Source organism: Frischella sp. Ac48 (genome assembly GCF_019641635.1).
Classification (GTDB): domain Bacteria; phylum Pseudomonadota; class Gammaproteobacteria; order Enterobacterales; family Orbaceae; genus Frischella; species Frischella japonica.
On the sequence record NZ_JAETXP010000012.1, the window covers coordinates 115343 to 173013 of the forward strand.

At 33.4% G+C, this 57671-nt stretch carries 51 protein-coding genes, 3 tRNA genes, 3 pseudogenes and 1 riboswitch (2 of these 58 running past the window's edge); of the genes and pseudogenes, 40 read left to right on the plus strand and 17 right to left on the minus strand.

The genetic code is table 11. From position 1 onward, the window contains the following. Window positions 1-1711: the 5' portion of an aspartate--tRNA ligase gene (gene aspS / locus JMI89_RS09175; protein ID WP_220679902.1), read on the minus strand. Its footprint begins 50 nt before the window's first position; 1711 of the gene's 1761 nt are visible here — the first part of the coding sequence; its start codon is at window positions 1709-1711; its stop codon lies beyond the left edge, outside the window. A gap of 281 nt (window positions 1712-1992) precedes the next feature. Here aspS and JMI89_RS09180 point away from each other — a divergent pair, with 281 nt between their 5' ends. From JMI89_RS09180 to JMI89_RS09270, 19 genes are all read left to right on the plus strand, one after another. Further along, the gene (locus JMI89_RS09180) at window positions 1993-2538 is read left to right on the plus strand and encodes an isochorismatase family cysteine hydrolase (RefSeq protein WP_220679955.1); all 546 of its coding nucleotides are present in this window, start codon (window positions 1993-1995) and stop codon (window positions 2536-2538) included. A gap of 437 nt (window positions 2539-2975) precedes the next feature. After that, window positions 2976-3731, plus strand: coding sequence for a molybdopterin-synthase adenylyltransferase MoeB (locus JMI89_RS09185; RefSeq protein ID WP_187755425.1), 756 nt, complete (start codon window positions 2976-2978; stop codon window positions 3729-3731). After that, complete coding sequence (gene dusC, locus JMI89_RS09190; RefSeq protein WP_370633737.1) at window positions 3721-4680, plus strand: tRNA dihydrouridine(16) synthase DusC; 960 nt, start codon at window positions 3721-3723, stop codon at window positions 4678-4680. The genes JMI89_RS09185 and dusC overlap by 11 nt, the downstream gene beginning before the upstream one ends. 139 nt (window positions 4681-4819) lie before the next feature. Next, window positions 4820-5152, plus strand: a complete 333-nt coding sequence (locus tag JMI89_RS09195) for a multidrug efflux SMR transporter (protein ID WP_187755426.1) — start codon at window positions 4820-4822, stop codon at window positions 5150-5152. 413 nt (window positions 5153-5565) lie between these two features. Next, window positions 5566-5814, plus strand: a complete 249-nt coding sequence (locus tag JMI89_RS09200) for a Flp family type IVb pilin (RefSeq protein ID WP_220679904.1) — start codon at window positions 5566-5568, stop codon at window positions 5812-5814. A gap of 300 nt (window positions 5815-6114) precedes the next feature. Further along, window positions 6115-6339, plus strand: coding sequence for a Flp family type IVb pilin (locus JMI89_RS09205; protein WP_220679905.1), 225 nt, complete (start codon window positions 6115-6117; stop codon window positions 6337-6339). A 250-nt stretch (window positions 6340-6589) separates the two neighbouring features. Beyond that, a complete protein-coding gene (locus JMI89_RS09210; RefSeq protein WP_220679906.1) occupies window positions 6590-7894 on the plus strand; it encodes a CpaF family protein in 1305 nt (434 codons plus the stop codon). Then, window positions 7891-8820 carry a type II secretion system F family protein gene (locus JMI89_RS09215; protein WP_220679907.1) on the plus strand — a complete coding sequence of 310 codons (930 nt, stop codon included), beginning with the start codon at window positions 7891-7893 and terminating at the stop codon, window positions 8818-8820. The genes JMI89_RS09210 and JMI89_RS09215 overlap by 4 nt, the downstream gene beginning before the upstream one ends. Before the next feature lie 15 nt (window positions 8821-8835). Continuing rightward, entirely contained in the window at window positions 8836-9687 is an 852-nt protein-coding gene (locus tag JMI89_RS09220) for a type II secretion system F family protein (protein WP_220679908.1), read from the plus strand. A gap of 85 nt (window positions 9688-9772) precedes the next feature. After that, on the plus strand, window positions 9773-10993 hold the full coding sequence (locus tag JMI89_RS09225) for a M48 family metallopeptidase (RefSeq protein WP_220679909.1): 1221 nt from the start codon (window positions 9773-9775) through the stop codon (window positions 10991-10993). Between the two features lie 62 nt (window positions 10994-11055). Then, window positions 11056-11904, plus strand: coding sequence for an SAF domain-containing protein (locus JMI89_RS09230; protein WP_220679910.1), 849 nt, complete (start codon window positions 11056-11058; stop codon window positions 11902-11904). A 1-nt stretch (window position 11905) separates the two neighbouring features. Beyond that, window positions 11906-13342, plus strand: a complete 1437-nt coding sequence (locus JMI89_RS09235; protein ID WP_220679911.1) for a type II and III secretion system protein family protein — start codon at window positions 11906-11908, stop codon at window positions 13340-13342. 17 nt (window positions 13343-13359) lie between these two features. Continuing rightward, window positions 13360-14523: a hypothetical protein gene (locus JMI89_RS09240; protein ID WP_220679912.1), complete on the plus strand. Its 1164-nt coding sequence runs from the start codon at window positions 13360-13362 to the stop codon at window positions 14521-14523. Window positions 14524-14548: 25 nt separating this feature from the next. Next, window positions 14549-15028, plus strand: coding sequence for a TadE/TadG family type IV pilus assembly protein (locus JMI89_RS09245; RefSeq protein WP_220679913.1), 480 nt, complete (start codon window positions 14549-14551; stop codon window positions 15026-15028). A gap of 18 nt (window positions 15029-15046) precedes the next feature. After that, window positions 15047-15850 (plus strand): tight adherence pilus pseudopilin TadF, encoded by an 804-nt coding sequence (tadF, locus tag JMI89_RS09250; RefSeq protein WP_220679914.1) that lies wholly within the window; start codon window positions 15047-15049, stop codon window positions 15848-15850. Window positions 15851-15885: 35 nt separating this feature from the next. Continuing rightward, window positions 15886-17982: a hypothetical protein gene (locus JMI89_RS09255; protein ID WP_220679915.1), complete on the plus strand. Its 2097-nt coding sequence runs from the start codon at window positions 15886-15888 to the stop codon at window positions 17980-17982. 2 nt (window positions 17983-17984) lie between these two features. Next, entirely contained in the window at window positions 17985-19232 is a 1248-nt protein-coding gene (locus JMI89_RS09260) for a hypothetical protein (protein WP_220679916.1), read from the plus strand. Window positions 19233-19610: 378 nt separating this feature from the next. Further along, entirely contained in the window at window positions 19611-20855 is a 1245-nt protein-coding gene (locus JMI89_RS09265) for a hypothetical protein (protein WP_220679917.1), read from the plus strand. A gap of 128 nt (window positions 20856-20983) precedes the next feature. Next, complete coding sequence (locus JMI89_RS09270; protein WP_220679918.1) at window positions 20984-21418, plus strand: prepilin peptidase; 435 nt, start codon at window positions 20984-20986, stop codon at window positions 21416-21418. 127 nt (window positions 21419-21545) lie between these two features. Here the strand turns inward: JMI89_RS09270 and JMI89_RS09275 are convergent. Then, window positions 21546-21968: pseudogene (locus JMI89_RS09275) on the minus strand (transaldolase family protein); the annotation flags it as partial. Between the two features lie 279 nt (window positions 21969-22247). Here JMI89_RS09275 and JMI89_RS12110 point away from each other — a divergent pair. The 6 genes and pseudogenes from JMI89_RS12110 (at window position 22248) to JMI89_RS09310 (ending at window position 28698) form a co-directional block, all read left to right on the plus strand. Then, window positions 22248-23132, plus strand: a pseudogene (locus JMI89_RS12110) (helix-turn-helix transcriptional regulator). A 74-nt stretch (window positions 23133-23206) separates the two neighbouring features. Then, entirely contained in the window at window positions 23207-23701 is a 495-nt protein-coding gene (locus JMI89_RS09290; protein ID WP_220679922.1) for a MarR family winged helix-turn-helix transcriptional regulator, read from the plus strand. Between the two features lie 17 nt (window positions 23702-23718). Further along, window positions 23719-24708, plus strand: a complete 990-nt coding sequence (gene hlyD, locus JMI89_RS09295) for a secretion protein HlyD (protein WP_220679923.1) — start codon at window positions 23719-23721, stop codon at window positions 24706-24708. Window positions 24709-24713: 5 nt separating this feature from the next. Next, window positions 24714-26450, plus strand: a complete 1737-nt coding sequence (locus JMI89_RS09300) for an ATP-binding cassette domain-containing protein (protein WP_220679924.1) — start codon at window positions 24714-24716, stop codon at window positions 26448-26450. Further along, window positions 26447-27565, plus strand: coding sequence for an ABC transporter permease (locus tag JMI89_RS09305; protein ID WP_220679925.1), 1119 nt, complete (start codon window positions 26447-26449; stop codon window positions 27563-27565). The genes JMI89_RS09300 and JMI89_RS09305 overlap by 4 nt, the downstream gene beginning before the upstream one ends. Before the next feature lie 17 nt (window positions 27566-27582). Further along, window positions 27583-28698: an ABC transporter permease gene (locus tag JMI89_RS09310; RefSeq protein WP_220679926.1), complete on the plus strand. Its 1116-nt coding sequence runs from the start codon at window positions 27583-27585 to the stop codon at window positions 28696-28698. Window positions 28699-29086: 388 nt separating this feature from the next. Here the strand turns inward: JMI89_RS09310 and JMI89_RS09315 are convergent. Next, window positions 29087-29323 (minus strand): annotated as a pseudogene (locus JMI89_RS09315) (proline/betaine transporter); the annotation flags it as partial. A 536-nt stretch (window positions 29324-29859) separates the two neighbouring features. Between JMI89_RS09315 and JMI89_RS09320 the strand changes: the two are divergent. The 4 genes from JMI89_RS09320 to yegQ all read left to right on the plus strand — a co-directional run bounded on the left by JMI89_RS09320 (window position 29860) and on the right by yegQ (window position 32169). Next, window positions 29860-29947: transfer RNA gene (locus tag JMI89_RS09320), tRNA-Leu, on the plus strand. 30 nt (window positions 29948-29977) lie between these two features. Further along, window positions 29978-30053, plus strand: a tRNA-Gly gene (locus tag JMI89_RS09325). 37 nt (window positions 30054-30090) lie between these two features. Continuing rightward, a tRNA-Cys gene (locus JMI89_RS09330) sits at window positions 30091-30164 on the plus strand. Between the two features lie 628 nt (window positions 30165-30792). Next, entirely contained in the window at window positions 30793-32169 is a 1377-nt protein-coding gene (gene yegQ, locus JMI89_RS09335) for a tRNA 5-hydroxyuridine modification protein YegQ (RefSeq protein WP_220679928.1), read from the plus strand. Between the two features lie 62 nt (window positions 32170-32231). On the opposite strand, the gene proA is transcribed toward yegQ, so the two are convergent. From proA to gpt, 4 genes are all read right to left on the minus strand, one after another. Then, window positions 32232-33488, minus strand: coding sequence for a glutamate-5-semialdehyde dehydrogenase (gene proA / locus JMI89_RS09340; protein ID WP_370633738.1), 1257 nt, complete (start codon window positions 33486-33488; stop codon window positions 32232-32234). A 511-nt stretch (window positions 33489-33999) separates the two neighbouring features. Next, on the minus strand, window positions 34000-35100 hold the full coding sequence (gene proB, locus JMI89_RS09345; RefSeq protein WP_220679930.1) for a glutamate 5-kinase: 1101 nt from the start codon (window positions 35098-35100) through the stop codon (window positions 34000-34002). 31 nt (window positions 35101-35131) lie between these two features. After that, a complete protein-coding gene (locus JMI89_RS09350) occupies window positions 35132-36418 on the minus strand; it encodes an alpha/beta fold hydrolase (RefSeq protein WP_220679931.1) in 1287 nt (428 codons plus the stop codon). 89 nt (window positions 36419-36507) lie between these two features. Further along, window positions 36508-37056 carry a xanthine phosphoribosyltransferase gene (gene gpt, locus JMI89_RS09355; RefSeq protein ID WP_187755445.1) on the minus strand — a complete coding sequence of 183 codons (549 nt, stop codon included), beginning with the start codon at window positions 37054-37056 and terminating at the stop codon, window positions 36508-36510. Between the two features lie 156 nt (window positions 37057-37212). Between gpt and JMI89_RS09360 the strand changes: the two genes are divergently transcribed. Further along, on the plus strand, window positions 37213-38676 hold the full coding sequence (locus JMI89_RS09360) for an aminoacyl-histidine dipeptidase (protein ID WP_220679932.1): 1464 nt from the start codon (window positions 37213-37215) through the stop codon (window positions 38674-38676). Window positions 38677-38764: 88 nt separating this feature from the next. Here the strand turns inward: JMI89_RS09360 and JMI89_RS09365 are convergent, their stop codons facing one another. Next, window positions 38765-39958, minus strand: coding sequence for a sugar efflux transporter (locus tag JMI89_RS09365; protein WP_187755446.1), 1194 nt, complete (start codon window positions 39956-39958; stop codon window positions 38765-38767). Window positions 39959-40059: 101 nt separating this feature from the next. On the opposite strand from JMI89_RS09365, the gene JMI89_RS09370 reads away from it, so the two are divergent. The 3 genes from JMI89_RS09370 to moeA all read left to right on the plus strand — a co-directional run bounded on the left by JMI89_RS09370 (window position 40060) and on the right by moeA (window position 43713). Then, window positions 40060-40788 (plus strand): copper homeostasis protein CutC, encoded by a 729-nt coding sequence (locus tag JMI89_RS09370; RefSeq protein ID WP_220679933.1) that lies wholly within the window; start codon window positions 40060-40062, stop codon window positions 40786-40788. Window positions 40789-41265: 477 nt separating this feature from the next. Then, a complete protein-coding gene (ychF, locus tag JMI89_RS09375; protein ID WP_187755448.1) occupies window positions 41266-42357 on the plus strand; it encodes a redox-regulated ATPase YchF in 1092 nt (363 codons plus the stop codon). 114 nt (window positions 42358-42471) lie between these two features. Further along, window positions 42472-43713, plus strand: coding sequence for a molybdopterin molybdotransferase MoeA (moeA, locus tag JMI89_RS09380; RefSeq protein WP_187755449.1), 1242 nt, complete (start codon window positions 42472-42474; stop codon window positions 43711-43713). 286 nt (window positions 43714-43999) lie between these two features. Here moeA and JMI89_RS09385 read toward each other — a convergent pair whose 3' ends face one another. The 4 genes from JMI89_RS09385 to folB form a co-directional block, all read right to left on the minus strand. Beyond that, on the minus strand, window positions 44000-44428 hold the full coding sequence (locus JMI89_RS09385) for an EamA family transporter (RefSeq protein WP_187755450.1): 429 nt from the start codon (window positions 44426-44428) through the stop codon (window positions 44000-44002). An 8-nt stretch (window positions 44429-44436) separates the two neighbouring features. Further along, on the minus strand, window positions 44437-44643 hold the full coding sequence (locus tag JMI89_RS09390) for a hypothetical protein (protein WP_187755451.1): 207 nt from the start codon (window positions 44641-44643) through the stop codon (window positions 44437-44439). Window positions 44644-44986: 343 nt separating this feature from the next. Further along, complete coding sequence (locus tag JMI89_RS09395) at window positions 44987-45961, minus strand: MBL fold metallo-hydrolase (RefSeq protein WP_187755452.1); 975 nt, start codon at window positions 45959-45961, stop codon at window positions 44987-44989. An 11-nt stretch (window positions 45962-45972) separates the two neighbouring features. Continuing rightward, window positions 45973-46344: a dihydroneopterin aldolase gene (gene folB / locus JMI89_RS09400; RefSeq protein ID WP_187755453.1), complete on the minus strand. Its 372-nt coding sequence runs from the start codon at window positions 46342-46344 to the stop codon at window positions 45973-45975. A gap of 199 nt (window positions 46345-46543) precedes the next feature. On the opposite strand from folB, the gene rsmE reads away from it, so the two are divergent. The 5 genes from rsmE to ruvX all read left to right on the plus strand — a co-directional run bounded on the left by rsmE (window position 46544) and on the right by ruvX (window position 49900). Further along, the gene (gene rsmE, locus JMI89_RS09405) at window positions 46544-47269 is read left to right on the plus strand and encodes a 16S rRNA (uracil(1498)-N(3))-methyltransferase (protein ID WP_187755454.1); all 726 of its coding nucleotides are present in this window, start codon (window positions 46544-46546) and stop codon (window positions 47267-47269) included. Window positions 47270-47413: 144 nt separating this feature from the next. Beyond that, entirely contained in the window at window positions 47414-48379 is a 966-nt protein-coding gene (gshB, locus tag JMI89_RS09410) for a glutathione synthase (protein ID WP_220679934.1), read from the plus strand. After that, window positions 48379-48831 (plus strand): GNAT family N-acetyltransferase, encoded by a 453-nt coding sequence (locus JMI89_RS09415; protein WP_220679935.1) that lies wholly within the window; start codon window positions 48379-48381, stop codon window positions 48829-48831. The genes gshB and JMI89_RS09415 overlap by 1 nt, the downstream gene beginning before the upstream one ends. Before the next feature lie 91 nt (window positions 48832-48922). Continuing rightward, window positions 48923-49480 carry a YqgE/AlgH family protein gene (locus tag JMI89_RS09420; RefSeq protein ID WP_187755457.1) on the plus strand — a complete coding sequence of 186 codons (558 nt, stop codon included), beginning with the start codon at window positions 48923-48925 and terminating at the stop codon, window positions 49478-49480. A 3-nt stretch (window positions 49481-49483) separates the two neighbouring features. After that, window positions 49484-49900 carry a Holliday junction resolvase RuvX gene (ruvX, locus tag JMI89_RS09425; RefSeq protein ID WP_187755458.1) on the plus strand — a complete coding sequence of 139 codons (417 nt, stop codon included), beginning with the start codon at window positions 49484-49486 and terminating at the stop codon, window positions 49898-49900. Window positions 49901-49950: 50 nt separating this feature from the next. On the opposite strand, the gene ribB is transcribed toward ruvX, so the two are convergent. From ribB to JMI89_RS09440, 3 genes are all read right to left on the minus strand, one after another. Then, complete coding sequence (ribB, locus tag JMI89_RS09430; RefSeq protein WP_220679936.1) at window positions 49951-50628, minus strand: 3,4-dihydroxy-2-butanone-4-phosphate synthase; 678 nt, start codon at window positions 50626-50628, stop codon at window positions 49951-49953. 110 nt (window positions 50629-50738) lie between these two features. Beyond that, window positions 50739-50876: riboswitch (FMN riboswitch) on the minus strand. 195 nt (window positions 50877-51071) lie between these two features. Beyond that, window positions 51072-51788 carry an epoxyqueuosine reductase QueH gene (locus JMI89_RS09435; RefSeq protein ID WP_187755460.1) on the minus strand — a complete coding sequence of 239 codons (717 nt, stop codon included), beginning with the start codon at window positions 51786-51788 and terminating at the stop codon, window positions 51072-51074. 540 nt (window positions 51789-52328) lie between these two features. Continuing rightward, window positions 52329-52841, minus strand: coding sequence for a hypothetical protein (locus tag JMI89_RS09440; RefSeq protein WP_220679937.1), 513 nt, complete (start codon window positions 52839-52841; stop codon window positions 52329-52331). 1105 nt (window positions 52842-53946) lie between these two features. On the opposite strand from JMI89_RS09440, the gene JMI89_RS09445 reads away from it, so the two are divergent. Both JMI89_RS09445 and sbcB read left to right on the plus strand, forming a co-directional pair. After that, window positions 53947-54519, plus strand: a complete 573-nt coding sequence (locus JMI89_RS09445) for a serine acetyltransferase (protein WP_187755462.1) — start codon at window positions 53947-53949, stop codon at window positions 54517-54519. Between the two features lie 544 nt (window positions 54520-55063). Continuing rightward, the gene (sbcB, locus tag JMI89_RS09450) at window positions 55064-56497 is read left to right on the plus strand and encodes an exodeoxyribonuclease I (RefSeq protein WP_220679938.1); all 1434 of its coding nucleotides are present in this window, start codon (window positions 55064-55066) and stop codon (window positions 56495-56497) included. 37 nt (window positions 56498-56534) lie between these two features. Here sbcB and JMI89_RS09455 read toward each other — a convergent pair whose 3' ends face one another. Beyond that, on the minus strand, window positions 56535-57338 hold the full coding sequence (locus JMI89_RS09455; RefSeq protein WP_220679939.1) for a hypothetical protein: 804 nt from the start codon (window positions 57336-57338) through the stop codon (window positions 56535-56537). Window positions 57339-57499: 161 nt separating this feature from the next. Beyond that, window positions 57500-57671: the 3' portion of a zinc ribbon domain-containing protein gene (locus JMI89_RS09460; protein ID WP_187755465.1), read on the minus strand. 71 nt of this gene lie beyond the right edge of the window; the window shows 172 of its 243 coding nt (coding positions 72-243); the start codon falls outside the window, past its right edge; its stop codon occupies window positions 57500-57502.

The following is a 57671-nucleotide window of genomic DNA, read 5'->3' on the forward strand; positions in this document are numbered from 1 at the left end:
TCGCCGGACTAGGTGCATCAGTGAGTAAACAAGCGGCAGCGGTCGTTTTTGGAAATGCAATGACATCTCGAATATTATCGGTACCCGCTAATAACATGGTTAAACGATCTAATCCAAAAGCCAAGCCAGCATGAGGTGGTGTCCCAAATTTTAAGGCATCAAGTAAAAAGCCGAATTTCTCACGTTGTTGCTGTTCATTGATACCTAAAATGGTAAATACGGCTTGTTGCATCTCATTACGGTGAATGCGAACTGAGCCGCCACCTACTTCATAACCATTAATAACCATATCATAAGCATTGGCAACAGCATTAAGCGGATCAGATTTTAACTGTTCAGGCGTATAATCTTTTGGTGATGTAAATGGATGATGCATGGCACTTAAACCATCTTCTGTTTCCTCAAACATCGGAAAATCGACAACCCATAAAGGTGCCCAAGCTAGTTCATTAGTAAGTTGTAAATCTTTACCTATTTTTAATCTTAATGCGCTTAAGGCATCACAAACAACTTTATAGCTATCCGCACCAAATAATAAAATATCGCCGTCATTCGCTTTCGCGCGATCTAATAAAGCTTCCATTTGCTGAGCCGTAAAGAATTTGGCGATCGGACTTTGTACACCCTCTAACCCCTTCGCTCGCTCATTAACTTTAATCCAAGCCAATCCTTTAGCACCATAAACACTTACTAATTTAGTATATTCATCTAATTGTTTACGAGTTAATATTGCACCATTTGGTACACAAAGTAATGCCACGCGGCCTTTAGGATCATTTGCTGGGGTTGAGAATACACCAAACTCAACATGTTTAACGATATCTGCAATATCGATAATTTCAAGAGGATTACGTAAATCTGGTTTATCGCTACCAAAACGGTGCATTGCTTCTGCAAATGTCATTATCGGAAATGGACCTAAATCAACATTTACCAATTTATGCCATAGACCACGAATCATCGCTTCCATAATTTCCCGGACTTGTTCTGCCGTCATAAATGAAGTTTCAACATCAATTTGGGTAAATTCAGGTTGGCGATCAGCTCGTAGGTCTTCATCACGAAAACATTTTACAATTTGATAATATCGATCAAATCCTGACATCATTAATAGTTGTTTAAAGATTTGAGGTGATTGCGGTAAAGCATAAAATTCGCCCTTATGTATTCGGCTAGGTACCAAATAATCTCTTGCCCCTTCTGGCGTAGCTTTAGTCAACATTGGTGTTTCAATATCCAGAAAACCATGTTCGTTCATATACTCACGTACAAAAGCAGTAATATTTGCACGAGTTTTAAAAATTTTTGTCATTTCAGGACGACGTAAATCAATATAACGGTATTTTAGACGTTGTTCTTCAGTATTATTTTGGTTAAAGTCTAACGGTAGTACATCACTACGATTAAAAATGATAAGGTCCGTTGCTAAAACTTCGACCTCTCCTGTTGCCATATCGTGATTGGTTTGTCCTTCAATCCTTGCACGCACTTTACCTTTTATTTGAACACAAAATTCATTACGTAATTCAGCAGCGAGTTTAAAGGCTTGTTCATACTCTGGATCAAAATAGACTTGTACAATGCCTTCTCGATCACGTAGATCAACAAAAATTATTTTACCGAAATCTCGGCGTTTATTTATCCAACCACATAATGTTACTTCTTTATTAATATATGTGGCGTTAAGCTGTCCGCAATAGATGGTTCTCATTTAATATATCCTGTGTGCTAATGCAAAAATGTTAGCTATTATAAAACAATTTCTTATTGTATAAAGACTGTTAATATAAATATTCCTGATTTATTTTATTAACAGTTAATTTTTAATGCGATTTAGATTTTACCAGCTTCTGTAACACATATTGAGTGTGATATGCGAGGGAAATTGACTCGATCATTCTCATTAAATATTTCTTTAAAAAATAAATAAAACTTGTCAGATTAAAATTTTATGAATAAGCTCTATCATCCTTATAAAGTAACTCAATTATGATGAAAGCATTAATTTCAATCGATTATACCTATGATTTTATCGCCGAAGATGGCGCTTTAACAGTGGGTTTAGCCGGTCAAGCAATCGAATCCGCAATGATTAGAACAACTGAGTCATTTATTAGACAAAACAATTTTATTGTATTTGCTATTGATGCTCATGATCCAAATGACCGTTATCATCCAGAAAATACCCTTTTCCCACCACATAATATTGTTGGAACTAAAGGGCAAACACTTTTCAGAGGTTTAAATGAACTGTATGAAAAGCATCAATCACATCCTAATATAAAATGGCTTAACAAACGCTATTATTCGGCATTCTGTGGAACAGAGCTCGATTTACGTCTACGCGAAAGAAGAATAACTGAAATACACTTAATTGGTGTTTGTACGGATATTTGTGTTTTACATACTGCTATTGATGCCTATAATTTGGGATATAAAATCGTCATTCATAAAAATGCAGTGGCTAGTTTTGATCAAAATGGTCATCAATGGGCACTGAATCATTTTGAAAAAACCTTAGGCGCAACTCTCGTTTAAATAACTGCAACAAAATAATATTGAAATGACAAAATTCGGTGCTTACCAAGCCTAATGTTTATTTTAGCGTTAATGTTAATGATGATGCTAAATATAGACAAATGCCCTCATACAATTTATTGCTGTTTTTATTTGATATTATTGTGATTGTTGGAAATAAATGGTATTTAATGTTAAAGATTAAATAGTAACAAATTTTTATGTAAACATATTTAAATATTAAATTTACTGAAAACGCTAGGTAAATTATTAACATTTATTGATAAAAGAGGCTAAACGCATTTTATTACAATTTGATAAATAATAAATAGATACATGTTTTGGTTATAATCACAAAATTTTTAAAGCAATAAATTTTACGCAAAAATAATTATCAATGAAAAAATCTAAGCGTTTCTATGCTATCATAATTACATTAAGGTTTTACTAATAAGTTCATGTTACCACTCAGCAATAAAGAATTATTACGCTATGATCGCCAAATCTCTATAAAGGGATTTGATATTGATAAACAAACAATGTTGAAAAATTGTTCCGCGTTGATTATTGGCGTTGGTGGCTTAGGCTGTAATGCTGCTTTATATTTATGTAATGCTGGTATAGGTCAATTGACTTTAGTTGATTTTGATACAGTATGTGAATCAAATTTATCTCGGCAAATTTTGTATACTGAAACTTCTTTAGGTCTAAAAAAGGTCTATGCTGCTCGACATGCTTTACATCAATACAGACCAGAAATAAAGATTAATTGTATTGAACATCAGCTAAGTTCTGAAGCATTATTAGCCACCATTAGTGAGCATCATATAGTCCTTGATTGTAGTGATAATTTAACTACACGTCTGCAAATTAACCGTTGTTGTCATCAATTAAAAAAAACACTTATTTCAGCATCTGCTATTAGAATGGAGGGCTTGATCAGTGTTTTTACTTATCAAAATTGCCAACCTTGTTATCAATGTTTAAGCCAATTATACAATGAAGAACAATTAACCTGTGTAGAGTCTGGCATTATGTCGCCACTAGTCGGAATTATTGGTGCAACCCAAGCACTTGAAGCCATTAAAGTGCTAACTAATTATGGCGAACCGCTTATTGGTCGCATACTAATGATTGATGCAATGACAATGCAATTTAATGAATTGACGATTGTTAAACAACCAAACTGCCCTATTTGCCAATATGATAGATAAAGTTAATCAGATCATTCTAGCACCAATGGAAGGTGTTTTAGATTATTCAATGCGTGAGTTATTAACCAGTATTAACCAATTTGACTATTGTGTAACGGAGTTTGTGCGTGTCACAGATCATCGTTTAACGAAGAAAACGTTTTACCGACTTTGCCCAGAACTTTATCATGGGGGTAAAACTCACTCTGATACACCGGTGCGCATTCAATTACTTGGGCAAATTCCAGCACTGATGGCTGAAAATGCCGCATTAGCTATTGAATTAGGATCTTTTGGAATTGATATTAATTGTGGTTGTCCAGCTAAATCGGTAGTTGGTAATCAAGGCGGTGCATTTTTATTAAAATCACCGGAATTAATCTATCAGATAACCAAACAAGTAAGAGAAAAAATTGGTTACACGGCACCGTTATCAGTAAAAATCCGCTTAGGATTTGCCGATAAGTCACAATGTTTTGAAATTGCTGATGCGGTAGAGCAAGGAGGTGCAACAGAAATTGTGATTCATGGGCGAACTAAAAATGATGGCTATCAAGCTAATAAAATCGACTGGCTGACCATCGGTAATATAAAAAAAAGGCTTCATATACCCGTAATCGCCAACGGTGAAATAGTAAGTGCAGCCTCTGCCCAAAAATGTATCAAACAAAGTCAAACGGATAATATTATGATTGGACGAGGTATCTTAGCTATCCCTAATTTGGCCAATATCATTAGATTTGGTGACACACCTTTAAGTTGGCAAGAGATCATGTTAATTTTACAAAAATATGCTACTAAAAAACCTTTCATCAAACAATTGCAACATAAACCTCTTTATCATTCTGCAAGAATCAAGCAATGGTTAAGTTATTTAAAACAACATTATCCTGAAGCGCAAACACTACTGGCAAAAATACGTACCTTAAATACACAACAAGACATAATAGAGGCTTTACATTTTAAATAACCTCATCATTATGAATGAGCATGATTTATTTAAGAACTGAAAAAATTTTATAAAAATTAACATTTTTGGTAATTAATATTATATAATTAGCAATGAAATTCATATTTTTATTTTCTACTATTAATATTAAAGGGTAAGATTGAAAGCGTATTTTTTCCTATTCCTAGCTATTAGTTTTGAAATAATTGGTACCAGTTTTTTAAAATTATCTAATCAATTTACTAATCTGTTACAAACGGTTATTGCAATAGCTTCCTACTTTATTGCCTTTTTCTTTCTAAGCTTAGTACTAAAAACTATGCCTGTCGGGATTGCTTATGCAATTTGGTCCGGTATAGGAATTATTTGTATCACATTGATTGGTATTTTTATTTTTAAACAAAATTTAGATTTACCCGCATTCATTGGATTAAGTTTAATTATTGTCGGTGTTGTAATCATTAACTTATTTTCTAACGTAAAAATAGATTAATGATATTGATTTAACATTAAAGTGCTGCTGTTAATAAACGATTATTTGCAACCCCCCCCACAACATCTAAATCAAATTTATTTTTAAATCTTAGATAAATTAACTATAAAATTTTTTAATTCATCACTTTTTTATAATTAATTGTTTTTTTTGTAAAAAAAAAATTTACCATAATGAATTTTTTGATTAAACCAAATTATATTAGTTTTTTATCATTTCATTGAGCTTATTTATTAGATTACTCCTATTGAAACTAAATATTTTGTTGGCTATAATGTGCTAAGAATTTGTTAATTATTTATAAACAATTCTGAAATGGTATGCTATTTTATCCGTAATAGTAACCTTAAATAACAATGAAAGAGGATAATATTTAAAACAATATCTATCCATAATAATGAAAGGAGTAAATTATGACATTATTTAATAACGTAGTATCCGCATATTACACAACTAAAAGCCGTGCAGCTGATTTCATCCGTAAGCAAGATGGTGTTACTGCTCTTGAATATGCTATTGTTGCAGCTGGTGTAGCATCAGTTGTATTGATGATATTTAAAAGCGACGGTTCATTCGGTACTGCACTAAACAATGTATTTGGTAATATATCAAATAAGATAACAAATTTAGTAGCAAGTGGTAGTGGTAGTGCTAGTTCTTAATCAAAATTAATTAAGATGGAAGATCACATCTACTTATTTTAATGTTTAGTAGATGTGATTTTTCAGAAAATCGTTTTGTAATAGTGGGATAGTGTTGTTTTGGCAATATAATCTGTATTAGTGAAATAGCAATTCAATATATTGTATAATAAAAAAATTTAGTAGTTCAGATAAATTATGAACATGATTATTGACTTAGTTAATAACCACTCTGAAAAGCATATAAAATAACGTATAAAATACTTTTTAATAGAGATTCTTTTTTTGACACTATTTTATAACAAGAAGGAAAGATTAATTATGATAGGTTTGGATTGTCTATATTTTAAAATGAAAAATTTTTTGGCTTTTTTCGTAAAAAATCGAGATGGTGTTACAGCTATTGAATATGCTATTTTAACGGCTTCAGTTACATTAACTATATTTTCCATTTTTGGCCAGAATGGTAGTTTTAATATAATGCAAACTAGCCTATGGAGTTCTATTCAAGGAGCACTTAATACTGTAATGGCGAAAGTAAGCTAAAGCGTGGAATTGTTATTAAGATTTTATTGAAAAATATTGTTATCCTTTGATTAAGAAATCTGATTGATAGTATATTAGTGAATTCTTAATGCACTATTATAGTGTTTTAATGATTTTATTAGAGATATCATTTTTTAAAGTTAAATCACTTTATAATAACTAAAATGATTCGTATTTATTTTTATAAAATCGATCCATATCTTTCCTAAATATATTTAAAAACAAAAATTAACATTAAAAATTATAACAAATGAGCGAACAAAACAAAGTACCTATTGAATGGGTAAATATAAGAGATCTTGTTTTTCAAGCACTTGATCTTGATCTTATCGAAGGTTTAAAAAGTGATCCTAGTAAAGTTACACGCGAGATCTCTTTTATTATTCGTGACATAGTGACTTCTGGGAAAGCTTACATTTCTATTGATGATTCGAATACCTTAGCTAACATGATTTGTGATGAAATTATTGGTTATGGTCCATTAGATTCTTTAATGAATGATGATTCAGTCAATGATATTTTAGTTAACGGTCCGTATAGTATCTATGTAGAACGTGGTGGAAAACTTGTTAAAACAAATAAGTTTTTTATAAATGATCGTCAATTAATTGATATTGCTAGACGTTTAGTCAATAAAATCGGTAAAAATATTGATGAAGCTCATCCGTTAGTTGACTCACGAATGCCTGATGGCAGCCGTTTAAATGTCGTCATTCCACCTATCGCAATTGATGGTGCTTCCCTTTCCATTCGTAAGTTCGGTAAAGGTAGTCGGAGTTTTTCCGATTTAATTGATTTTCGCTCATTAAATGAGCATATGGCTAATTTTTTAGTTATCGCAGCACGATGTCGAATGAATATTATTGTATCGGGAGGGACTGGTTCGGGTAAAACGACCATGCTAAATGCTTTATCACAATTTATTAATGATTATGAACGAACCATAACTTTAGAAGATGCTGCCGAATTGCGGTTACAGCAAGATCATGTGGTAAGGTTAGAAACACGTGCAGGTGGTGAAGATGGTCGTGGGCAAGTTACAATGCGTAATTTACTCATCAATGCCCTGCGTATGCGTCCTGACCGGATCATTCTAGGGGAATGTCGTGGTGAAGAAGCTTTTGAAATGCTTCAAGCAATGAATACTGGTCATAATGGTTCAATGTCTACACTACACGCTAATACAGCTCGTGATGCATTAGCACGTTTGGAAAGTATGGTTATTATGGGGCAATCTGAGCTGCCAATTACTGCTATTCGACGTTATATCAGTTCTTCGGTAAATTTTATTATCCAAGTATCTCGGCTACCTGATGGTCAACGTAAAGTAACTAGTATTACCGAAGTAATTGGAATTGAATCAGAAAATATCGTTACACATGATGTGTTTAAATTTGAAATTGATGATGAACGAGATGTCGATGGTAAAATTCAAGGTAATTTTGTATGTAATGGGTTGGTAAGGCGTTCAGCTCTTTATGAAGGCGCTCAATACTATAATTTAGTTGATGTATTAGAAGAAGTAATGAAAAATGCTGGGAGTCAAGAATCATGAATATAATCCTTGGAATAGCATTGGCTTTGGCATCAATTCTTAGCCTATTTTCATTAAAACGCAAACAAGAACGTTTACAGATTTTCAAACAGGTCAGTATTGATACTCCGTCTTCTATCGCTATATTAGAAAGTAAAATGGATGAACTCAAAGGCTCTTTTTGGCAGAATTTAATTCAATCTACATCAAAAGGTATAAAAAAAAATTATGATTTATTAATTAGTAATTCGCCAAGTAAAATGCATTTAATCATGATACTTTGTCTCGGTAATATAATTGGACTATTATTAAATCATTTTTATGTTGAATTAGATATTTACATCGTTATTCCAACTAGTTCTCTTATTATTATTTTGGGTATGATATATTTTATAAAACGTAGAGTAAAAATGCAGTTCTATCGTGATTTTCCTGAGGCTATCAATACAATGATTGGTGTAATCAGTTCTGGTTCTTCTATATCTATCGCTTTCAGAGAATGTGCTACTCGACAATCAGGTCTAATTGGTGAAGTTATGAGAGAAATATCTAATCGGTTTGATGTTGGTGAGAGTCCCCAAAATGTTTTACTTAATTCCTACAGGCAGTTGCCTTTTCCCGAATATTATTTTTTTATTTTAACCATTATGGTTAATTTAGATGGTGGTGGGGAACTGAAAGATATTTTAAATAAATTATCAAAAATGATATCGAGCAATACAGTTTTAGCAAAAATTCGAGATGGTAAAACAGCTGAATTAAGAATGACATTAATGATTTTAGCTGCTATGCCACCATTATTTATCTTTATGCTTAAAGGTATTTCAGAAGACACTTATAATTATCTTATGTATACTGATTGGGGAAAATATATTATTTACTACGTAATAACCAGTGAATTAATTGGTATTATATTTATTAAAAACATGATTAGCAAGGCTATTTAAATAGGATCATAAATAATGGCAATAATTTTTTCTGTCTGTTTGATCTTTTTTGCAATAAAAGAACTATATGGCGAATATCGATGTTATAAAAAGAAATGTGCCTTAGATGCTTTATTAAATGACGAAATTATTAAGCCCCAAAATATCACCAAAAATAGTAATACCTTAGCTTTTGAAAAAATAGTAGCCAAAAATAGTGCTACGATTAGTTTTTTAAGTCGTTTTCAAGAGCAGCAAATATGGAAGGTTTACGCTACCGTGATTATTTTTAGTGTGTTTTTTTTAACTAATACTATATTTGATTTGTTTGAGATTAGTCAAGAAATACTCGCTATAATAATCGTTATCACCATTATATTCGTTATTATAGTTCCAGAAAAAGTCGTTAAAATGCAAGCTGCAAAAAGAATCAGAATAATATCTAGAGATTTACCACTTGTTATTGATATGATGGCGATTATGGTGAAATCAGGTATGACTGTTGAAAACGGTTTTAGTTATTTGAGCAAACGGGTGGATAATATTAACAAAGATATTTCTTCTATTTTAGAACGCGCTTGTGTAATGATGGAAGTTAATGGTATAGAATTAGCAATTGACCTTATCTATCGTGAAGTTCCGAGTAGAGAGATGAGAATGTTTTGTACCACATTGAAACGAAACATTAACTATGGTAATTCTATATATGATGCTTTATTGGATCTCTCAAGTGAAATAAGAGAAATACAACGGCTTACAATTGAAGAAAGAATTGCTGCTTTATCGGCTAAGATGACTTTGCCTTTGATGTTTTTTATAATGTTACCCGTTTTAGTCGTTATTATTGGTCCTATCATTTTAAAAATTCTCGACTTAAAAATGAACTAGTTAGTTATAAAAATATAAATCAGTATATTAAACCAAAATAATTTAAATTTAAGTAACCTAATAATATTAGCTAATAGGAAGCGTTATGAAAGCAAAATATCTTTTTATATTTGCGATTCTTGTAATTATGACAGGATGCCAAAATAGTTCTTTTAACAGAGATCTTGCTGAAGACCAGAAGATTTATATACTTGAAACGACTAAAAATTACGGTGGTTTAATTGAAATTTATAAAACACAATTAAAGCATTCAGATTCAGAAAAAACTCGTTACAAACTTGCTCAAGCTTATTATTTATCGATGGATTATGATTCTGCTGAACGAGTATTAAACCCTATTATTGCTAAAACAAAAAATGACAATGTTTTGGTACTGTATGGTCGAGTTCTCTCGGAAATTAAAATACCTCGGTATCGAGAAGCAATAAAATATTTAGAACAAGCATTACAATTTAATCCTAAAAATGGAGAAGCTTATAACTTGAAAGGAATTGTAGAAGTTAAGTTAGGGCAATATGATGCAGCTCGTTATTCATTTAATAAATCCAGAGAGTTATTCTATGATGAAAATAAAGTTCTCAATAATTTAGCAACTCTCTCTATTATGGATAAAGATTATCTAACTGCTTATAATTATTTAAATATTTTATATAATAAAGGTTATCGTAATAAAACAGTATTACACAATCTTCTCTTTACATTAGTTAAATTAGATAAATTAACTATTGCTAAGCAATTTTGTATTGAACATAAAATATCCAAGCAACCAACAATTTTAATCGAAGAGTTAAAAAAAGTAGAACCAAATAATAATTTTAATTTTAATGAATTGGTACCAACTGCTGATAAAATGAAAAAAAGCTATGAAAAAGAACAAATTATCCAAAACAAAACGGTAGAAAAAACGACCGGCAACATCCCTAACAATACCGTTAATGCAGCCTTAAATAAACAAGGGAATCATATAATGGCTGTACGTTCGGGCGAACATGCATCATTTTCCCGTATCGTTTTAGAAACTAACAATAAACTTGCTAGTGAACAATATAATATAACTATGGTAAGTGATCATTTAGTACAAATTAAAATACCAAATATTGAACTATCTGCATTAAATACCGATCAAATTATAAAGAAAATAAAAAATAGTGATCGCAATTTTATAAATGTAACTGCACAATATAACGTTGATAAAACATTAATTATCAATATACAAATTAAAAATGTCTCAAAACCTAAAATATCTTATATGGGTAAAGGTAAAATAGGCCACTGTTTAGCAATTGACTTTTATATAAAAAACTAATCTAATAACAACTAAAATAACGATAAAATGATAAAAAAAATTAACTGTAGGTTTGGATTAATATGAATAATAAAAAACTCATTATTTTATATATAATAATGTTATTAGTAGGTTTGGCCCTACTTTTTACTGGTTCATCTGATGCACCACCTGCACCACCACCACCAAAAGAGGTTGAGGTTATTGTGGCACCACCTACTAAGCCAGTTACTGAAATGGTTAATGTTGCCGTTGCCAAGAAAGATATTTCATCACACACTATTTTGAAAGAGAGAGATTTTTATTTTAAGACAATTGAAATCAATATTGATACATTTGATAAAGCAAAATACATCTTTGATGTAGGAGAAATCGAGAATTATGTTACTAAAAGTAATATTCAGAAGGAATCGCTAATTCAAAAAAATCTTATAGCCTCGCCATATAGTGAAGATTATCGAACATTAACACTAAAAAAAGGCGAGTTTATATTTCCAGTAGAAATTGCTAAAGAAGATGTATATTTGTTAAAGAACCTACATGTGGGAGACCTTATTGATATATATGTATTATATGGGTTAGAAGGCGCAAATATTGATAATGGTAATGTGATTTCTCCAAGTCGGAATTTTTCTAATACAAGCATAAAACCTATTATTGCTGGCAAAAAAATTCTACATATAGAAAATGCTAGTACGAATTATTCATACGATAACCCAAGGTTGGGTAGAATTGATTTAATATTAACTAACGAGGAAATAAAACTAGTTAGAACACTTATGACAAACTCAATTGTTATGTTATATCCTAGTAACTTCAACGAAAGTTTTGACAAAGGATTGTTCCTTCTAGCAGATAAAGAAAAAACTTGGCCTGAATCAAAACAACAGATCTTCAATCGCACGCCAATTTCCAGGTTAAGAGGAAACTAAAATGCTAATTTTTAAAAAAAATTATAAAAGAAAATTCAGCGTGGCTATATTATTTTCGCTGTTATTCCTACCACAGATGGCCTTATCTCAAAGTCATTATTTGCAACCAGGGCAAAGTAAAACAATACATTTATCAAAAAAAGTTCGTACTGTTTTTATAGCAAAAGATAGCGTGGCCAATTATGAAATTATCGGTGAAAAAAGTCTTATTGTTTATGCAAAAAGTAACGGGCAAACTAGCCTAGTAGCCTATGATGACAATGATGATATTATTCTAGATGATACTTTTATTGTCGACCCTGTGTTATCACAAGTGGTTTATCGAATTAAACACGATTTTCCTAACAGCAACATTAATATAACCAAATATGCATCAGGAATGAATGGTGAGCGTTTTACTTATGTCGTAAGTGGAAATGTACCTGATACAGAAACTAAGAGAAGAGTTCTTGAATTTATTGGTACATTAGTCGGAGAAGATCGTGAAATAGTAAAAGTTGGTATTAAAGCTGAAGGCGGTGATGGTCCACGTTTAGAATTTCTGGATAAACAACTATTTTTAAACATTATAGACAAAATTGAAGTTATCCAAGAAACTCAAGTCAATGTTAAATTAACTTTTGTTGAAGTAAGTAAGGATTTTACTAACTCTCTCGGTATTGAATGGCAAGGTGTAAATCTTGCAGAGAGCGCTTCTTCCGGGTCACTTACGTTAAATACCTTGGGACAATTTACTTTATTAGGTTTAAAAAAAGGCTTCGATATCCATAATATTATTACTACGATTCGCGCAATTAACAATGACAAATTAGCCAAAGTACTTGCAGAACCAAATCTTTCTGTATTATCTGGTGAATCAGCATCATTTCTAGTTGGTGGTGAAATACCTGTTATAACATCAGGTGACAATGATAGCTCAGCCAAAGTATCATATAAAGAGTATGGTATTAAACTTCTCGTTGGGGCTAAAGTACACAATAACAAACGTGTTCGTCTATTTATAGCTGATGAGTTTAGTTCGGTTGCCGGCTCATATCAATTCAATAATTTCAATGTTCCAACGCTCCGTACTCGCAAAACAAGTTCGACAATTGATATTGCTGATGGGGATAGTTTCGTCATTGCTGGATTAATCTCTGAGCAGGATGAAGAAGCACTAAGTAAGATACCATTTCTAGGCGATATTCCTATTTTAGGTGCCTTAGCGCGTAGTACCGCAGTATCTAGAGGTAAAACGGAACTAATTGTTTTCGCAACAGTCAATATTGTAAACCCACAGGATAATTTTGAGCATGTGGAGCTTCCTATATTTGAAAGAACTGAGGCTGTAAATTTATTTTTTAATGTTAACAACAATATGGAAAAGCAGCACAAACAAACTTTACCATTAGCTAACGAAAGTGAAAAATTCGTCAATTATATGGGATTTATTGAATAGGTAACATAGAGGGTAACATGCAACTTTTTAGTAGCAACAATAAAAAAACATCATCCAATAATGAGGTAAAGCAAGATATTGTCGAAGGACAAATCTCTGCTTATAAAGTCGTTATCATAAGTACTCGTCAGTCAATTGTTGATGATGTTCGGTCTATCCTATATTTATATAATGTATTAAGTATTGAAGTTTTATCATTAGAAATAGAAGATATTGATGAAAGTCCTAAGTGGAGTGAGTTTGATGTTTTTATCATTGATATAAATAATAAAGGTGATGTAGAAAAAATATCAACTCTAATAAACCGTTTTATACCGATCAAAGCCAGTACAATCTTAATTGGCAGTAATGATTCTATTTTATTTGCTGAAGCTTTATCGAAAAAAGGTATTCATTTTTTATTAGAAAATAGTCAACTTGATCAAATAGCTAATATTCTTTATACACGAAGTGAGTCTAAAGAAAAAACCAGTAAAAGAATTGGTAGTGTTGTAACTTTTTTAGGATGTAAAGGGGGAATTGGCACTTCATCACTTGTTGTCCATGTCTTGAAAAATATTAGCCATTCAACAAAATTTCCGATTTTGTATATTCAAGGCGCCTCTACGAGTCGAAATGCTGATTTTATCTTTGAGACACCAATAGATAAAGAAGGCTCGATTACAGAAATAAATGAATTTCTTCAGGTAAAAATTGAACAGGATGACGAAGTAGGTAAATATGACTTCCTTGATATGACATCATTTAATATCGCTATTTTTGATCAAAATATCGGTTTACATTCTTCAATGCAAAATTTTGAAAGTATTATTAACATATCCAATATAGTCATTTTTATTATAAATCGTGACCCTTATTCAATAAAAGTTGCCAAAAATGCACTTGAAGAAATTAACCGTATTGGCCAAAAGAATAAATTGATTTTGAATAAGCGCTTTCTATTTTGTGTAAATGATAATCAACCTATTGATAAAACTAGCTCGTTGCAAGATAGTGATATTGAAGAGTATCTTGGTAAAAGTATCGATTTTAAACGTAGTTACATCCCAAGTATTGAAAAATTTAAAAAAGCGCATAATTCTCCAGAAATTGATGCGATTTCGGCTTCTGTTATTGGAATTGAAAAAGATTCAAGCCAACGCCGTTCCCTTTTCTCTGTTCTTACAAAGAAAAAGAAGTAATAATTTAAAATAGGAAAACATAATTATGAGGAACTTAGCTAGGTTAATAAAAGGAAATAAAGGGGTAATATCAATTGAGTTCGCTTTCATCTTCCCTTGGTTAATGATACTGTTCTTATTTGTACTGGAAATGGGTCGACTCATGTTTATATCTTCATCACTAAATCTTGTAGTGGCAACTACAGCAAGAAAAACAGCATTATTTGAGCAATTAAATAAGAACGGCACCAGCTATTCGACTATTTTTTATGATGAATTAGAAAAAGAATTACCTTTATGGGGAGTAGTTACTGATAAAGATAGTTTAATTGTTAATGTTAAATATTGTAATACCATTCAAGATGTTATTTATGAAAAATGTAACAATTCCTTAAGAGATACAAAGGAAATTATTTTTTATGAAATATCATATAAATATAATGCCTTTTTTGGTTCATTATTTACGAAATTAGCTGATTCTTCTTTAACAAGAAGAACTGTAGTTTATCGTGAATTTCATTCTTAATTTATAGGGCATAAGATCATGATAACTAATATTAAAAAGTTAATAAAGAACCATAAAGGTGCCATTTCGATTGAATTTGCAGGTGTCGTTATGGCATTTACATCAATATTCTATATCGTTTATGATTCTTATAATACTATTACTTTGCAAAATAATTTAGAACGAACTAACTATACTGTTGCGTCATTATTTCGAGAACGATCCTCTTTATACCCACTGATTGAAGATACAATAAGTGATACGGAATGGATAATGAATCCACGAAGAACTCCATATACTGCTGAGCACTTTAAAAGTTATGAAATATTTACAATTGATCAAGTTAAAGAAGCACATGAATTAGCTAAAAAGTTATTGAATAAAGATGTTTCTATTCGAATTGATGGTCTATTTATAAAACAAGAAGTAATTAAAACATTGCCAATTCCTGAGAGAAAAATGATAAGTTTTTCATCTTGTTCTTATAGTGCTTGTAAACCTGAGATCGAAAATTACCTTAATAATCGTTCCGATATGACTGATACTTCCATAGCTAATAAAGACTATACAAAGCTTTCTCCTTATACTGACAGAATATGGCCTAGAACCCCAGGATTGGACCCTCTTCGAGGTCGATATATACCAATATATAGAGTGAGTATGTGTATTAATAATGATGAAAGCTTATTTCTAAAATTTACTAACAGAGAAAATAACAATAACAGATTTCTCCCTAATTTATGCAGCGAAACTGTTGTAATTTCTCGTTGTCATGATTTAAAGTATTATACTCGAGGATGCCCGCTTTATTATTACCGTCCACAGTGGGATAAACATCAGTGAGATTAACATAGAATACAGTAATTCAGAAGGCCATTATGAAAAACACCAAAAACAAATTAAATCAAAAAAAGAAAACTCTATTTTGCTTTTTTCAAGATTATACTGGTAACATTTTAATACCCTTTGCTATTATGTTACCAACAATTTCAACGTGCTTAACTGTTGGTTTAAATAATGCGTATATTCTCGAAGAGAGAATACGCCTTTCTGAGGCGACTAATGAGGCATCGTTAGGTGTATCAGCACTCCCTGGTAACGGATCAATTCATTTTTCTACAGAAAGCAAAGAATTTGTGCAAAGTTATATTAATTATTATTTAAAAAACAAAATTGATTCTCATTCTGATGAAACCAATAGTAAACTAGATATTGCTCTTGCGTATGCTCCACATAAAGAGAATGAGGACATGAATGAGGACTATCCGCACCAAAACTTCAATCTTGAATATTATATTTCTTATAGTCACGAACTTGAACCGTTAATTAAGCTAAACACCCTAGGTAAACTTGGTTCTTCTATGCAAGTAAGTAATGGTCAAGATATTTATGGTAATACTCGAAAACTGTATTTTAGTAGTCTTACAACCGATGTCGCTTTCATTGTTGATTTTTCGGGATCATCTACCTGTTTAGAGGCTGATAAAGAATGTAATAAATACACTGAAACAATGGAAAACACATCATCGATACAACCAAGAACCAGAATTAAGGCTGCGATGAACTACGTAAGATCTTCAACATTCGCTGATAGAGATTCTAGTTTCAAATTTGCATTAATACCTTATGATATTGGTGTTCCAATTGCAAATAATGAAAAAAATATTTTAGGAGGACAATCCTATTCCTGCTCAGTACCTTATAAGTTGAAACCCCCCTTTAATGAGATTGATTTTGAATTTTGGGCAAACAAAAATATTCTTTTCAAAGAATGGAAAAAATTAAAAGATGCAGGCGAAATAACCAATTATTTAACTTACCCCTATTTGGGTGTTATGAAGGATACTGCTTTCTTTGGTCTTGATCATTCTAGCTTTATTTTCTATTATTTAGATTATTACAACTATAAATATTATTCCAAAATTTTCGGACCTGCAAATTCTTTGTTTAATGATTATGATTTACAAAAAAAAGGTTATTGTAAGAGAAATTATCAAGTACCTGGTTCTATCGCATTTGCTAAATATAAATACTCTTGTGGTATTGATCAGAAAGATTATCCACTTTCTGATTCTAATCAGCGAAAAGTTGAAAAACAATATGCTTACATGGTGCAATTGTATGATTACATGTATTCCGATGATTCCGGTTATAACAATCATTTATCCTTAGCTAATATGAATACGATAGATTTCGATGCTACGATAAATAATTTGTTTTCGGAAAACTATGAACCGATTACATTCACTCGCCCTATTGTTCCTGCTACATCAGATTTTACACCATTCCAAGCTATGTGTTCATCCCCTTTATATAACAACGGAGTTATGTTTGCTAATCAAAGTAAAAAGACTGAATCGGAATTATTTGATAGTACGTATTGGAAAGTACCCAGATTTAAAAATGGTCCTTATCTAGTTGATCTTACTTTTTCCAATAAAATATTCAAGATTGCAGACAAACAAAATTGGAAACCTGGTGGGGGGACTGATACTATGTCTGGTTTTTTGACCGCTATACCTTTACTTGCAAAAAGTAAAGCTAAACGTAAAGTATTTGTTGTTTTGAGTGATGGTAGAGACGATTCAGGCGCTGACCAACTGACTAAAACTTTTCTTAAAGACAAAAACTTATGTAAAATTACATCGGACTTTTTCAGAGAAAAAATGGGCGTAGAGCGCGTTGATTTTTATTTTGTAAAGTCATCAACTAAAAATAATGTAAAATATGTCGGGGATCTGACTGCCGAGGAAATTAAAAAAGAATTTGGGCCATGGGTTGATTGTGTAAAAATGTCATATTTTACGGATGATAATGGTAACATTCATTATCCAGCAAGCGAGTATGAAAATGGTTTTGCTAATTATCTTTATACCCTTTCTGACGATAGACAAACATTACCAATATGGGGTGACTACGTAAAAACAGAAACAGGCGCGTTCGTTTTGCCGCGTAACGAAACAAGGATAAATTAAATATGAAAAATAAAAAATTTTCTTATCTGATACTTTTACTAATACTAACTACATCTCTTTTTGCAAGAGCAAATCCTAAAATAACGGATTTTGAAACCGGTATTACATTGTCAATGCTTCCTTATGGTAGCATTGGTGGTGTATTTATGATTGACACTGCTATAACAATTGAAAATGGCAATATGTGGATATGGGGATTTCGTGGTTCTGGTCAACAAGGAAATGGCCAAACGGGAGTCGCGGCATACACTGCTCCACAACGTGTTCAGAAATTTGTAGATGAAAAGATTAATATTACCCAATCTGCTGGTGGTGCTTATCATATTTTAGCTCTCGATGAACAAGGTAGTGTCTGGGGGTGGGGGCAAAACGGTTATAAAGAAGCAGGTGCGGGTGTCTGTGATGTAGCATACGTCAATATCCCATGTCGTATTTTAAAGTTTGCAAATATAGTCCAAATTGGTGCTGGAGAATACCATTCACTGGCTTTAAATAAGCATGGTAATGTATATACTTGGGGTAGAGGTATTTATGGCGAAACAGGCAATGGAACACAATCTGTATCAAATAGTTTACATAAAATACCTCAAGAGTATTTTGGTAATCAACCTGTCGTACTTATAGGGGCTGCCTATGAAGGTGGTTATGCGGTAAATGCTTCTGGTCAAGTATTTGGTTGGGGGGATGATCAACATAACAGTTTCGGCTACGAAAACTTAAATGAGCATGAATATCGTGCTAGACCGGTACCATTAAACATTCAAGTTGGTGAAAGCAAAATCGATTATATCTGTGGCGGCGAAGGTTTTACTGAATATTTACTTGATAATGGTGAAGTCTGGGGTATGGGGCTTAACTCACAGTTAGGGATAGGGAAAGGAAGTGGAAAAACAGCAAAACCTGTCAAAATAATGGAAAAAGTTAAAACGCTTTATTGTCGCTACTCTAGTTCTATTGCTATCACTTTTAATAACGAAATTTATACTTGGGGAATAGAAGGCTATGAAATGGGCGGTAAATCTCCGATAATGCGTAATAACGATAAAAATATAACTAAAGTCGATGGTGGTAAACATCATATTATCTACTGGACTGATACAGGTGATATTTATGGTGTTGGCTACAGTGCTAGCTTTAAATTTGGACGGGATGGAACTGTCAGTTGGCCTGGTATAAAAATGACTGATTTTGTAGTTAAAGAAATGAAAAAGACTTATGGTGAAAATTATATTCCAGGACAAGGTCAATAAATCATTTAATATCTTTCCGCTATACAATATAGCGAAACCAAATGTTATTGGGAGGTTTCATCGGATATCGTAATATAATAAATTTTTATCGCTTAGTGTGATAGCAGAAATTATTTTTATGCTAAGCCACTAACCTATTTTTTCTAAAAAAAATAATATACGTAAAATTAAAACGCTAGTTTTCATACAGAGTATATAATTATTAATATCTATTTTTTATTATAAAACTATCATCTAAATAAGCTTCTTATGGTGATAGGTATAAAAAATGCATTTATCTTACCAAACATGATTTAGATGTATTTGAAATAATTTGTGAAATTATTGAAGCTGAAAAAGATAATTTCATCTAAAAATAACAGAAAGGTATAATAAAAAATGAAGCGTAAAATATTTAATTATGTTATTTTTTTAATAACATTTTTTTCTTCTGTCTTTGTAATTGGCAATGACAAAGTTAATAAAGTAACGGATTTTGAAATAAGAACTACATTGTCTATGGCTCCTTATGATGGCGTTGGTGGTACGAGTATGGTTGATACTGGAGCAACCATTGAAAATGGAGATATTTGGATATGGGGATTTCGTGGTTCTGGTCAATCAGGTAATGGATTCTTCGTATTGGATAGCTCTCCCCCACAACGAGTTCAAAAATTTTTAGACGAAAAAATTAGTATTACTCAAGCTGTTGGTGGTGCTTATCATATTTTAGCCCTTGATGAACAAGGCAGTGTCTGGGGGTGGGGACAAAACGGTTATAAAGAAGCAGGTGCGGGTGTCTGTGATGTAGCATACGTCAATACCCCATGTCGTATTTTAAAGTTTGCAAATATAGTCCAAATTGGTGCTGGAGAATACCATTCAATAGCTTTGAGCAAATCAGGTGAAGTCTATACTTGGGGACACAATGATTTGGCTCAAGTAGGCACTGGTGATAAATTCCCAATTATTGGACTCCATAAAATACCTCAAGAGTATTTCAATAATCAACCTGTAGTGCTTATAGGGTCTGCCTATGAAGGTGGTTATGCGGTAAATGCTTCTGGTCAAGTATTTGGTTGGGGGGATGATGAATTAAACTCTTTCGGCTATCCAAAAAGCACACAACGTGTGAGACCAACAGAATTAAATATTCAAGTTGATGGGAGTAAAATCGAATATATATGTGGCGGTAATGGTTTTACTGAATATTTACTTGATAATGGGGAAGTCTGGGGTTTAGGGGATAAGAGACAGTTAGGTATTGGGGCGAGATCTGGAACAACGACAGTACCAGTCAAAATAATGTCAAATGTTAAAACGCTTTATTGTCGTTTTATTAGTTCCCTTGCTATCACTTTTGATAACGATATTTATACTTGGGGAACAGAAGGCTATGACATAGGTGGAGGAGTTCCTATAAAACGTAATCACTACGATACTATCACTAAAGTCGATGGCGGTAAACATCATCTAATCTATTGGACGGACAAAGGTGACGTTTATGGTGTTGGCTACGGTGCTGCCCATAAATTTGGGCGTGCAGGAAATATTGGATGGCCTGGTAGACCGATGAGTAGTTTTGTAGTTAATCAAATGAAAAAGGCTTATGGTGATGACTATATTGCAGGACAAGGTAAATAGATTACTAAATACCTTCAACAGTAAAGAAGTGTAGCCCTTAACAGATGATTATAAAAGGTTTAATCGTACATCATGATATAAAAAATTTTTATATCATGATATCTACCAAAATATTAGGTTAAGTCAGAATGTTTTTACTAAATAATATTTGTTTATTTTTGATTTGGATGATTTTAATTGTGGTTTGTTATACAGATATCCGTTTCAGAATAATTCACAATTCAATTGTCATCACCGTATTTATAATTATCCTAGCTAATTTTTTGATTGGTAGTGGAGAGCTTAACTATATTGCTGCGCTTATTTTCTTTGTTATTGGTCTTTTAATATTCTGTTTTAATATAATGGGAGCCGGTGATATAAAATTAATTAGTGTGTTATTGCTATCCTTACCTACTGAACAAATTTGGGATTTTTTTATATTGATGACTCTTTTGGGTTTACCACTCGCTATATTTGCATTAATCAGAAAAACCATCACAAAATCCACAGTAACCATTCCGTATGGAGTAGCAATTAGTTTGAGTTATATCATTATCACTTATCTAAAATTGGCGCTGTAATCGAATAGTTGCAGATAAAACTATCTTTTAATATCACATGCGTCAGTGTGTGTACCAACGCCATCTAATTGCTATTTTTATTTAAAATTGCTGTCATTATCCTACAATTCTAAACTGCATCTTTACTGTTGCCGCCTTGGGCATCAATTCGATTGACATAAGGCGCAATATATTTAGCCCCGGCTAGCGCACCTAATAATCCCTGCCCTGCGCCATAAACAGCAGTGCCTAAAGTAGGGATTCCTTGTTGTGTTAAAGCTCTAATCGCTTTCAGTCCTTCTGCATTAACAGGAATCTTAGTGACAATATTGGGTACAACTCTTCTTAGTTGTTCTGCCTCTTTTATCATGGATGATGCATCGCTTGAAAGTACCTGTGCAAACAGTAATTTATCGGCGCCTAATAAATCATGCAGTGTCGATAATAAGGTAAAGAGTGATTGACCGGATTTTGCCACAATGCTTGGATTGGTTGTGACGCCTTTAATCGGTAAAATGGGGGCTAGACGTTTAATGGCTTCAATATCGGCGGTATCTAAATATAATTCCATGGTTAACTCCTGCTGAATGTTCAAATCATTAATCACTGTATTGGTACCATACTAAGTAATCTGTAACCGATAGCCTAGATGACAATCCTGCGATTTACTGGATATTTGTACGCTTGATAAGAAAATGTGAGTGAGATCACACTAAAAACATTTTAAGAATAACCTATTGATAAAATTAACCATTTACTTGATACTTTAAAATACTATTTGGCAGTATATAATCATGATTACGATACATAACTAGATTTATCTACGATATTATTTTATGAAGATAGCGATATGGCGATAACGATCAATGAAGTGTTAGCAAAATGCCTTAATCATCAACAAACGAATCAGATTTATTTTGCTAATTATGCTCAATCAGCACCACTACTTGCTGATCAAGTCAGTTTACCCAGAATAGAAATCATGATAGAGGGAAAACAATCCATACAATGGGCAGACTATCAGGGAAACATTATTGAAAAAACGTTATTTCCTAGCGATCTTTTATATATTACAGCACAAAGTTGGAGCAAGCCCGCTTATACAACCCCTTTCACCACTTTAAGCATCCTGTATGATAAACAACAAATTAGCATAACTATCAACCAGTGGGACGGTCAAGCACTGACATCTTATGATCAAATTAATGTGCCTAGGCGAGGAGCACGTATTGGGGCGTTTATCATTCAAGCGCTAGCTGAACTAACTTGGTAGCATCAGCCTTGCGAGCGTGATCCTACCGCTTATCATCTTATTCAAAGCTTATTAAGTCATACCTTCGATTTACTGAATGTTGATGTCGAAACCTCAACCAAAACAGCTAGCTTATTTGAGGCAATTCGGCAATATATTGATAGCCATTTTCGTGACGATATCACCCGAAATTTTCTCGATATAATGTTCTATATTTCCCCCAATTATCTATCTCACCTACTCCAGCGAGAAGGTAAAATAGGTTTGAATGAATATCTTACCCATTTACGTCTAGAATATGCAAAAACTCGCCTTAGAGACTATGATTTAAATATCAAAGATATTGCCTTAGCATCAGGTTTCAAAGATAGTCACTATTTTTGTCGAATCTTCAGAAAAAAAACTGAACGCACCCCTACCGAATACCGTCGCCAATATCATAGTAAATTATTACCGATGACGGATAACAACAAAACTAGTTAACTAAATTAAATGGTTGTAAAAAGTAATTTCATTTGATATAGTTTCAAATGAAATTATCTAAATAAGGTGATGTGATGGCAATCCCGATAGCAACCGTTGAAAAACTGATTGAAAAATTTAAAGCTCGTGGACTCTCTTCAAACTATGACGAGATTTTTTTAAGTCGCTTATTGCAATTTAGTACCGAAGCACTATTAGAAAATTTGAATCAAACCTACCGACATTATCAATTAGATGATAAATTATTTGCGGTTTTATTAGTGATTAACGCCTTTCAACCTGAAGGGGTAAAACCATCGCAAATCAGTGAATTAACCAATTTTACTCGCGTACAAGTTACCCGATTTGTTGATACACTGGTGGGAAATGACTTAGTCGCCCGCCAAGCTGATCCGCATGATCGTCGCTCACATTGCTTAATTTTAACCAAAAAAGGCATCAATTTTTTTCAATATGAAATACCGCCCATGGAAAAAAAAGTGGTTCAAGCTTGGCAAGTTATTACCCAAGAAGAACGTCAACAGTTACGCACAATCTTATCTAAACTTTTAAAACATCTTGCCGAGTAAAATAAATGAGAATATCCATGAAACAAAAAGGGCTTATCGCCCTATTAATATTAATTATTATTGCAGTAATTTGGGCGATTTGGTTCATGTATAAAAGTCCTTCATCGCTGATTTTATATGGTAATGTGGATATCCGAACAGTAAACAGTAGCTTTCGTGTATCAGGACGCTTAATACAATTAAATCACGAAGAAGGAGATTCGATTAAACAAGGCGATCTATTGGCTAAACTGGATGCAAAACCTTATCAAATCGCTTTAAATAAAGCAAAAGCAAATTTATTGGTAAAACAGGCGCAACTTGATTTAATGCTGACAGGATATCGTAAAGAAGAAGTTGCCCAAGCAGCAGCACAAGTTTTACAGTACCAAGCGAGTTATGATTATGCTGAGAATAACTATCAGCGCATGGTCAAATTGATGAAATCATCATCCATTTCTAAAGATCAACTTGAAAACAGCTTAACTTTGCGTAATCAAGCTAACGCTAATTTACAAACAGCAAAACAAAAACTTGATCAACTTACTAATGGTTACCGAAAAGAAGAAATTGAAGCTGCACAAGCCACCGTGCAAGCGGCTAAAGCCGAGTTAGACCAAGCGGAACTTAATTTATCGGATACCGAACTTTATGCACCAACCGACGGCACCATTTTAACTCGAGCAGTAGAATCTGGCACAATGTTAACCGCAGGAACCCCGATTTATGCTATATCTATAGATAGACCTGTCTGGGTACGTGCTTATATTGACGAGGTCAATTTACATCAAGCCATTCCGGGTAGAACTGTCTATGTTTATACCGATTCACAGCCAGATAAACCTTATATTGGACAGATTGGTTTTGTATCGCCTACGGCCGAATTTACACCTAAAACCGTCGAAACCCCTGTATTACGTACAGATTTAGTTTACCGCTTACGTATTCAAATACGTCAAACTGGTGACGGTCAAGCGGATGATATGTTGCGCCAAGGCATGCCGGTAACGATTAAATTTGCAGAATAATCGCTATGACTAAACAAAATCGCCAGCAAATCAAACTCACTCATGTGACCAAAGTGTTTAAGCAAAAAAATCAGCAAGTCACTGTCGCACTAAAACCTTTATCGACAACAATTTTTGCACAGGGTGTGACAGGATTGGTTGGCCCTGACGGTGCAGGGAAAACAACACTATTGCGTATGCTGGCAGGCTTGCTTTCGCCAAGTGCAGGTCAAATTAATGTTGCGCAATATAATCCGACTGAAGATCGGGATCAATTGCGCGCAATTTTAGGCTATATGCCTCAAAAGTTTGGTCTTTACGAGGATTTGACGGTTATTGAAAACCTTAATTTATTTGCTGATCTGCGACATATCAAACAAGAAGAACGTCAACAAATTTTTGCCAAACTCCTAAAATTCACCGATTTAACTAAATTTACCCAACGTTTGGCGGGCAAATTATCAGGGGGAATGAAGCAAAAATTGGGGTTAGCATGTACTTTGCTTGGCGATCCACAAATATTATTACTTGATGAGCCTGGTGTTGGCGTGGATCCTATTTCACGCCAAGAACTTTGGCACATGGTTCATCAACTAGCCAAAGAAGGGATGTTAATTATCTGGAGCACCTCTTATCTTGATGAAGCCGAGCAATGTGAAACAATTTTACTGATGAATCAAGGTGAATTACTCTTTCAAGGTCAACCCTCATGTTTAACTGAACGTGTCAAAGATCGAGTTTACCTGCTCACTTCGCCAATTTCACATCGTCGGTTATTACAAACGGCCTTAAAACTCCCTGAAGTCAGTGACGGCGTGATTGAAGGTGATCGTATTCGCTTAATACTCAAGCCGAATCACGCCATTGAACAAGTCATAGCAAAACTTGGGACACTTAACATCACTTATCAACCTACCTTAGGACGGTTTGAAGATGCGTTTATTGACCGATTAGGCGAAATAACTCAAAAAGAATCAATATTAACTAAAATTATGCCGCAGGTTGCCGGTCTGCCAAACGATATTGTCATAGAAGCAAAGGATCTTACCCGAACTTTTGGTGATTTTATTGCAACGGATCATGTTAATTTTGCCATAAAGCGTGGTGAAATATTTGGTTTATTAGGGCCCAATGGCGCAGGTAAATCGACAACATTTAAAATGATGTGTGGTTTATTACCGATTAGTGATGGGCAAGCGTTAGTATTGGGATTCGATCTCAAAAAAAGTGCAACTAAAGTACGTGAACGCATTGGCTATATGGCACAACGTTTTTCTTTATATGACAGATTAACTGTACGCCAAAATTTAAGCTTCTTTTCAGGCATCTACGGCTTAATGGGCAGTGAACAAACACTGCGCATGAATGAAATGATAACCGCATTTAATTTTGAGCCGATTTTAGACAAAACACCAGAATCACTCCCCTTAGGATTCAAACAGCGATTAGCTTTAGCCTGTGCGTTAATGCATAAACCCGATATTGTATTTCTTGATGAACCGACATCTGGCGTCGATCCTATCACTCGTCGTGAATTCTGGATCCATATCAACAGTCTAGTCGAAAAAGGGGTTACGGTCATGGTCACCACTCACTTTATGGACGAAGCCGAATATTGTGATCGCATTGCATTAATTAATGGTGGTAAGTTGATTGCTTTAGGCTCCCCCAACCAACTTAAGCAATCGGTCGCATGCAACGCCACCATGGAGCAAGCCTTTATTAAATTGGTTAACGACGCTAACTCAGGGGCAACAAAATGATATTTTCACTCTCTCGAACATTAACACTGTGTAAAAAAGAGATGAAACAGATTATTCGTGACCCGAGCAGTTGGATTATGTCAATTATTATTCCATTGATATTACTCTTCTTATTTGGCTATGGTATTAGTTTAGATTCCAATAAAATCCGTGTTGGGGTATTAGTTGAACAAACCAGTCAACCTGCCCATGATTTTGTCCAAGTATTAAATGGTTCCCCCTATATTGACCCCATATATCTGGATAATCGTTCAGCATTATCGGCAAAATTAAATGCTGGCGAAATTCGAGGTATGCTTATCATTCCAGTTAATTTTGCTCAACAAGTGCAAAATCGACAGGCTGCTATTCAGTTAATTACCGATGGAAGTGAGCCGAATACCGCTAATTTTGTACAAGGTTATTTAACCGGCGTGTGGCAAATCTGGTTACAGCAGCGCAGTCAACAGCAATTAATGAGTAGTCAACCAATGATTGACATGACTTCACACGTTTGGTTTAACTCCGCAGCAATCAGCAAAAATTTTATTTTGCCCGGTGCAATAACCATTATTATGACGATAATTGGCTCGATATTGACGTCGCTAGTCATTGCTCGAGAATGGGAAAGTGGCACGATGGAAGCGTTGCTCTCTACCTCGATGACCAAGTTGGAATTCTTATTATCTAAATTAATTCCCTATTACTTAATCGGTTTAATAGCCTTAATTATCTGTTTTATTGTCACTGTAGGCATTATGCATGTCCCTTTTCGTGGATCCTTTACGTTATTGTTACTACTCAGCAGTCTATTTTTATTGGTGATTTTGCAACTTGGCTTATTAATATCCACCCTTACGCGGAATCAATTTAATGCCGCAATGATAGCGTTAAACGCGGCCTATTTACCTGCGGTCATGCTGTCAGGTTTTGTATTTGAAATCAATAGTATGCCCGCTATCATTCAACTGGTTACCTATATCATTCCTGCACGTTACTACGTCAATATTCTACAAACCCTCTTTTTAGCGGGCGATATTTTTTCAGTCATGCTGATTAATGCAGGCTTTTTACTGATGTGTTTATTGCTGTTATTTGTGGTGATTTTCAAAAAAACCCGAATGCAATTAGATTAAGGTAAAGGAGTAACACTATGTTAAAATTTTTCAACACTATCGCCTTTTACCGCACATTAACTCTAATCAAAAAGGAGTTAGCCCTACTTTGGCAAGACAAACAGACACGCATTATCTTAATCGTGCCAGTATTGCTACAAATTTTTATCTTCCCCTTTGCTGCAACCTTGAATGTCAATAATGCGACCATTGCCGTTTATCGCCCCACGATTGATGAACCGACGACTGAGATAATCGATCGACTAGCCCATGCCAGCAGTTTTTCAAACGTATTGATATTAGATTCACAGCAAGCCATTACTGACACGATTAATCATCAAAAAGCCTTGGTGGTTGTACAATTTCCTGCTGACTTCTCTCGCAAGTTACTGAATGGACAATCGCCACAAATCCAAATAATTTTAGACGGTCGTAAATCAAATAGTGCCCAAATTGCCGCTAACTATATTCAACAAATTATTATGCAATATCAGCAACAAAATATGAATCAAGATAAGGGAGGATTAATCGTTCGTCACCGTTATAACAGTAATTTAGACTATAAACATTTTATCTTACCTTCGCTGGTTGCACTTATTACCACCATTGGCGTTATGATCGTAACCTCGTTATCAGTAGCGAGAGAACGTGAACAAGGTACGCTTGACCAACTACGTATTTCACCTTTAATGACATGGCAAATTTTTGTTGGTAAAGCGATACCGGCAATCATTGTGGCAACATTACAAGGAACAATAGTACTTATTGCCAGTATTTTTATATATCAAATCCCGTTTCAAGGATCGTTTATTTGGTACTATCTCTGTATGATGAGTTACGGACTCTCTTTAGTGGGATTTGGATTATTTATATCAGCACTTTGCTCAACTCAACAACAGGCCTTTATCGGTATTATTACCTTTATGGTGCCGGCTATTTTACTATCTGGTTTTATTGCGCCAATCGAAAACATGCCACTCTGCTTACAGTATTTAACTGAAATCAATCCAGTGCGTCACTTTATCGAATTGACTAAACAGATTTATTTAAAAAACGTCAATTTTTCAATCATCTGGCAAAGTCTATGGAAGCTCTATGCAATCACCATACTATTAGGCGGTATGGCTTATTATTTATTTAAAAAATATATGTAAATTTAAAGGGGATTTCACCTAGCCATATATTTCTTAGTTAAATTCTGTTAACTGTTTTGGGATTGATATCCAACCCTGACAATTCCTTTTTAATCAACATCCAATAAGAGAATTGAACGATCACAATCGGCATGTATCGACCAAACACAAAGCGAATAAACACTTACAATACTTGGCAATGGACATGTGACAATAAACACTTGTAAACCGTCACACTGCTATTTTCAATTTTTGGGGAGATGAGCGCATCAAGAGAAGATTATATTATCCCCTCTTGATTTGAGCATGTTCAATATCAGCAAAATCACTTATTCAAAAAGTCTGTTTGACATCCCAATGTTTATCATCGTTAATCTAGTTTAGGATGTTGATCGACTAAATCTTGACGCTATTCTTGCAGATTCTCGATTTGTTCATCAATATCTTCAACTTTCTGTTCGATTGAATCAAAGTGATCGGTTAAAATCTCTTTTGCTTCGCGACGATTTGAAGCAGCTGGTGTGGCGCCTCTTAATGGTTGATTTGCGGTTTCTCGCATTTTTAAACCAGTGACTAACCCAACCATTGCCACAACCATCAAATAGTATGCAGGCATATATAAGTTATTGGTTTCTTCGACAAGCCAAATTAGTAAAAAATATATTTTGTATATTGTTGTAGCTAAATTCCTCTACTGCTGGTTAATCAATTTAAAGGTTCAATTTAAGTTATTCAAACTTAAATTGTAAATCGATATTTTTTAAATTATTTTTATTACAGAATTAATGTTAACACTAATTCTAATGGTAAGATTCAATTTCACGCTTAACAATTTATAATTAATATAAACATAAAAAATATTCCTATATAAGATTAATCGTGTTTTATTAACAAAATCACCTTGTCAATTTTTAATTAGCCACTTTTAAATATAACTAGATTATACCTCACTTCTTTATAAACTTTTTGAGCAATAAATAAATTTGGTTAAATTTAATTCATTACATTAACTATTGTGGTTAGTTTTGGAAGCTGAATTTAAGGAAAAGCGTAATTCTAATTCTGAAATTAACTAAACATTAACCAATCAAACGATTTATTTAAAAATATTGTTGACTCAAAAGATATAATCGTTAAAATGCACATCATTCAAAACGCAATTACTTTAGTGATGTGTTTTTCGCCCGGGTGGTGAAATCGGTAGACACAAGGGATTTAAAATCCCTCGGCTTTTTTAGCCGTGCGAGTTCAAGTCTCGCCCCGGGCACCAATATTAATTAGAAAACTAATTAACGTCTACGCGGGAATAGCTCAGTTGGTAGAGCGCAACCTTGCCAAGGTTGAGGTCGCGAGTTCGAACCTCGTTTCCCGCTCCAATTTATCTAAAACGATTTACTTAATAAAGAGATAAATGGCGCGTTGGCAGAGTGGTTATGCAGCGGATTGCAAATCCGTGGACCTCGGTTCGATTCCGGGACGCGCCTCCATAATAGATATTTCAACTTTGTTCCCCATTATTCATTAAAAAATTTAATATAAATCTACTTTATATAATTTGGTGAAGATATATATTTTTTAAATAACTTTTAGAACGAATTATTCAGTTCAATATCATGCCACTAAACAATTAACTACCTTATATAATCTCTTTTTGATTCTAAAAACGAAGGCTTGGTTAACAAACTCAAGCCATCTTATTGAGTTATCAAAATAGCTTCCAGGAAAATATATATGTAATAATTTTAACAGTGAAAGGATATTTTATTTATGTCTGCATAATATTGAACCGCTATAAAGCAATCACTGAATTTAAAAACCAAAAAGATTAGAATTGTAAAAATACGATTCTCAATCATATATAAAATAAGTGTAGTTATTTGATAAATGCTATGCTAAAACAATCAGGATTTATTGCACCACACTCATTGTCAATTACTGCTATTGACCAAAAAATTAGCTTACTTTTTATAATGATAAAATAAACACTTTGACATTCCTCAGTAAATTTACATTTGCTATTCTTCACATCAAAGCGTAAAATCTGCGCCTTATTTATTTGCTTAATAACTAAGTATCCTAACTTAGTACTGACTTGAAATCAGAGGCATTTTCTTAATGGAAATTTTATATGCTAAACCAGAGCTGCTATCCCCTGCCGGCTCATTGAAAAATATGCGTTATGCATTTGCTTATGGAGCTGATGCCGTATATGCAGGTCAACCTCGATATAGTTTGCGAGTGCGTAATAATGAATTTAATCATGAAAATTTAGCAATTGGCATTAATGAAGCCCATGCTCAAGGTAAGAAATTTTATGTCGTAGTCAATATTGCGCCACATAATTCTAAACTTAAAACCTTTATACGTGATTTAAAACCAGTTGTTGATATGAAGCCAGATGCATTTATTATGTCTGATCCTGGTTTAATCATGCTAGTACGAGAACATTTTCCAGAAATGGAAGTCCATCTATCAGTCCAATCCAACGCAGTTAACTGGGCAACAGTTAAATTTTGGCAACAAATGGGCTTGACACGAATTGTACTTTCTCGAGAGTTGTCATTAGATGAGATCGCTGAAATACGTGAAAAAGTACCAGAAATGGAACTTGAAGTGTTTATTCATGGTGCTCTGTGTATGGCATATTCTGGACGGTGTTTACTATCAGGTTACATTAATAAACGTGATCCTAATCAAGGAACCTGTACTAATGCCTGTCGTTGGAAATATAATATATCTGAAGGTAAACAAGACGAGGCAGGACAAATTGTTCATAAACAAGATCCAATCAAAATTAACCAAGTTGAACCAACATTAGGTATTGGCGGACCGACTAATCAAGTTTTTATGTTAGAAGAGTCTGGTCGCCCTGGTGAATTCATGCCGGCTTATGAAGATGAACATGGCACTTATATTATGAATTCTAAAGATCTACGTGCGATAGAATTAGTTGAAGATTTGACTAAAATTGGCGTACATTCGCTCAAAATTGAAGGTCGCACAAAGTCATTTTATTATTGTGCTAGAACTGCCCAAGTTTATCGCCAAGCTATCGATGCAGCGGCAGAGGGCAAACCATTTAACCCTCAGTTATTAACTCAATTAAATGCTTTAGCGCATCGTGGTTATACTGAAGGATTTTTACGTCGTCATCATCATGAAGATATGCAAAACTATGAACACAGCCATTCAGTTTCCGATAAACAGCAATTTGTGGGAGAATTTAGTGGTCAACGTTTAAATGGACTCGCCGAAGTGATTGTAAAAAATCGTTTTTCAGTTGGTGATAGCGTTGAAATGATGACACCCAAAGGCAATCATACCTTTGTTATTGAAAGTATGCAAAATAAAAAAGGCCAATCTTTGCAATCAGGTTTAGGCGATGGTCATATTGTTTATCTAGCTATTCCAGATAATATTCCTTTAGATTATGCCTTATTAATGCGTAATTTTAGCAATGGTGCAACTACAACAAATCCACAAAGTAAATAACTTTTTAGGCGACTATCGTCGCCTAACTTTTAAACATTTTTATTGTTATTCGTATTCATTGATTATTCACGAATTAAATTATCCCCATAACCTATCCATTTATAGGTAGTTAATGCTTCTAATCCCATTGGTCCACGAGCATGGAGCTTTTGAGTACTCACTGCTACTTCAGCACCTAATCCAAATTGTGCACCATCAGTAAAACGGGTTGACGCATTTACGTATACTGCTGCCGCATCAACCTTAGAAACAAATTGTTCAGCATTAGCTAGACTTCGTGTTAAGATGGACTCAGAATGCCCTGATCCATATTCACGGATATGATTTACTGATGCCATTAATGAATCCACTATCACGATGTTAAGATCATTAGACAACCATTCTTGCCGTAATTGTTCATCGGTAACAAGTTCAATGGCAGCAAATCCTGCTGATTGTAGTATTGAAAAAGCCTCCTTATCAACATGTAGCTTAACGCCCTTCTCAGTCATTACCTGATGTAACCTTGGTAAAAATTCTTTGGCAATGTTTTGGTGTATTAATAAAGTTTCTAAAGTATTACAGGTGCTTGGTCGTTGAGTTTTTGCATTAATAATAATCGGTAACGCTTTATCCAAATCAGCGGTGTCATCCATAAAAATATGGCAAATCCCTATTCCGCCGGTAATCACTGGTATCGTTGATTGTTCAAGGCATAATTGATGCAAAGCAGCCCCTCCTCGCGGAATAATCATATCGACATATTGATCAAGTTTGAGTAATTGGGTGATATATTGACGATCAGGATCATTGATCGACTGTATCGCTTTAATTGGCAAATCAGCTTGCAATAAAGCTTGCTGAATGATTTCAATCATGACTTTGTTGGTATTAATGGTTTCTTTACCACCTCGTAAAATTGCCGAATTACCTGTCTTTAAGCATAACGTAGCAATATCAATGGTGACGTTTGGTCTAGCTTCGTAAATGACACCAATTACGCCAATCGGCACCCGTTTTCGTTGAATTTTCAAACCACTTTCTAGAATCGAACCATCAATTATCTCGCCAATCGGATCTTTTAAGGTAATCACTTTACGAACATCATTCGCAATTGCCTTCAATCGTTCATCAGTTAAGCGTAAACGATCAATTATGGCATCACTCAAACCATTTTGTTGCGCAAACTGAATATCAATTTGATTGGCGGCGAGAATGATATCGCGGTATTGTAATAATCCGTCAGCTATCGTACTTAATGCCCTATTTTTTTGTAATGTGGTTGCTAATAATAATTCAAACGCTGCTGTTTTAGCAGCTTTCCCTATCTGGTTAATCATCATACATTACCTGTTTAACTCTTTGTTATCATTCAATTGAACCATTTACCATTATTTAGATTTATGTTTATTTGAAATATTTAATGCTTGAGTGAATTCGTTAGGAGATTTCAAAAATGCAATCCTGCTTTCACCATAGCGTTTTAGAGAATGATTAATGATAACTTAATATACGCCTACGCCTAAGATAATTTAATTCAAATTAAAGCACATATTGCAAATACAGCTATTATTAACTCACTCAATCTGAACAGTTTAGTTAATACTAATATAATAAAAACGCTAATTATTTGAGCTTTATTTATAGCCTAATATTATGGCACACGTAAAAAATTATTACTTCATTAATAGTCATTTGTCCTATCCATCATGGAAAAGCAAATTGGCTGTTTCGTGTTCTAAATTTAATTTCAATTCAGTATTAATTTAATAAATTAAAAATTTCACAGCCTAACTATTAATAGCTAATCAATTTTTAATCTATTTGATAGGCATTATTTTTAAATCAATGTTAAATAGTAATCATGTCATCACGATGCAAGGCAACTCGACCATATTCATAGCCAAGCAATTTACTGATATCTTGCGAGTGATGACCGGCTATCTGCTTTAAAGCATCACTATTATAACGCGTTACACCTCTTGCAATGCTTTGACCATGATGGTTTAAAACATCTATTACTTCACCACGAGAAAAATTATCTGATACCTGAATGATACCTTTGGGTAAAATTGAACCGCCTTGCGTTAAAATGGCATTTACAGCGCCATCATCAAGCGTAATACTGCCGGCTGGTGGAGCACCAAATAACCAGTGTTTGCGATGTTCTAGCGGAGTTTGACAGGGTTTTATACGCGTACCTACCTGTACATTTTGTACAATATCCATAATAACATTTGATCGGCTTCCTGCTGCAATTATCACTTCAATACCTGCTTTTCCGGCTATCTCTGCCGCTTGAAGTTTTGTACTCATACCACCGGTTCCTAATCCCGAAATACTTTCGCCAGCAAGAGATTTCAAATGTTCATCGATGGTTGCAATTTCATTAATTAATTTAGCAGTGGCGTCTTTTCTAGGATCGGCAGTAAATAACCCCTCTTGATCGGTTAACAAAATCAATTTATTGGCTTGCGCTAAAATTGCCGCTAATGCTGATAAATTATCATTGTCACCCACTTTAATTTCTGCTGTGGCAACGGCATCATTTTCGTTAATAATGGGTATAATATGATTATTCAACAATGCTTGTAATACATCTTGGGCATTTAAAAAACGTTCTCGATCTTCTAAATCAGCGCGAGTTAATAACATTTGACCAATAGCAATTTGATAAATTGAAAACAATTGTTCCCAAAGTTGAATAAGTTTGCCTTGTCCAACTGAAGCCAATAACTGTTTTGATGCAATAGTGTTGGGTAATTCTGGATAACCCAACGCTTCGCGACCTGCAGCAATAGCACCTGAAGTCACAATAATAATCTTATGTCCTTGTTGATATAACTGATGACATTGTCTTACTATTTCAAGAATTCTGGCTCGATTTAGTGATGTTTTCCCACATGTTAACACACTAGTACCCAGTTTGATTACAAATGTTTGAGGTTTCATAATTTCGCCACTTTTAACATTATTTAAATTATTATGATCGAAAAACTAAATCTTTTAACCAATTTGCCAGATTTTGAGATCTTTGTTGTAAATCTTGTTTTAGTGTTAGCAATTGTATTTTAAATAGTTTAGTTGACTTAGTAGAGGTGATTAATTTAGTTTCCTCTATATTATTTAGCAGATCGCCTTCATAAAAAATATTTAAAACAGGTACATTACATGGCTTAATTAATAATCGTTGTTCTTTAAGCGAAAAGAATTTTAATTCAGCTTGTAACTGTTGTTCAGAAAAGTTTTTTAAACCAATACGATCAGCCAACATATCACGATAAATCATCGGTAATTTAGCTTGCATTTGTGGATCAATAAATATTTGATGAATAATTGGAGCAATATTTATCAGTCCTTTTATTTTTGAAGGCATTAAATAGGCAAGTCGTGTAGCAATATTAGCACCAAACCGATAACCTAATAAAATAACATTTTGATAATCAATCAATGGAACAGTTCTAATTTGCTCTAAAATAGCTTGATGAATTATAGAAGTATTTTGTGATAAATTAAAATGCTTACTATTTCCCATCGATGGATTATCAACAGTCAATAATCCTATACCGAGTGGTGCCAAATGCTCAATAAAGAAACGATAAAAATCAATCTGTAAATCATTTAAACCTGAACAAAGTAAAACCACCGGGAATGCGCGTATAGGATCACTCTTTTTTAAAGGTGTATGTAAAATAGCTTTTATAACCTTATCATTAAAATTGAAATCAAGATCTTTAACTATAAAAGGTGAATGATCCATTGCATGGCGATAATAACGATAAGCCAGTAAAACAGCCTGATTTGCTAAATCATCATTACGAAAATAAGGGTATCCCGCAAGTGTCATAAAACCACTGGCCATTAACCACGATTGGTGACATTTTGAATGATATGCTTCAAATTCGGACTCAGCAACAGTTAATTGTTCGTCAAAGTCTGCTTGTTTTTGCCATTTTGTCGCCTGAGCCCAAAACTCATAAATCCAATTACCCGACTGGTAACCAACGACAGTATCAAGCCAATTTGGATTGGATCTTCTTTTTTTTGAGATTGAAATTCGTGATAAAACCTCTTCTGTTTCAATGAAAGGTAAACCACGCCATTGCCAAGACAAGCGATTGATAGCACGATACCAACAGCTATTTCCTTCACTATCTAAAAATGAATTGGTCAGTTGTTGGCCACTTTTGATTTGCGTAACAAGAGTTGACGTTTCAGGGTAATCAAATTTAGGTTTAAATAATTTTTCAGATAAATTTTTCTCGTTCATCATCTTCGCTTTTGTTATTACTTATTATGTAATGAAATATTATCATAATTAGTAATAAAAAAAGCGTAATAAATGATTCATATTTAAATTTATTTTTGATCACACAATGGCTTAACAAAAGTAACCCCCATATCCCAGGGTTGTTCAATCCATGTATCTTGCGGAATATCCACTATATAATCATCAACTAAAGGACGACCTTCTGGTTTAGCGAAAATGGTAACAAATTTAGCTTTTGGATACATTTCGCGAATTGAATGTGCAGTACTACCAGTATCAACTAAATCATCAACAACAATAAAACCTTCTCCATCTCCTTCGGCACGTTTTAAAACGACTTTTTCACGTTGTTGATTATGATCATAGCTAGAAATACAGACAGTATCCACATAACGAATACTTAATTCTCTGGCCAAAATTGCTGCTGGCACTAACCCACCTCGACTCACGGCAATAATCCCTTTCCATTGTGATGCGGGTAATAACTTGGCAGATAGTTCTCGACCAAACATCTGTACCATTTCCCAAGTTACCGTATATTTTTTCTTTTCGGCAATTTCTTCAGCTTTGATTTGTTTTTTGGCTTTAATTTCTTGTGCTAAAAGTTCTTGTTCAGTTGATTGTTGATTTAATGACATAAATACCTGCAATTTCATGATTAATTGAGTAAACTGATAATGCGCAATTCAAATTACAATATCAATCGACTCGAAATGGATGTAAAATTGCACCTTATTATAGTGTGAGTAGTAAATAAAAACTACTATTTATTAATAGAATATTTGAGGATTATTATGCTTACTTCTTTAAAACCTAATTCACTTTGGGTTATTTTTAATCAAATTTGTCAAATTCCCCATCCATCACATCATGAACAGATGATTACCAAATATTTGGTTGATTTCGCAAATCGCCATAAAATTGAGTGTCATTTAGATAAAGTAGGCAATGTTTTATTAAGAAAACCAGCAACAAATGGTATGGAACATATACCATCAATAGCTTTACAAGCGCATATGGATATGGTGCCCCAAAAAAATGAAGAAACGCAACACGATTTCTTAGTCGATCCAATCAAACCTTATATTGATGGAGAATGGGTAAAGGCAAAAGGAACCACCCTTGGGGCCGATAATGGCGTTGGACTTGCTTCTGCCTTAGCGGTTCTTATTGATCCTGAAGTTGAACATGGGCCAATTGAAGTATTGATTACTGTTTCAGAAGAAACCGGTATGGTGGGAGCTTTTGGATTACAACCAAACTGGTTACAAAGCCATTATCTTATCAACACTGATTCCGAAGATGAAGGTGAGATTTTCACTGGCTGCGCTGGTGGTGTTGATTTTAAATCAACATTTGCCATTAATTATGCTGTGATTCCAGAGGTACATGACACCTTTTTACGTTTATCACTAAAAGGATTAAAAGGCGGTCATTCAGGTTGTGATATTCATCTTGGACGAGGTAATGCTATTAAGTTATTAGTACGCTTCTTTGCTGAATATGCTCAAGAAATAAATTTTCGTTTAGCTGATTTTTACGGTGGTTCGTTACGTAATGCGATTCCTCGTGAGGCCTTCGCTGAAATCTCTTTAAATCGTCAAGATTTAGCAAAATTTCAATCTTTAATCACCCAATATCACCAGGTTTTAGAAAGTGAATTAAATCATGTTGAACCATCAATTCAATTTATTGCCACAGAAATTTCACAAGATAAATTGAAGCGCGTTCTTAATGCTGATCATCAACAAAAATTGATCAACTGGCTTAATAGTGCACCAAACGGTGTAATACGTATGTGCGATAATATGCCAACTGTTGTAGAAACATCGTTAAATTTAGGTATTGTTGATATAAAAGAAAATCAAATTTCAGCTTATTTTTTAATTCGTTCGCAAGTCGATTCAGCTAAAGATGCCGTAGTCGCAACGTTAATTTCGCATAGCCAATTAGCTAATGCTAATTATGAAATCAGTGGTGGTTATTCGGGATGGACACCCAATTTAGATTCACAGTTACTAAAATTAGCTGAAGGAAAATACAACCAAATCTTCGCACAAAAAGCAAAAATCATGATTATTCACGCTGGATTAGAATGTGGTTTATTTACTAAACACTATCCTCATCTGGATATGATTTCGATTGGCCCAACTATTGTTTCACCACATTCACCCGACGAAAAAGTCAATATTCAAAGTGTTGAAAAATATTGGTCTTTATTATGTGCTATTTTAAAATCCGCTGATCAATTAAAGTAATCGACTAACAAAATTAAAAGGGCTAAGGCCCTTTTTTAATGCTAACTGATATACAATGATCGTTAAATTGGTAAGGTATTTTTTAATATTATTTGGTATTTCTAACTTGCACACATAACAATAATGATAATCCCATCATCACGGTAGCAATATAGTATATCACTTGATGACTATAAAAATCCGTCACGAAGCCCTGAATCATTCCACTTAATATTACGCCACATGTTACGCCATTATTAAATAATGTAGTCGCAACCCCCATCCGATTAGGTAATAAATCTTGAAAATAAATGATACCAATATTGGCGACAATACCAATAAATAATGCATTGAATATCTGTAATCCTATCAAAGCCCATTGATTTGAAAAAGTAATCACACCTAGATAAAAAAATAAACCACAAATAATAGCAAATAACATTAAATTTCGTTTACCAAATTTCGGGACTAAATAACCACTGGCTAACATGACAGGGATTTCTAACCCAGCCGCTATCCCCATTAATTTACCAGGCAAAGTATCTGCAAGTTGCAATACTTGATCAACATATAATGGCATATCAATGATATACATCATATTCGCCGTCCACATAAAAACAGTAGCTAAAAATAAAAAAATAATATTATGATTTTTAAATAAAGATTGCTCTATTGGATTAGTGGATGATTCAATACTGGTAAAAGTTTTAGGTGTTCGTGGTATCGCAGGTAAACAAAAGTTGACTATAATCATGGCAATAAGATACATGCCAATAATACTGTAATAGAGCAGATTAAAACCATAACTGATTGCTAATGCAAAAGATAATGGAGGTCCGATAACCCACGCCAATGATAATTGCGCCCTAATTAGTGAATTGAATACAACCACATTCCGTTTAGTTTTTTCAGCATATTCACGCGCTAAGGCAAAAATTTGTGGCATTGCAGCAGAGGCTAACGCAGCAAAAAATACGCCTACGGTAATAAGTAAATAATAATTGCGTGTTAATGCAAAAACAACACTATTACCTATTCCCATTAAGCAGCAAAATAGTACTATATAACGTCTTTGACCGTGACTATCAGAATATTTTGCTAATAAAAAACTGCCAACAATACTAGCAATGGCATTAATGGAATAAAATACTCCGACTTGAATTGGATTTGCAGCCACTTCATAAGTCAAAAATCGACTTAAAGTTGGTGATTGTAGTGCACTGGCAATACCGATAATAAATGCAGAAAACAGAAAAGATATAAAAATCAGAATATTATTATGATTAGCGAATTGACGGTACATGATAAACCCAAATAAATAGTTATTTGGTCTATTATAGACCTGAAACAAATATCAACAAGCGTTATAATAATTACTATCACTCACTAATTATAATGGTAAATATGAAACTTGAAGTTTGTTGTTATAGCATTAATGATATCATTACAGCGATAAATCATGGTGCTGATCGCATTGAATTTTGTGCTGGTCGCAATGAAGGAGGATTAACACCCAGTTATGGCGATTTATTACAATTATCGCAATTGAAATTACCCGTTGCTATTCACCCAATTATTCGACCGCGTGGTGGTGATTTTTACTATAGCCAAACTGAAATTAACAGCATGATAAATGATATTCAACTTGCACGCGAATTAGATTATCCTGGTGTGGTTTTTGGTTGTTTAGTCAGTAATGGACAGCTAGATATTATTAATCTTTTAAAATTAATTAAAGCAGCTGATGGATTATCGATAACTTTTCATCGAGCTTTTGATGTTTGTGTTGATCCTATTTTAGCGCTCAATCAACTTAATGATCTGGGTATAGATCGCATTTTAACATCTGGTCAACAGCAAGATGCCGTTAAGGGAATAAAATTAATCGAGCAATTACACCAACTCAGCCAATCTACCTTAATTATGCCTGGTTGTGGCATTCGTTCAACCAATTTAGCTTTATTTAAAGCAATTGGAATAACAGAATTTCACTCTTCAGCTAGTCGTTCATTGCCTTCGCCAATGCAATATCAAAATCAAAATGTCTGTATGAGTCATACTAAACAGGATGAATTTATTCGCTTTAGCATAGATCCTGATGAAGTAGAAAAAATGAAACAACTTTTATTATAGTTTTTATCTTGCTAAATCATTAAAAAAGTTAAGCAAACGACTTAAACTGATAAACACCAAGCATTAAGCGATTGATTTTAAAACATTAATAATATTTATCTAAAAGTCTGTTTGCTTTATTTAAGATGACGCAATTCAATCACTATTCATAACTGCGTCTACCTATTGAAATGAATACCTACTATCTTAAAAATTGCCCACACTTAACAATTTATGTAATTAGCTGAACTTGCAATTTATTTAATTAAGTAAATACTATTAATTTATCCATATTCAACTATCGCACTCTATTCATTCTTGCTTGGTTAAAACAAGTCAAACTCACTGTTCAATCGAACACAACGGTTATACCTATATAATTTAATTCTTTTTTGTGATAAAAGCTAAACAGTCATCATCGATAAACATTTCTTTATATCGTTACAATCGAAAATAAGGTATAATCCAGCCATTTTTATGGTTAGAAAAGGTTAGAATATGGGATTTAAATGTGGAATTGTTGGTTTGCCAAATGTTGGCAAATCAACCTTATTTAATGCATTAACAAAAGCCGGCATTGAAGCGGCTAATTTTCCTTTTTGTACAATTGAACCTAATACCGGCGTGGTACCAATGCCAGATAAACGATTAGATCAACTTGCAGAAATTGTTAAACCACAGCGCACATTACCAACAACTATGGAGTTTGTTGATATTGCAGGATTAGTGAAAGGGGCTTCAAAAGGTGAAGGATTGGGCAACCAATTTTTATCCAATATTCGTGAAACCGAAGCAATTGGTCATGTAGTACGCTGTTTTGAAAACGATAATATTATTCATGTTGCTGGTAAAATTGATCCCATTGAGGATATTGAAACGATCAATACTGAATTAGCACTTGCCGATTTAGATACTTGTGAACGAGCAATTTTACGTGTACAAAAGAAAGCTAAAGGCGGCGATAAAGATGCAAAATACGAACAAAATGTATTGGAATATTGCTTACCGCATTTAGAGCAAGGTAATAAACTTATCACGCTCAATTTAGATCAAGAACAGATCAATGCAATTAAGTATTTAAGTTTTTTAACGTTAAAACCAACAATGTACATCGCCAATGTTAATGAGGATGGTTTTGAAAATAATCCTTATTTAGACAAGGTTCACGCTTTTGCAGCTAAAGAAAATGCAGTTGTAGTTCCGGTATGTGCAGCAATAGAAGCTGAAATTGCTGAATTAGATGATGAGGAACGTGATGAATTCATGCAAGATTTGGGGCTTGAAGAACCAGGATTAAATCGTGTGATTCGAGCTGGTTATCAACTACTAAATTTACAAACCTATTTTACCGCTGGTGTAAAAGAAGTTCGCGCCTGGACAATCACCGTCGGTTCTACCGCGCCACAGGCGGCTGGAAAAATTCATACTGATTTTGAAAAAGGCTTTATTCGAGCACAAACTATTGCTTTTGACGATTTTATCAAATATAAAGGTGAACAAGGCGCTAAAGAAGCTGGCAAAATGCGTTCAGAAGGTAAAGATTATATTGTACAAGATGGCGATATAATGAATTTCCTCTTTAATGTATAAAATTATTGAATAAAAAGCCCTATGTGTTTTTAGGGCTTTTTTCATTTTATGCATAAAGTAAATAACTAAATGATTCGCCCAATATTTAAGTGATAAAAACAAGGCTTTTAAGTTATGAAAAAATCAGTTCTTTTACCTTTCTCTGAAGCAAGAGAATCTATTTTAGCCACCATAAAATCCAAGAATTACAATGCATATCACACGGTTGAATTAATCGATGCCGTGAATGGTTATCTCGCTGAAACGATTTTATCACCAATGAATATTCCGTCTTTTAATAATTCAGCTATGGATGGCTATGTAGTTAGAAAACAAGATATAGACTGCGCAATGACCGTCCTACCGATTGCTGGACGCCTACTAGCTGGCGAACAAAAACAGATTAATTGGCCAGAAAAAACTTGCCTTCGTATCATGACCGGTGCCGCCGTTCCCCAAGATGCTTATGCTGTTATCATGCAAGAAGATGTCGATATAACCGCTCATGGCATTAAATTTAATACTCAAACAATTAAACAAGGGCAAAATATTCGTTTTATCGGTGAAAGTGTAAAATTAGGAACTGAAATTTTCACTAAAGGCGAACAGTTAACCATTGCGAAATTAGCGACCCTTGCTACATTGGGAATTAATCAAGTTAATATTTTTCAACCTCTAAGAGTGGCCATATTTTCGACAGGAGATGAATTAACCCCGATTGGACAACCGCTAAAAACAGTTAATAGCATTTATGATAGTAATCGTTTTACCCTTAAGCTAATGTTAAAAGCACTCGGCTGTGAAGTGATAGATTTAGGTATTGTTAATGATGATTTAAACCTTATCACAAATACCTTAAAACAAGCTGCAAATCTTGCTGATATTGTCATAAGTAGTGGTGGTGTGTCGATTGGTGATGCTGATTATATCAAACAAGCACTGGAAAAAATTGGTCAAATTCATTTTTGGCAAATAGCGATGAAACCAGGAAAACCATTTGCATTTGGTCATATTGACCAATCACTATTTTGTGGATTGCCAGGTAATCCAGTTTCATCAATTGTAACGTTTTATCAATTAGTGCGCCCTCTTATTTTAGGTTTATATGGTCAAACACAACAATTTAAACCATTAACCTTTCAAGTTAAAACAAGTAATTATTTAAAGAAAACAATCGGTAGAATGGATTTTCAACGTGGTTACTTACACAATAATGAGCATGGTGAATTGGTTGTAAGCACAACTAGTCAGCAAGGTTCGCACATTACGACATCTTTCAATCAGGCTAATTGTTTTATTCTATTAGAAGCTGAACGGGGCAACGTCCAAAAAGGTGAACTAGTTAACGTAGAACTATTTGATAAAATTTTAAGTTGATTTATAGCCGGGACGGAGTTAAGAATGAATTTAGAAAATCGCTACTAGAAAATAAAAACGTGCCTAAAACAAAGCAAATAAGTTAATCTAATTGATATCAAATCAATAATTAGTTAAATATAACTGAAAAAATTTAGCATAATCAATTTAATATTAATTATAACTATAAAGAGAAAAGTTAATTTGTTATAAAGATTACGCTTATAATAAAACTGTTTTAATAATCAAAAAGATTTCATTAATGATTCAATTTACAAAAAATGACTAAACTAATATCAAAAATTTGTTAATTTAAAGCGACTAAAATTGCGCCAATGGCTATTAAAGCAACCCCGACACCAGCCCAAATTGAAATTTTTTCGCCAAATAACACTATCGCAAATAAAACAGCAAATACCACACTTAACTTATCAATTGGCGCAACTTGCGAAACTTTACCAACTTTAATCGCCATAAAATAAAATAACCAAGACAAAGCCCCAGCGATACCACTTAACACTATGACAAAAATTGCTTTTTTATCCTGAACAACCGTCTGAATTAATTGTAATTTACCCTGTACTACAACCACGCCAACAAGAAAAATCGCCATTACAACAGCTCTTATAGCCGTAGCTGTATTAGCATCTAAATGTTGAAGCCCTATTTTTCCCAAAATTGCAACAGCAGCTGCGGTTATAGCGGATAATAAAGCATAAATTAACCAAGCGCTCATATATTTATCTATTTATTATCAATTTTAATCAATAATTGCTGATTTCCAGGATTGTCCTGACACTGTTTAGAATTCAGCATTACACCATCGCATCCTTCTAATACTGGTTCTGGTTTCGACCATTGAGTTGGATGATCTGGATCGGTTTTCCCTCCACATCCTGCCAAACCGATAAAAATAACCAGTAAACTAATAAATATACCAATTTTTTGCATAAATATTCCTTATAATTAAAACTTATCATCGCTTATACTTCAAATAATACTATGTATCATGTTAATTGAGTTGATTCATTAATAAGCTAATTTGAACCAAAGAAATTAGTTTATTGATATAAATATAATTTATTTTTATTTATAATATGCTCAATCATATATTTTTCAATCGTTATTTACACTAAAACTAAAATTTTAATAACTCATTAAAATAACGATATATTAATGTTTACGTTATAATTAAACCAATATCATTTATTGGCCAATTACCATAATCTTCCAATGTGACAAGTAAACAGTTTTTCCGATCTGGTTAACAAATAATATTTTGACTATTTTTTTATTAAATTGATGTATGTTCACCAATTTTTAATATCGTAAATAATTGTTCATCATCAAGATTAGGTTCAGACATTGATTGCAATATTTTAGGCGGTTCATCAAGTGGATCATCGGCAAGTTCAAATGCCCCCCAATGAATGGCAATGGCTCGTTTACATGCCAATTCTTTAAAAATCTTTAACGCATTTTGTGGGTCTATATGTTGATTGTGCATAAACCAACGTGGAGCATAACAACCAATAGGAATTAATGCCACATCAATATTGGGAAATAATTGTTTCAGTTCACTGAAATGTTTTGCATAACCTGTGTCACCAACAAAATATATTGTTCGATTAGCATATTCCATCATCCAGCCACACCATAATGTACGATTGGTATCAAATATTGCCCGTCGGCTCCAATGATGTGCCGGTATAGCGGTTAATTTTAAGCCCGATATATCTAAATTATCATACCAATCAAGTTCAACAACCTGGTTCGCTCCCCAACTTAATAATTTAGGCTTTAAACCCAATGGAACGCAAATGATAACATCAGGAAAACGTTTTATCAGTTGTTTAATAGTTGGGTAATCTAAGTGATCATAATGATTATGCGATATGACTATAACATCAATTTTCGGTAATTGAGCCACCGCGGTTGGACAAGGTGTACGGCGTCTAGGTCCAATAAAACGTAAAGGTGATACGCATTTGCTAAACACTGGATCAGTGAGGATCGTTTTCTGATTAATTTTAATTAATGTGGAAGCATGTCCTAGCCACCAAATACCATTTTCAATCGCGGAAAAATCAGCCGTTTGAAACCATTTTTCAATAAACGCTTTATAACCACCAATAGGAGCTATAACTTTACGCTGCTTACGCCATTTAGCAAAATCAATAGGATTTATAACAAAAGGTTCCAAGTTACAAAAGCCTGTAGGGGTATGATGCTTTTTATTAGCATCATAATAAGGGTTTTTATAAAACATATTTCTCTCAATCAATAGTTTATATTTTCTTTTTGTCTTTCAATCATTATGGCGACATTCCTAGCCGATGCCACTGCTGTGGGTTTACTCACTTTAACTCTTACCCACGGCGTAAAATAGTGATCAATTAATAACGCTGCCACATTTTCAGCAACACTTTCAATTAAATTAAATTGATGATGTTGTAAATAATCGATAATTGCCTGACTAATTTGAGCGTAATTCAAACAATCGTTAACATCATCACTTAAACCGGCAATACGATTATCCCAAGCCATTTCAATATCAAGAATCAGTTTTTGTTTAATACTTTTTTCCCACTCATACACGCCAATAGTCGTTATGATAGATAATCCTTCGATAAAAACGCGATCTTTAAACATTTTACATCCTATTTTTTACCTTGGCATAGCAATATTATTCATAGCCAACATGCACGATTAGTTAAAATTAAATTCAATCTGTTCACATTACTTTCGAAAAGTATAAATATGCATAATCTGATAGTAAGAGATTACCTAATCTTATCTATTTACGCTATAATTTATTTAATTATTAATCACTTTTTTCAGTTATCTCATTATGGTAAGAATTTATCAACCTAAACCGATTTTAGCTAATAGTTCTATTGAGCTTGATGAGAACGCTTTTAATCATGTTGTCAGAGCATTGAGAATGCGTATAGGCGATTCAATTACTTTATTTGATGGAAGTAATACTATTACCCCAGCTATCATTCAACAAATTACCAAAAAAACGCTAATAGTACAAACCCAAGAAACCATTGTACAAAATCGTGAATCCCCTTTAAATATTCATTTAGGGCAAGTACTGTCCCGTGGTGAAAAGATGGAGTTCACGATTCAAAAGTCTGTCGAATTAGGCGTTACAACAATTACACCGTTACTATCAGAACGTTGTGGTGTGAAACTTGATGCTGTGCGGCTGTCAAAAAAAGTTCAGCAATGGCAACGTATAGCTGAATCAGCTTGTGAACAATGTGGTCGCAACCTAATTCCGCAAATTCGTCCCGTGACAAAAATAGAAACCTGGTGCTCACAATTATCTGATTATACTAAGCTTACACTTCATCCCCGTGCGTCATCAGGAATTAATCAGTTGCACTTAAATCATCTTAAAATTGCATTACTAATTGGTCCTGAAGGCGGTTTAACCGAAGCCGAAATAGCGATGACGCTTAACCAGCAATTTATTGAGATTCTTTTAGGACCTCGTGTATTACGCACTGAAACAGTTGCATTAACTGCTATAACCGCATTACAACTAAAATTTGGTGATTTAGGATGATAAGATAGTTGTGATTAAATCCTATCAATTTGATTTACTACTTGTCAGGTAAATTATTTCATCTTATTTACTCAAAGGTATATACTAGTAAAAAGATCTTGATTGTTTATCAATTAGCAGAGTTTCATCAATAAAGGAGTGCTCATGATTAAGCTTGGTATTGTAATGGACCCAATTAGTCAAATAAAACTGAAAAAAGATTCCAGTTTTGCCATGTTAGAACAGGCGCAATCACGTGGATATCAAATTTACTATATGGAGATGAATGATCTGTATTTGGAAGATGGTCAAGCTTATGCAACCACCAGAACTATCACTGTTTACAATAATAAAGATCATTGGTTTGATTTGGGGGAAGAACAGACAATAACTTTAGGTGATCTTGATGTGATTTTAATGCGAAAAGACCCACCATTTGATACAGAATTTATTTATGCCACCTATATATTAGAACGTGCAGAAGATGCTGGAACTTTAGTGGTCAACAAACCACAGAGTCTGCGTGACTGTAATGAAAAACTATTTACAGCTTGGTTTGCCCAATTTACTCCACGCACTCTAGTCACTAGGCAAACCGCATTGATAAAACAATTTCTTCAAAAACAGCATGATATCATTTTAAAACCACTTGACGGTATGGGTGGCGCGTCGATATTTCGTGTTAAAGTCGATGATCCTAATCTATCTGTTATTATTGAAACATTAACGAATCATAATCGTCAATATTGTATGGCGCAAACCTATATCCCCGCGATTAAAAAGGGTGACAAACGTGTATTAGTGATCGATGGACAACCCGTACCGTTTTGTTTGGCCCGTATTCCCCAGCAAGGTGAAACTCGTGGTAACTTAGCTGCTGGGGGACATGGCGAAGTCAGACCGTTATCCGAATCTGATTGGGCAATCGCCAATGCAATTGGACCAAAACTAAAAGAAAAGGGATTGATATTTGTAGGACTTGATATTATTGGTGATAAATTAACCGAAATTAATGTCACAAGTCCAACCTGTTTACGTGAAATCGAGGCAGCTAATCCTGAATTGTCTATTACCGGAATGTTAATGGATGCAATTGAAACACGTCTTAACTTGAAAGATAAGGTTAAATAATGATAAGAGAATATCAAACTAAAGATTTAGATACCATCATGTCAATCTGGTTAAAGGGAAATCAACAAGCCCACCCGTTTATTGATTCACAATTTTTTGAAAACAATTTTGAATTAGTTAAAATGTTGATTCCAGCTTCCACTATTTTTGTGCAAGACATTGATGGTGTAAGGGGATTTATAGGCTTAATGGATAATTACATATCTGGCCTATTTGTAGATGAACAATATCGTCGCCAACATGTTGGCCAAGCTTTAATTGCTAAAGCTAAGCAATTACATAATCAACTTAACGTGCTAGTTTATAAACAAAATACTCAAGCTATTGCATTTTATCAATCCCAAGGTTTTCAAGTTGTAGATCAATCGCTCAATGAAGAAACGAACGAACCTGAGCTATTGATGACATGTACTGTCAATCATACAATCAAAATTGGCAAATGTGCCTTATAAATGCCGTCAAACAGGTAGAAATAGTGATATTGATATCTTTTTATCGCATCATTCTTAATGAATGGCGATTTTTAATTTAAGATAATAGACCATGAATTTAAAAAACCATTTTGTTGTTGCCATGCCCACATTAAATGACCCATTATTCAGTCATTCAGTAGTTTTTATTTGTGAACATAATCGCGATGGTGCGATGGGTATTATAGTTAATAAACCCATCATTGATCTTACTGTACAAACTGTATTATCACGTCTTGATATCACACCCTATAAAAATTGTGCTGAATTGGAACAGTTAGTTTTCAATGGTGGGCCTTTAGCTGAAGAACAAGGATTTATCTTACATACCCCACAGTCAGGGTTTTCATCGAGTATTGTTATATCAGATGAGATTATGATAACTACATCTTTAGACGTTCTAAAAACAATTGGTTCAGAAAACCAACCTAAAGATCTTTTTTTAACTTTAGGCTATGCCAGTTGGAGCCATATGCAATTAGAACATGAAATTGCAAAAAATGATTGGTTAGTTACACCTAGTAATACTGATATTATTTTTAATTTACCGATAGCTGAGCGTTGGAATATGGCAGCTCAAACAATCGGTGTCAATATTGAAACTATGTCAACACAAATGGGAAAAGCTTAAACAATGGCTACTGTGATTGCTTTTGACTTTGGCACTTATAGCATAGGTGCAGCAATTGGGCAAGATATTACTCGAACCGCCCGACCGCTATGTGCTTTCAAGGCGCGTGATGGTAAACCAAATTGGCAAGAAATAGAAAAAATATTACTTGAATGGCAACCAGACTACTTGGTAGTTGGTTTACCACTGAATATGGATGGAACTGAGCAAGAACTGACACAACGAGCAAAAAAATTCGCTAATCGTTTACATGGACGTTTTGGATTTCAAGTACAACTACAGGATGAACGATTATCAACCGTTGAAGCAAAAGCGCAATTATTTGAAAAGGGTGGATTTCAGGCATTAAAGAAAGGCAAAATCGATGCGGGATCTGCCGTTATTATATTAGAAAGTTGGTTTGATAATATCGTCAAATAGTGAACAAAGCCAAGCTCGCTCACTATAAATACGACATAAACGAGATCAACTTAACAATTTTGTTGCCGGTATTGAACAAGATCTTCAATTGTGACAACGGGTAAATGGTGCTGTTTGGCGAATGCCACTACTTGTGGGGCTCGCGACATCGTACCATCATCATTAGTCAACTCACAAATTACCGCAGCAGGTTTAAAACCAGCCAATCTCACCAAATCCACTGACGCTTCGGTATGACCTCTACGCGTTAATACCCCCCCCTCTTGAGAGACTAAAGGAAAAACATGTCCAGGATGATGCAAATCACTTGGCTTAGCATCATCAGCTACCGCAGCTTTTACAGTCGTTACTCGGTCATTTGCTGACACACCCGTCGTAACCCCTTTTGCGGCTTCGATACTAATAGTAAAAGCAGTTTGATTTTTACTGGTATTCTTACTCACCATCATTGGCAATTGCAACTTATCGCAATATGATTGTGGCATACATAAACAAACAATACCACTTCCGTGACGGATCGTAAGTGCCATTTGTGCAACCGTAATATTTTCGGCAACCCAAACTATATCGCCTTCATTTTCACGATCTTCATCATCTAATACTAAAACGCCGTTACCGGTTTGTAATGCGGCAATAGCCCGCTCAACACGTTCAATTGGCGAGCCAAATTCAGCTAAATTAAAGGTATTGTGAATAGAATTTTGTGCATTATGTAATTGCTGATTCATGGTAAATTTTCCTTATTTCATTTACTACCAGAACCAGGGCAAGTGCTTGACCATCGAGAATTATTATCATAATAAAAAGCACTAATGATAATTATAGTGTAAGGTAAATAAGCAACGCTCTTTCATCCAGACTTTTACTGTCGGCCTTGGAATTTCACCAAATCTGCTAACCTTGTATTTTAAATAAAATCAAGTGCTCGTGGGCTATCACCACCGGTGGGGACTTACACCCCGCCCTGAGAATTATCAGTTAAACTGATATTGCTATTATAATACTTGCTTTGGCAGGAAAAAATCAATTTAATAAAATAATTCCAGCTTTAAAATTGATTATGGGCTAACCTGTAAAAAACATTCATAATCACACTTTTTTTAAATACAGTTCTCAATACCTATTTTTACCACTGATTTCAAAAGTAAGTCGTCTATAATTATTAAAGAATTTATTTAGACGCTAAATAATTTTTAGCATTTTCAACTATAATTTTAAAATCTATACCTTGCTGTTTAGCTGCAAAAATACATCCACAATAACATTGCCGATAAACATCATATTCTTTACAAATCTCTATTGATCGTTTATATCCATTATTTTTTTTAAAATCGGACGGTAAATATTTGACAGCAAAAAACTCTTGAATTTCAAATCCTAGTTCATTAATTTTTTGACTATTTTTTTTGGGACTCAGGGTCAAAGCACTAGCAAAATAATCAAATCCTAATTCTTGCGCTTTAATTGCCGCTAAATCTAAGCGCATTTTGTAACAGATATGGCAGCGAGCGCCACCTTCTGGTTCATTACGTAAATGTTCCACTTGTTTTAAAAATTCGGCAGGTTGGTAAGGTGCTTCTAAAAACTTTATGTTATGCCCCGTTTTATCATTAAAATCCTGAATAAACTTCTGCTGCACTTGACTGCGTAGTTCATATTCCAATCTTGGATGAATGTTAGAATTAGCAAAATAAATCGTAATATCCGCATATTGTGCTAAATATTCCAATACATAAGTACTACAAGGTGCACAGCAACTATGAATTAAAATTTTTGGTTTAATAGCATCCGTTTGCCAAGATTCAATCATCGTTTTTAAAATGGCATCATAGTTGATTTTATTATGGGGATTATGATTTTTTAAAATATGGGTTGCATTGATTAACATAATTAACTGGAACTCTATTTATATTAGATAAAAATATTAACCCTATTCTTTTTAGGGTATTGTATTATTTATGAAAAAGAATTATACAGGGATCAATAAAAAAAGAAATAAATGAGAAACAGTATTGAATAATGCTGCTAACACTATTTTTTAACACCGATTAAGTAATTGTGCATGCTAAGCAAAATAAGTCATTCCGGGTATGTTTAACTTTACATTCTAAGTTAACTTAATATATTACTTCTCTAATTTTACCAATTGATCAAGTTGCCTATTACTACCGCCATCAGTCTTGCTTTAATAAAATGTTAATTTGTCTCTGCATTAATAATTTTAACCGTTTATACACTTCACTAGACATAGATATTTATTACACTTTAATACTTACCAACGCAGCTTATTTGTTTAAGGAATTTAACTTGAACTTAAGCTTCATAGCTAAAACGTTTTTTGGTTGATATTTGATCTCAGTAGACATAAAAAACCAACTTTCGTCAGTTTTGTTTTAACAGCAAAAACGATTGTAAATCAGGTTAAGATTTAACGTAATGAGGATTTCTTTTGCCGTTCTTTTGTGTTATTAACTCCTAAAAAAAGCCCTAACATATTGGAAAAGAAACTGATAACCAACCCCGTGATTAAATGTGTTTTACTTAGTGATAACTCAAATCTATTTTGAAAGGCCTCATAATCTGAAACAACATAGTAACTTACAGAGGTAGAGAAAATAACGACTAAACCTAATATGATTGCGGTAACTATGCTGACTAAAACTCTATTTTTAGGTGCTGTAGCAGATACCACATCTACGATAGCTAGGTAAACTAAACCAGATGTGACTACATTAACATAGAAAGATAATAAATACGATGTATTTTCAATCATATTTAAAAACGGATTAAGAAATAACAATCTTACAGCAATAAAAGTAATAAGTGCTGCTGGTAAGATACAAATCCACCTTAATATCGGTGACCAATTTTTCATGAAAATTAAACCACCATCTTCATCATAGCTTAACGTTTCTTTTTTTTGTTTAGTTTTATTGTCCATTATCATTTCCTATTCGTTATTAAGCGTAGTAATTATAAATGTTTGAGCGATTAATTTTCTTAATATTTTCTTATTTTTCATATTAATAAATTATGGCGTTACTTGTTATAGCGTATATTTTTCCCAAAATCAAGATATAGCTAGTACAGATGGTAAAGAATCACTGAATAAATTTAGGGTTGTCAGTTTGACTTGTCGCACTGTTGAATAACTTGTTACAAGATAATCTTGAACTGTATCATTCTAAACAGATTATTTTTAAGCACTATGTTGAGCTGTTCCTGAAGTAATATTAATAAGTTTCTCAATTTGTTTTCTTTCTCTGCTTAAATAATTATTGATAACTTTTTTATGTCTTGCCATAGCTTTGATAAATTTTTCATTTTGCCATCAAGCATACACTATATAACTCAACATTAAGCAGCTCTCCTCTCCAATGAAGTCAATTGGGTTAAAATTTGAATTTTAACCACTTTTACAACATATTAACGACAAAGGCTTAAATACATATTGGAATATCGTTCAGTAAATCAAGATTGATTAAATATGTTATCAGCAAACATTTTTAGTAAACATTGCTACAAGATAAATGAAACAAGTCCGAATTTATTTTGCATCTCTCGGTATTAGCGGTGAACGGGATTATCAAATTGAGAGGCTAATAAATACATACTAAGAAAAGTTCACCCATCTGGTATTGATTAGCTTCGGTTTAAAAACAGGAACAAATTCGTATAATGGAAATAAAATCAGAACAACAAACTTTTTTACTTTCACGATTATGAAACCTTAATATTTAAGGTAATGATTTTATATAAAAAATAAATATAAATGTATCTTTTAATGTACACAAAATTATTATTAGCGTTTCATGCTAATTAGATGTCAGTTGAAACAATTACCGGATTTAACAAATTAAGTATAAGTTTTAATAGTGTTCACTAGTATTATCATCTATGCTACACTCAGCATAAAATTTTTATTGCTGCTCAGCCGTCATTAAATAACAATGAGATAAAGAAAGTTATTATAATCTGATTACCCCAATATTGAAGTGGAATGAAACAGATATTGACGCAAATTTAAAATTAAGGTTAGAACTATAATGTTTAAATACATTCATATTATTATTTTTTTATTAACTCATGATTTAACGGAATTAAAAAAATATTGGGAAGTTGAATTCATAAAAAAAGAATTTAAATGGAGTCGATTACTCAATAAATTATGTAAAAGTGATAACACTTATATGGTGTGGTATCGGCTTGCTTACTTTATGTTTCGGTCAGAAAGTAATAAACAAAAAAGAGTCGCAGTAAAAATTAATAGAAAGTTAAATAGAAGATATTCAATAGATATTCCATTGCAAGCTGAAATTGGTATTGGTTTTGATATGTGGCATCCAATCGGTGTTGTAATCACTGAAAAGGCTAAAATAGGAAACAGATTAAGAATTGGTAGTAATGTAGTTATAGGCTTTAAAAACTACGACATGGATGGTTCAATAAAGATTGGTGATGATGTCACGATCGGAGCCAACAGTATGATTTTCGGTCAGAACATAAAAATCGGCAATAATATAACAATTGGCGCGATGTCCTTCATAAATAAAGATATTCCAGACAATTGCACTGTGTATACTGAAAAATCAAATATAATTAAAAATAAAGCTCATTAACAGGGCTTTCTGGTAATTCCATATTTTCAATTTATTTATCAAGTCTGGATAACTGAATAGAGTAAATTCTTAAAGGCTACAAAAGTCGAGACAGTCATTTAACGTCATTTCTGAGCTGCTACTAATAAAATAATTTTTAGGATTGATTCCTTTGTCGTATAATAATCTGAGTTCCCCAGTAATGATTCTAGCGTCTTTTAGAAAGAGTGACGGGTATATATACCTAGGCTAGGGCTAATCGTGTTGGTTTTCCCTGCCTGCGGTAGCTGAATTGGAAAACAATAATCCCTGGAGATTATCCTAACGCCTAAGCCGTCACCATCTGTAATTTATGGTGAGCCTAAATATGGTTTATTAAATATTGTTCTCAATTTTGTATCAATGAGAGTCATAATAATTCTATGTACACATTGAAAATGCTGGATTATTTACTCAATCAATACAAAATGGCAAGCGAACGAGTTAAAATAGTGACAAACAAAATAACCTAAAAACCCTTTTTAAAATTAGCTTTGTTACCAATAAACAGACACAAAATTAAACAATGAAAAATAATGCTGAACAACCAACTTTTTACTTTCACGATTATGAAACCTTCGGGACTCATCCTGCATTTGATCGACCAGCACAATTTGCCGGAATTAGAACTGACTTAGAACTCAATATTATCGAAGAGCCTTCTATCATATATTGTCAACTATCTAATGATTATTTACCAAATCCTGAAGCAGTCTTAATTACCGGTATTACCCCACAAGAAGTCATGACTAAAGGTATGTGTGAAGCCGATTTTGCTCAAACTATTCATACTGCATTTAGTCAACCGAATACCTGTATCATTGGTTATAACAATATACGCTTTGATGATGAAGTAACGCGGAATATATTTTATCGTAATTTTTACGATCCCTATGCTTATTGTTGGAAAAATAATAATTCACGTTGGGACTTATTAGATGTAGTACGAGCTTGCTATGCGCTGCGCCCACAAGGTATCAAATGGCCGATTAATGATAATGGTTTTGCCAGTTTTCGTTTAGAAGATCTGACTTCAGCCAACCATATCAGTCATCAAAATGCTCATGATGCTATGTCCGATGTCTATGCAACCATTGAAATGGCGAAATTAATTAAACAGCAACAACCAAAATTGTTTGATTACTTTTTTAAATTACGTGATAAGAAAAAGATTGCTAATCTAATCGATATTATCAATCTCACACCTTTAGTACATGTTTCAGGTATGTTAGGAGCTCACCGAGGAAATACGACGCTTATTGTACCTCTGGCTTGGCATCCATTACAAACCAATGCCGTTATTGCTTGTGATTTAACCGGTGATATTGATACATTAATCGCGTTATCTGCTGAACAAATTCGCGATAAACTTTACACCAAAACGGTTGATTTAGATGAATTAGAATCACGTATACCATTAAAATTAGTTCATACTAATAAATGCCCAATAATCGCACCAATTGGCACTTTAACTGCGGACAATGCTAAACGTTTAGCTATTGATTTAAATCGCTGTGAGCAAAACTTATTTAAGATTAAACAATATCAAAATTTCATTCAAGAAAAAATTATCTCAGTTTTTAATTATCAACTGACGCCTAATCAAGAACGCGATGTAGATGGTCAAATTTATCAAGGTTTTTATGATAACTATGATAAGTCACTGTGTACATTAATTCAACAAACCGCCCCGGAAAATCTAATGAGTTTGAATATTGAACCACATGATTCACGTTTAAAAACCCTATTATTAAGATATAAAGCGCGTAATTATCCTTTTGCTTTAACGCCAAGTGAAACCATGCTATGGCAAGACTACTGTCGTAATAAACTTAATCATGAAATTCTTAGCCATTACTTATTAGAAATTGAAAATTTAGCCTTAATTCATCAACAACAACCAGAAAAATTAGCACTACTCAAAAAACTTTATCAATACTGTCAATATATCGTAAATTAAAGCAAAAATTATTAAAGATTCTGCCTAACGATCAATTTTATTCTGAATCTATCAAATCTTCTACTTTACCAGCATCAATAATTTCACCTGTTTTATTTACTAAATAATAATTAGACGCAATTTGGATTTTAAAATCATTATTATACAAACTTAATTTTAGATCACTTTCAGAGGCATTTGTGGCTGTAATTTTTTCAATTTCAGGGATTTCTTGATGGGATATCGTCCAACGAATTTGTCCAGTATAACCATCAACCAGCTCTAATTGTGGATAGTTATTGATCTTATTTTTAATGATAACATTATTATTATCAGAATAAAGGATCATCGCATCTATAGCAAATGGCGAACTAACTAAACGTTCAAAGTTAGGAATTTCCGTACCACTATCAGCATCATACCCTTTATAATCTTGGTTATCTTGTTTAATAAATACAGCTTTAGCATCATCCTGTTCTTCAGATTGTGTAACAAATGTTGCTTTATACAGATAATTTATTTCCTGATTAGCATCTGGAAATAAAATAAAAGCCGTTCTGGCGGACAGTTTGTAACTATTATCGCTAATATTATCTTTTGCATTTTCAAGAGAGGTAGATATAAAATCATCGGTATTATTAAATATTTTGTTTGAACTTTGATAAGATTTTATTGCATCGTGAAGGCGTATTTCATTATAAAAGTTAAATAAAAATAACAGCACAAATAATAATACGATGATGATTACTAGTGAATTAGCTCGGAAAGATGCATGGTTACTAGCATAAACTGACGACTGCTGCGTATCCAAATCCGAAAAAGATAAATGACATCTTTGGCACTGCGTAATATGATCATACATCAATACACTATTATTATAGTGACATCTTGGACATTTTATTGATTTTTTTTTATTAAACATTTCATTAGTTAGTATTTATAATTTTATAAAAAAACATTATAAAGCTAAAAGAATAAAAAATAACTTTTTTTTCAACATCGACCCATAATATATTGTAAAATTTATCGACTCCTCCGCCATGCAGGCAATTTTTTCAAAACAATATAAGCAGTTTTTTCAGCAAAATTTTTATCCATCTTATAAGTTTGTACATAATGAGCGGTCAAAGCTGATAGTTTTTCTTGAAAACTTACCAAATTACCATCTGAATTAGCACAGTGCTTACAATAATTT

Coding starts and splice junctions, on each gene's coding strand:
- JMI89_RS09365 (WP_187755446.1), bottom strand. CDS start 39,958: ATGTACCGTCAATTCGCTAATCATAATAATATTCTGATTTTTATATCT.
- hlyD (WP_220679923.1), top strand. CDS start 23,719: ATGAAACAAAAAGGGCTTATCGCCCTATTAATATTAATTATTATTGCA.
- folB (WP_187755453.1), bottom strand. CDS start 46,344: ATGTTTAAAGATCGCGTTTTTATCGAAGGATTATCTATCATAACGACT.
- JMI89_RS09310 (WP_220679926.1), top strand. CDS start 27,583: ATGTTAAAATTTTTCAACACTATCGCCTTTTACCGCACATTAACTCTA.
- JMI89_RS09215 (WP_220679907.1), top strand. CDS start 7,891: ATGAATATAATCCTTGGAATAGCATTGGCTTTGGCATCAATTCTTAGC.
- JMI89_RS09185 (WP_187755425.1), top strand. CDS start 2,976: ATGTTACCACTCAGCAATAAAGAATTATTACGCTATGATCGCCAAATC.
- JMI89_RS09270 (WP_220679918.1), top strand. CDS start 20,984: ATGTTTTTACTAAATAATATTTGTTTATTTTTGATTTGGATGATTTTA.
- ruvX (WP_187755458.1), top strand. CDS start 49,484: ATGGCTACTGTGATTGCTTTTGACTTTGGCACTTATAGCATAGGTGCA.
- JMI89_RS09440 (WP_220679937.1), bottom strand. CDS start 52,841: ATGGACAATAAAACTAAACAAAAAAAAGAAACGTTAAGCTATGATGAA.
- JMI89_RS09220 (WP_220679908.1), top strand. CDS start 8,836: ATGGCAATAATTTTTTCTGTCTGTTTGATCTTTTTTGCAATAAAAGAA.
- JMI89_RS09230 (WP_220679910.1), top strand. CDS start 11,056: ATGAATAATAAAAAACTCATTATTTTATATATAATAATGTTATTAGTA.
- JMI89_RS09205 (WP_220679905.1), top strand. CDS start 6,115: ATGATAGGTTTGGATTGTCTATATTTTAAAATGAAAAATTTTTTGGCT.
- JMI89_RS09370 (WP_220679933.1), top strand. CDS start 40,060: ATGAAACTTGAAGTTTGTTGTTATAGCATTAATGATATCATTACAGCG.
- JMI89_RS09305 (WP_220679925.1), top strand. CDS start 26,447: ATGATATTTTCACTCTCTCGAACATTAACACTGTGTAAAAAAGAGATG.
- JMI89_RS09265 (WP_220679917.1), top strand. CDS start 19,611: ATGAAGCGTAAAATATTTAATTATGTTATTTTTTTAATAACATTTTTT.
- JMI89_RS09395 (WP_187755452.1), bottom strand. CDS start 45,961: ATGTTTTATAAAAACCCTTATTATGATGCTAATAAAAAGCATCATACC.
- JMI89_RS09235 (WP_220679911.1), top strand. CDS start 11,906: ATGCTAATTTTTAAAAAAAATTATAAAAGAAAATTCAGCGTGGCTATA.
- gpt (WP_187755445.1), bottom strand. CDS start 37,056: ATGTCATTAAATCAACAATCAACTGAACAAGAACTTTTAGCACAAGAA.
- rsmE (WP_187755454.1), top strand. CDS start 46,544: ATGGTAAGAATTTATCAACCTAAACCGATTTTAGCTAATAGTTCTATT.
- JMI89_RS09290 (WP_220679922.1), top strand. CDS start 23,207: ATGGCAATCCCGATAGCAACCGTTGAAAAACTGATTGAAAAATTTAAA.
- JMI89_RS09350 (WP_220679931.1), bottom strand. CDS start 36,418: ATGAACGAGAAAAATTTATCTGAAAAATTATTTAAACCTAAATTTGAT.
- gshB (WP_220679934.1), top strand. CDS start 47,414: ATGATTAAGCTTGGTATTGTAATGGACCCAATTAGTCAAATAAAACTG.
- JMI89_RS09390 (WP_187755451.1), bottom strand. CDS start 44,643: ATGCAAAAAATTGGTATATTTATTAGTTTACTGGTTATTTTTATCGGT.
- JMI89_RS09210 (WP_220679906.1), top strand. CDS start 6,590: ATGAGCGAACAAAACAAAGTACCTATTGAATGGGTAAATATAAGAGAT.
- JMI89_RS09225 (WP_220679909.1), top strand. CDS start 9,773: ATGAAAGCAAAATATCTTTTTATATTTGCGATTCTTGTAATTATGACA.
- JMI89_RS09420 (WP_187755457.1), top strand. CDS start 48,923: ATGAATTTAAAAAACCATTTTGTTGTTGCCATGCCCACATTAAATGAC.
- tadF (WP_220679914.1), top strand. CDS start 15,047: ATGATAACTAATATTAAAAAGTTAATAAAGAACCATAAAGGTGCCATT.
- dusC (WP_370633737.1), top strand. CDS start 3,721: ATGATAGATAAAGTTAATCAGATCATTCTAGCACCAATGGAAGGTGTT.
- JMI89_RS09240 (WP_220679912.1), top strand. CDS start 13,360: ATGCAACTTTTTAGTAGCAACAATAAAAAAACATCATCCAATAATGAG.
- JMI89_RS09445 (WP_187755462.1), top strand. CDS start 53,947: ATGTTTAAATACATTCATATTATTATTTTTTTATTAACTCATGATTTA.
- JMI89_RS09300 (WP_220679924.1), top strand. CDS start 24,714: ATGACTAAACAAAATCGCCAGCAAATCAAACTCACTCATGTGACCAAA.
- moeA (WP_187755449.1), top strand. CDS start 42,472: ATGAAAAAATCAGTTCTTTTACCTTTCTCTGAAGCAAGAGAATCTATT.
- JMI89_RS09455 (WP_220679939.1), bottom strand. CDS start 57,338: ATGTATGATCATATTACGCAGTGCCAAAGATGTCATTTATCTTTTTCG.
- JMI89_RS09245 (WP_220679913.1), top strand. CDS start 14,549: ATGAGGAACTTAGCTAGGTTAATAAAAGGAAATAAAGGGGTAATATCA.
- ribB (WP_220679936.1), bottom strand. CDS start 50,628: ATGAATCAGCAATTACATAATGCACAAAATTCTATTCACAATACCTTT.
- JMI89_RS09255 (WP_220679915.1), top strand. CDS start 15,886: ATGAAAAACACCAAAAACAAATTAAATCAAAAAAAGAAAACTCTATTT.
- proA (WP_370633738.1), bottom strand. CDS start 33,488: ATGATTAACCAGATAGGGAAAGCTGCTAAAACAGCAGCGTTTGAATTA.
- JMI89_RS09415 (WP_220679935.1), top strand. CDS start 48,379: ATGATAAGAGAATATCAAACTAAAGATTTAGATACCATCATGTCAATC.
- JMI89_RS09180 (WP_220679955.1), top strand. CDS start 1,993: ATGAAAGCATTAATTTCAATCGATTATACCTATGATTTTATCGCCGAA.
- sbcB (WP_220679938.1), top strand. CDS start 55,064: ATGAAAAATAATGCTGAACAACCAACTTTTTACTTTCACGATTATGAA.
- ychF (WP_187755448.1), top strand. CDS start 41,266: ATGGGATTTAAATGTGGAATTGTTGGTTTGCCAAATGTTGGCAAATCA.
- JMI89_RS09385 (WP_187755450.1), bottom strand. CDS start 44,428: ATGAGCGCTTGGTTAATTTATGCTTTATTATCCGCTATAACCGCAGCT.
- JMI89_RS09360 (WP_220679932.1), top strand. CDS start 37,213: ATGCTTACTTCTTTAAAACCTAATTCACTTTGGGTTATTTTTAATCAA.
- yegQ (WP_220679928.1), top strand. CDS start 30,793: ATGGAAATTTTATATGCTAAACCAGAGCTGCTATCCCCTGCCGGCTCA.
- JMI89_RS09200 (WP_220679904.1), top strand. CDS start 5,566: ATGACATTATTTAATAACGTAGTATCCGCATATTACACAACTAAAAGC.
- proB (WP_220679930.1), bottom strand. CDS start 35,100: ATGAAACCTCAAACATTTGTAATCAAACTGGGTACTAGTGTGTTAACA.
- JMI89_RS09260 (WP_220679916.1), top strand. CDS start 17,985: ATGAAAAATAAAAAATTTTCTTATCTGATACTTTTACTAATACTAACT.
- JMI89_RS09435 (WP_187755460.1), bottom strand. CDS start 51,788: ATGTTAATCAATGCAACCCATATTTTAAAAAATCATAATCCCCATAAT.